Origin of the sequence: Arsenophonus nasoniae, from assembly GCF_004768525.1 — a bacterium.
In the GTDB taxonomy this organism is placed as follows: Bacteria; Pseudomonadota; Gammaproteobacteria; order Enterobacterales; family Enterobacteriaceae; genus Arsenophonus; species Arsenophonus nasoniae.
This window is the reverse complement of record NZ_CP038613.1, coordinates 519,044-576,714: the sequence shown is the minus strand read 5'-3', so window position 1 is coordinate 576,714 and position 57,671 is coordinate 519,044. Positions and strand designations below refer to the sequence as shown.

Sequence of the window (57,671 nt, the reverse complement as noted above, 5' to 3'; positions counted from 1 at the left end):
TGATGATCGCTGGTTGTTATATTGGAACCATTCTGGCGTACTCGATCAGGTATGGCGTTTTAATATTGATTATACAAAAGTCAGTGATTCAAAATATTTTACTGATTTTACCTCTAAATATGGTAAGAGTACTGACGGTTATGCCACCCAAAAATTCAGTGTCGGTTACGCACAACCAAACTGGAATGCAACCTTAACCCATAAACAATTTCAGGTTTTTGTTGATTCCCCTAATAGTAAAGCCTATAAAACGGAACCTCAATTAGATCTTAATTATTATAAGAATGATCTGGGGCCATTTGATCTAAAAACTTATGCTCAGGCAGCACGTATTACCAGTGTTGGCGCCAATAATCCTGATGCTACACGGTTACATATTGAACCAGAACTGAATCTGCCATTATCAAATGATTGGGCAAGTATTAATAATACTGTGAAGGTGATGGCGACCTATTATGATCAAGATATCCCTGCCAACCTGGCTAATAGCACACTGAAAAAACAGGTTACTCGTATCTTACCCTCGCTCACTTCTGATGCAAAACTGGTTTTTGAACGCGACCTATTGATAAATAACAATTATGTACAAACGTTAGAACCTCGGGTTCAATATCTTTATGTGCCTTATCGCGATCAAAGTGATATTAATAACTATGATTCATCTTTACTACAGGCTGACTATAACGGTTTATTCCGTAACCGTATCTATAGTGGACTCGATCGTATTGCTTCAGCTAACCAATTGACAACCGGTATTACTACGCGTATTTATGATGAAGAATTAACTGAACGATTTAATTTTTCTGTCGGCCAAATATACTATTTTGAGCGTCCAAGAACTGAAGATTCCGATTTGCCTATTGAAGATAAAAGTAATACTGGCTCACTATTATGGGCAGGAGATGCTTATTTACGACTAACTGATAACTGGGGATTACGTGGCGGACTCCAGTATGATAGACGTCTCGGTGATATTACTATGGGTAATGTGATAACAGAATATCGTTTAGATTCAGATCGCTTAGTACAACTAAATTATCGTTTCGTCGATCGCGATTATATTCAAGCAACTGTCAAAAATGCACCAGCCTTTCAAAAAGGAATTTCTCAAATAGGAGCAGTAGTGAGTTGGCCTTTAGGCGATCAGTGGGGCTTTGTCGGCTCATACTATCATGATTTGAAAGAAAACCAACCTGCGAGTCGATTAATCGGTTTACAATATAGTACTTGCTGCTGGTCAATTAATATGGGCTATGAGCGTAAAATCGTCGGTTGGCAACAACAAAACTTCAGTAGTGACTATGATAATCGATGGTCAATCAATGTGGAACTAAAAGGCCTAAATAATAATCATAATTTGGGAAGTCAGGATATGCTTGCTAGTGGTATTTTACCTTATCAACGAGCCTTCTAAAAAAAATTGATATTTTCAGCTATTAAATAGAAGAAACCTGAAATAGGATTAAACCGTAATATAATCGAACAAAATGAGAATTTTATGAATTATTGGAGAAAACTGATTATTGGCTTGTTGTTCACAGTCAGTACCACCACACTAGCAGCGCCACAACAATTGGATAAAGTGACTGCTATCGTGAACGATGGCGTTGTGCTACAAAGTGACGTAGATGGTATGTTAGATATAGTAAGAATAAACGCCAGAAATGCAGGGCAACAAATTCCCGACGAAAATGCATTACGTCATCAGATATTAGAACGTTTGATCATAGACAAAATTATTATGCAAATAGCCGAAAAAATGCAGATTCAAATCCCTGATCAAGCCATAGATGCTACTATAGCCAATATTGCAGCACAAAATGGATTGACTATTGGCCAATTACAGCAACGATTGTCGATGGATGGCATCAATTTACAAAATTACCGTAGCGATGTTCGTAGAGAAATGATGATCGCAGAAGTACGTAATAATGAAGTTCGTCGGCGGATCACTATTCTGCCGCAAGAAGTTGATTCATTAGCGGCCCAATTGAATTCACAAGCTGGCCAGGATGCTAATGTAAACTTAAGCCATATTTTGATTCCATTACCAGAAAATCCAACCAATACACAAAGTCAATTAGCAATGGATACGGTAAATAAAATTATTGCCCAATTAAAACAAGGCGCTGATTTTGGTAAACTTGCCATTACTTACTCTGCCGACCCTAATGCCTTAAAAGGTGGACAAATGGGCTGGAGTAAGGTTGAAGAATTGCCAACTGTTTTTGCTCAACAAATTCAGCATGCGAAAAAAGGTGATATTATTGGGCCTATACGTTCTAGTGTCGGATTTCATATCTTAAAACTTAATGATATCCAACGTGGCAATATGCCCATTTCGGTCACCGAAGTAAAAGCTCGCCATATTCTTATTAAGCTCTCACCTATTATGAATAACGAACAAGCACACGCAAAAATACAACAAATTGCGCAGCAAATTAAAACGGGTCAAATAACTTTTGCTGAAGCAGCTAAAAAATACTCACAAGATCCTGGTTCTGCATTACGTGGTGGTGAACTTGGTTGGAATATGCCCAATATTTACGATCCCGCATTTCGTGATGGTTTAATGCGCTTAAGTAAAGGGGAAACAAGTCAACCAATCCACTCTTCTTTTGGTTGGCATCTTATTCAGTTAGAAGATACCCGCCAAGTTGATAAAACTGATGTCGCACAGAAAGATCATGCCTATCGTCTGTTATTCAATCGTAAATTTAACGAAGAAGCACAAATTTGGATGCAAGAGCTACGCGCATCTGCCTATGTAAAAATTCTTAATGATAGTGATGCACAGTAATCTTTATGGGAAAAACAACTAATACTATCGTTCTCACCCCCGGTGAACCAGCCGGGGTAGGTCCTGATCTTTTGATCCAACTCGCTCAACAAAATTGGCCGGTTAGATTAGTTGCTTGTGCTGATCCTGATCTGCTAATAACCCGAGCGAATCAACTGGGTTTAGAATTAGAATTAACTATCTATTCGCCTGCATCACCAAATAACGGCCAAGCTGCCAAGTCATTGACGGTTTTACCAATAAAATTATCCACACCGGTCAAAGCAGGCCAACTAAATAAACAAAATAGTACTTATGTTATAGAAACACTCAGCCGCGCATGTGATGGCTGTCTGACTGGCGAATTTTCAGCATTAGTTACCGGCCCTGTCCATAAAGGAATTATCAATGATGCAGGCATTTCTTTTACCGGTCATACCGAATTTTTTGCTGACAGAAGTAAAACCCCAAAAGTGGTCATGATGTTAGCGACAGAAACATTGCGTGTTGCGCTTGCAACAACCCATTTACCGCTTAAACAGGTTGCAAATGCCATTACTTACGAGAGCCTACAACAAGTTATTTATATTTTAAATAACGAGTTAAAATCTAAATTTGGCATTAAAACACCCGCTATTTATATCTGTGGATTAAATCCTCATGCCGGCGAAGGCGGACATATGGGACATGAGGAAATCGACACTATTATTCCAGTTATCAAGAAATTGCGCCATGAAGGATTGCCACTTTATGGTCCTTTCCCGGCGGATACCCTATTTCAACCAAAATATCTGAACCAAGCTGATGCAGTCTTAGCGATGTACCACGATCAAGGTCTACCTGTGCTAAAATATCAAGGTTTTGGTCAAGCAGTAAACATTACTTTAGGCCTACCCTTTATCCGTACATCGGTTGACCATGGTACAGCGATCGAGCTGGCAGGAAGTGGGCAAGCAAATGCAAACAGTTTTATAACTGCCTTAAAATTAGCTATTAGCATGATACAAAATAACAATGAATAAACGAATCCATCAAGGGCATTTTGCCCGTAAGCGCTTTGGGCAAAATTTTTTAACTGACCCATTTATTATTGACAATATGGTTACGGCTTTTAACCCAAAACCTGATCAAGCTATTGTTGAAATTGGTCCTGGTTTAGGCGCTCTGACATTACCTGTCAGTGAGCATATAGAGAATATGACCGTAGTAGAATTAGATCGTGATCTTGCTGCCCGTTTAGCCGCCCATCCTGCTCTTAGCGCTAAACTAACAATTATACAAAACGATGCAATGACGATCGATTTTGGCGCAATTGCGAAAGAAAAAGGTCAACCCCTTAGAGCGTTTGGTAACCTTCCTTACAATATTTCAACCCCTTTAATGTTCCATCTTTTTACTTATACTAATGCTATTGCTGACATGAACTTTATGCTACAGAAAGAGGTTGTCAATCGCTTAGTCGCAGGACCCAATACTAAAGCATATGGTCGTCTTAGCGTTATGGCGCAATATTATTGTCAGATAATACCTATTTTAGCCGTACCACCTTCGGCTTTTACACCAGCACCAAAAGTGGATTCGGCTGTTGTGCGTTTAATTCCTCATCAACGAAACCCTTACCCTATTTGTGATGTCAAATTATTAAGCCGTATTACTACCCAGGCATTTAATCAACGACGTAAGACTATTCGTAATAGTTTAAGTGATTTATTTAGCGTGCAGGATTTTGAACAATTAGGTATTGATCCAAACTGTCGCGCTGAAAATATCTCAGTAGAAAATTATTGTAAGTTAGCCTGCAGATTGGCTAAAACCACGATCTGATAGTGATAAACTTGGGGGCACTATGCTAAATGAACCAAACATCTGCATACAAGTTCAAAGTGTCTATATTGAAAATCAATCTTTACCAGAAGAAGCCCGGTTTGTTTTTGCCTATACAATTTCTATTAGCAATCTTGGCCGTACACCGGTACAACTAATAAGTCGCTATTGGTTAATTACCAATAGTGATGGTAAACGTACCGAAGTACAAGGCCAGGGTGTCGTAGGAGAACAACCTATCATTCAACCCGGCGCCGAATATCGTTATACCAGTGGCGCTATTATAGAAACGCCAATGGGAACTATGGAAGGCCATTATGTAATGTTAGATAATGATGGTAAAAATTTTTATGTTGATATCCCAGTTTTTCGTCTTGCTATTCCAACACTTATAAACTAATTATGGCTACTTATCTTATCGGAGATATTCACGGTTGTTATCGTGAGCTTAGAGCACTTCTTAAACAAGTAAAATTTGAGCCACAAAAAGATGTTTTATGGCTCACAGGTGATCTAGTTGCCCGCGGTCCGGATTCTCTCAAAGTTTTACGTTATATTAAAACATTAGGCGCATCCGTCAGAATGGTTCTAGGTAATCATGATCTGCACCTTATCGGTGTATACGCCAACATTAGCCATAATAAACCCAAAGATAAACTGAAAAAATTACTGACAGCCCCTGATGCTAATGAATTAGTTAATTGGTTACGACGTCAACCGTTATTACAAGTAGACAATAAGAAAAAAATCATCATGGCACATGCTGGGATAACACCGCAATGGGACTTAGCAACCGCTCAGATGTGCGCTAGAGAAGTAGAGGCTATTCTTAGTAGTGATACCTATCCTTTGTTTATCGACTCTATGTATGGCGATATGCCGAACAACTGGTCACCCAACCTTACAGGATTATCCCGTTTACGTTTTAGTACCAATGTCCTAACCCGCATGCGCTATTGTTTTCCTGACGGTCTGTTAAATATGTCCTGGAAAAATAAACCTGAAAACACGCCTCCACCTTTAAAGCCTTGGTTTGATCTGCCGCGAAAAATACCGCCAGAATATGCCATTATTTTTGGTCATTGGGCTTCCCTAGAAGGGAAAGGAACGCCTAAGGGAATTTATGGACTTGATACCGGTTGTTGCTGGGGAGGTAAACTGACTTTACTACGCTGGGAAGACAAAAAGTATTTTAGCCTGCCCGCATTTACAAAAAAATAACTAACACTATACTTGCTGCTAAACAGCAGAAAATAGAATAGTAAGTAATAAACTTAATTAATTTTGTTTTAATATTACTAAAATAATAGTTATAAACCTATTTAAATAAACCAGCATTTTAGATATTTGACTTAAATTATTTAATTAATAATATAAATCTAATTTTTATTTATATATTTAACATTACCTAATTCAAATTAATAATAAAAAACCGAAGTATTAGCCTTCGATTTTTTATTACCAATAGTAGTCTCACTTAGCTCTATGGGCGACGTTCTAATATCTCAAAACAATAATTATGAGAATTTTTTTCATCTGCTTCATGATATTCAGTAAATACAGAATCCCACTCATCAGGCTCATAAGCAGGAAAATAGGTATCACCAATCACTTCCGCATCTACATGCGTTAAATAAAGACGATTTGCCTGAGGTAAGAATAATTCATAAATTTTTCCCCCGCCTATAATCATTATTTCTTCTACTTCCCCAGCTGCGGCTAGTGCCTCATCAACTGAGTTAACCCAAACAACGCCTTTATCATTACTCGAATGTGTTTGGCTAAGAATAATATTCAAACGTTGAGGTAAAGGTTTACCTATCGCTTCGTAAGTTATACGCCCCATTATAACTGGCTTATTTAACGTATTACGCTTAAACCAGGCTAAATCACCAGATAACACCCATGGCATGTTATTTTCCAAACCAATCACCTGATCCGCAGCCATTGCTGCGATTAGACTAATATTCATTGGGTCACCATATTGGCATAATAGAAAATTGGATTTTACATTTAATAAATCCAATCACTCTTCGATAAATCTACATTTTTATAAAAATTATCAAATCATTAATTACTATTGTATAGATAATTTTAAATAATAAATAACAATCGAAATACTATAAACATAAAATAATACAATTACTTTTTTATTAATCAGCTACAAAAATATTCCATATTAAGGGAATAAATTAAGCTGATGGGTTGATCACCATCTGTGCAATTGAGCCTTTATCCGCTTTCTCAAAATTTTGACTAAAATACAAAAAAGGAAAATGATCATAAGACGGTTGTAGCATATTAACTAATAATTCACTGTAACCATTTATCCATACTGTATCTTTCCAGCCATAATCCTCTGGGCCTGGTACAACACCATTATGATTAATAACTTTGAAACGAACGCCTTCAATATGAAATGCTTGAGGCTCATGCGCTTTGACTATCCAGCGTTCCCATGCTCCCTGCTGAGTGATTAAGTCAATACGATTTACATCCCGCATCATACCATTAATGCCAAAAGGTTTGCTAAGGGTCACTTCACGATTACGGATAGTCGATGTTATTTGGCTAGTATCATTAACCAGTGTCTCTGGTAAATTATCGGTTACTAATGATAATAACCCTGAAGAACAGATGGTTAGAACTTTGGTCGAATTTAATAAATTTGACGGTTCAAATAGTCCTTTAATACGATCGATAATACCTGCCGCTCTTCCAGCCGTTATTGTTAATAACTCTGTTTTAGACATATCAATTAACACTTCTCTACGCTCGCCAGGCGCCATGGGTAATCTTTCGATACTCATAGGGGCAGGTAGTAGCCCTTGATCACTGCCTATTAGATAAAATGGTCTCTTATCACTGATTTCTAATATATAGCGCCTTGAATTTGATGCGTTAAGTAACCGTAAGCGGATCCAGCAGCGAGCAACTTTAATATACGGTTCCTGCACACCATTAACTAATAAGGTATCACCTAAAAAACCTTCCGCTGTCGCTTTATAGTGTGGCGTTCCAAAACTATCTAACCGTTTATCTTGTATAATAATAGGAAAATCATCAACGCCGTAATGATTAGGAATATTTAAATTCTTACTGGTTTTATCTGACACAATCCACATACCAACCAAGCCATCATGAATTTGTCTTGCCATCTTGCCAGGGGTATTAGCATGATACCAACAGGTCGCTGCCGGTTGACGGATTGGTAGTACCGGTGACCAATCAACATTGGGTGACATTAATCGGGCTGCTCCACCAATTTGAGTGCCTGGAACTTGTAACCCACTGACTGTCATAGCAACTTCTTCAGAAAGTCGATTACTATATACCAATTTCAAATCACTACCCGTTTCTACTCGAATGGTTGGCCCCAAATAATAACCATTGCAACCAATCGTCATAGTGCGATGGCTACCATCAAATGACCAATAAGATTTTTTCAACGTTAGAAACAGCGGTTGACCAAAATGAGATTCTAATAAAGGCGGGATTGGTAATAATGGGTATCCTGCATTTTTTTCTGCTCTAACCGCAGCAGGATGCATAGAAATACTCATCGCTATACTTGATAGCTTAAGAAATTGACGCCGACTTAGTGACATAGCCTCTCCACAAAATCATTAATAAGCTAGCGCCATTTATTGTTCATTAAGGAAAGATCCTTATTTTACTATCCGCTTGTAATTGTGTTATCACAATTATTTGATAACTATATTCAATTAAGACGATAGATTGCTACAACGCCAAATATTAATATATTGTTAAATATGACAATTTAGAAACTAATTTAATTGAAAAATGAACTTTAATTTTATTTCATTTTTTGCTCTATTTCTGTTACTTCTTGATTTAATTCTGCAATTTTAGCTTTGAATAAATTATGGCAATACTCTGCCAATTCACGCACGTTTTCCCGATTATACTTTGTTGTGTCAATAGGCGGTAGCATTTCGACGATCACGACGCCATTATTCCAACGATTGAGTTTAATACGCCCCTCTGTTTCAGATAAACAGACTGGTACTATCGGAACACCCGCTGCAATTGCAGCATAAAATGCACCGGTTTTAAATGGCAGTAACCCTCGACCACGACTACGCGTTCCTTCAGGAAACATCCAAACTGAAATTTTTCTTTTTTTGATCTGTTGAACAACCTGCGAAATAGTATTGTGCGCTTTAGTTCGGTTAGCCCTATCAATGAGAATATTACCAGCTAACCAATATAGCGGACCGAAAAAAGGGATTAATACTAAGCTCTTTTTTCCAATAGTAACGGTATTTGGTTGTACCGCATTTGACATAGTCACCATATCATAGTTATTTTGATGATTGCCGATATAAATACTTGGACCGTAATCTTTAGCTTTAGCTTTAGCTTTAGCTTTAGCTTTAGCTTTAGCTTTAGCTTTAGCTTTAGCTTTAGCTTTAGCAGGCACTCGACTAATAATAGTAATACCAAAAACATAGGATAATTTACCAAACAGCCGGCCAAAGCGCATAACATGGCTTGGATTTCTTGGAGTTAATAAGCAATAAAAACAACCTAACACACAAACCAATATCGTAAAAAGGATCACAATAATAATACGAACAATAGCTAACATATTTACCTCAAGTAATCAGTTACTTCACACACCTATAAAAACAATCGAAGATTAGCCATTACTAGGAGGAGTTACTTCTATACGCTCAATACTCTGTAATCCACGAGGTAATGAAGAACCTTTACGACCTCGTTCAGCACGATATTTTTGCAAATCTTCTGGATTTAATTTCAGTTTTCGTTTGCCAAAATAGAGCGTAATTGAAGACTGAGGCTGCAAAAACATTAACCAAACTAGCAAATCATCTCTACTGGCTGATTGAGCTGCTGAAATATTAATAATTTTATTGCCTTTTCCTTTAGAAAGCTGAGGGAGCTCACTCACAGGAAATATCAGCATTCTGCCTGCTTTAGTAATTGCCAATAATAAATCTTGCTGTTCATTATTGACTTCTAATGGTGCCAATACCTTAGCATTACTCGGCAAGGTAATTAATGCTTTACCTGCTTTATTTTTTGCCACTAAATCACTGAAGGTGCAGATAAATCCATAACCCGCATCCGATGCCAACAAATATTTCTGCTCTTCAGCGGCGGTCAATACATGTTCAATCGTTGCACCAGGCGGTAACGCCAATTTGCCTGTAAGCGGTTCTCCCTGCCCTCGCGCAGAAGGAAGATCAAGCGGATCGAGTGAATAACTACGCCCCGTGCTATCAAGAAAAACAACCGGTTGATTAGTTTTACCTCTTGCGGCACTACAGAAACCATCCCCCGCTTTATAATTAAGATTAGTCGGATCAATATCATGACCTTTTGCGCTTCTCACCCATCCCATAACAGAAAGGATAATCGTAACAGGCTCTGAAGGCAAAATGTCATGTTCATTCATGGCTTTTGCTTCAATACGCTCCTTAAGCGGTGAGCGCCTGTCATCACCATAAGTCTGTGCATCCGTTTCAATTTCTTTCTTGATTAAGGTATTTAGACGACGCTCAGAACCCAAAATAGCTTGTAGTTGATCACGTTCTTTCGCTAAATCATCTTGCTCGCCACGTAATTTAAACTCCTCTAGTTTAGCCAAATGACGCAATTTCAATTCCAGGATAGATTCCGCCTGAGTCTCTGAAAGAGCAAAACGGGCCACCAATACAGCTTTAGGCTCATCTTCATTACGGATAATATGAATAACCTCATCTATGTTCAGATAAGCTATTAATAAACCGTCAAGGATATGTAAGCGTTTTAATACTTTTTCTAAACGATGATTTAAGCGATTACGTACGGTTTCTCGTCGAAATAATAACCATTCATTTAAAATTTCAACCAGTCCTTTAACTGCTGGACGATTATCTAAGCCAATCATATTCAAATTGACCCGATAGCTTCTTTCTAGATCCGTCGTAGCAAATAGATGCGTCATCACTTGTTCTAAATCAATCCGATTACTTCTCGGTACAATCACTAAACGTGTCGGATTTTCATGATCTGACTCATCACGAAGATCTTCTACCATCGGTAATTTTTTGGCGCGCATTTGTGAGGCAATCTGCTCTAACACTTTAGCGCCTGAAACCTGATGAGGCAGGGCAGTAATAACAGCATGACCATCATCTATTTCCCAAACAGCGCGTAACCTAATAGACCCACGGCCGGTTTGGTAAATTTTTTGAATATCTTCTTTTGATGAGATAATTTCTGCTTCTGTTGGGTAATCAGGAGCAGGAATAAAATCCATCAACATGTTAAGATCGGCTTTTGGATTTTCCAGTAAAGCAACTAATGCGCTTGCTACCTCACGCGCATTATGCGGTGGAATATCGGTCGCCATACCAACCGCAATCCCTGTTGTACCATTCAACAGAATATTGGGTAATCTTGCCGGTAGTGTTTTGGGTTCAGTTAATGTTCCATCAAAGTTAGGCGTCCAGGCTACCGTTCCTAATCCTAATTCACTAAGTAACGTTTCAGCATATTTTGACAATCTTGATTCAGTGTAACGCATAGCAGCAAACGATTTAGGATCATCGGGAGCTCCCCAGTTACCCTGTCCATCAACTAATGGATAACGATAGGAAAACGGTTGTGCCATCAATACCATAGCTTCATAACAAGCGCTATCACCATGTGGATGATATTTCCCCAATACATCACCGACGGTACGTGCTGATTTTTTGTATTTAGCCGCATTGCTCAAACCAAGCTCAGACATGGCATAAACAATACGGCGTTGAACAGGTTTTAACCCATCACCAATAAATGGCAATGCTCTGTCCATGATGACGTACATGGAATAATTGAGATAGGCATTTTCGGTAAAGGTATAAAGTGGTTGCTGCTCTACACCATCGTGAGTTATCTCACTCATTCATTTGATTCCTTAGTCTTTGGTTAACTGTGTCGATTACACTTCAATTTCTATCGCATCGCCTTTATTTTGTAACCAATTTCGACGATCTTCTGCCCGTTTTTTCGCCAATAGCATATCCATCATCGCGAGTGTTTCTTGATAATTATCATCATTAATAATGAGTTGAACTAAGCGTCGTGTATTAGGATCTAATGTGGTTTCACGTAATTGAGTAGGATTCATTTCGCCTAACCCTTTAAAGCGCTGGACATTCGGTTTACCGCGCTTATAGCTGAGCCGATCGAGAACAGCAGCTTTTTCGCCTTCATCAAGGGCATAATAGACTTCTTTACCTAAATCAATACGGTATAAAGGTGGCATAGCAATATAAATATGGCCTGCTTTAACTAAAGTGGGAAAGTGACGAACAAAAAGTGCGCAGAGTAATGTTGCAATATGCAACCCATCGGAATCTGCATCGGCAAGAACACAAATTTTACCGTAACGTAGCTGGCTCAGATCATTGCTGTCTGGATCAATACCAATAGCCACTGAGATATCATGAACTTCCTGTGAAGCTAAAACCTCATCGGAAGAAACTTCCCAAGTATTCAGTATTTTCCCTCTTAACGGCATAATCGCCTGATATTCACGATCACGGGCTTGCTTAGCCGATCCACCGGCTGAATCACCCTCAACTAAAAATAGCTCAGTGAAATTAAGATCTTGAGAAGTACAATCTGCTAATTTACCGGGTAACGCAGGCCCACTGGTCAGTTTCTTGCGCACAACTTTTTTCGCTGCGCGTAGACGCCTTTGCGCACTAGAGATAGTAAGCTCCGCTAATTGCTCTGCTTCTTGAACATTTTGGTTTAACCACAAACTAAAAGCATCTTTTACTACGCCGGAAACAAAGGCAGCGCTCTGGCGAGAAGAAAGACGTTCTTTAGTCTGGCCGGCAAATTGTGGATCTTGCATTTTAACTGAAAGGACATAAGCACAGCGCTCCCAAATATCATCACCCGTCAATTTCACACCGCGAGGAAGTAAATTACGGTATTCACAAAACTCCCTCATCGCATCCAGTAAACCTTGACGTAATCCATTAACATGGGTACCACCCTGTGCAGTTGGAATAAGGTTAACATAACTCTCGGTTAGTAGTTCCCCACCTTCTGGTAACCAAAGCAAAGCCCAATCTACCATTTCTAATTGGCCAGCAAAATTACCAACAAACGCTTTTTCCGGTAAAGTCACTAAACCGTTCACTGCCTCCATTAGGTAGTCAGTTAAGCCATCGTTATAACGCCATGTCTGCTCAGTATTATTTATTTTATCCTTAAAGATGATTTCAACCCCAGGACATAGCACAGCTTTAGCTTTTAATACGTGCACTAAACGCGAAATAGAAAAACGTGGGTTGTCAAAAAAGTGGCTATCTGGCCAAAAACGCACTCCAGTACCGGTTGTCCGTTTAGCACAACTCCCAATTACCTCAAGTTCCTGGACTTTTTCACCATTTTCAAACGCAATTCGGTATATTTGGCTATCACGACTGACGGTTACTTCAATACGTTTTGATAAGGCATTCACTACGGAAATCCCAACACCATGTAGTCCGCCAGAAAATTGATAATTTTTATTAGAAAATTTTCCCCCGGCATGTAACTGCCCCAAAATCAGCTCTACCGCCGGTACTTTCTTTTCGGGATGAATATCAACAGGCATACCTCGGCCATCATCAATCACTTCCAGCGACTGATCTTCGTACAGGATGACATCGATACGTTTAGCATAACCGGCAAGCGCCTCATCGACACTATTATCAATGACTTCCTGAGCCAGGTGATTAGGTCGAGAGGTATCAGTGTACATTCCTGGGCGACGACGTACAGGTTCTAAACCACTGAGGACCTCGATTGCCTCTGCATTATAATTAGATTGAGTCATATTATTTTCTGCGGTAATTGACGATTAATTAGGCAAATAAATGCTGAGATACTGATGATAATAACAGTCATTCAGCTCTTTTGGATAATTTTTTACTTATTTTGTCTTTGCCAAAGCTAAAAAACGCATAATTTGTGGAAAATAGTAGTCAAATCCAACAAAAGCATGGTTACCTCCTGACTCTATTGTTTGCTTACACTCCATAAGATAGGTAACAGCTTGACGATAGTCCAATATTTCATCACCTGTTTGTTGTAATAACCAAATTAAATCAGGCGCCGCTAATGCCTTAATTTGTATCTTTTGTAGTTCATTTAAATGATGGGGTTGCAAGATGTAGCGTTCCTTTGTGTAAGGATTGACTTGCTCACCTAAATACTGTTGAAACAAATCAAAGGGACGTACTGCTGGATTGACAATAACAGCGGGTAAATTAAATTTCTGTGATAACCAAATAGCAAAATAACCACCTAACGAAGAACCTAACAACCCAATCGGCTCTCCCGCATGGGCTGTTACGAGATTATTTAAAAATTCAATCGCTTCAGCTGGATAACAAGGAAGCTGAGGTATCAGCATATTCACTTCTGAGTGTTGTCGCTGTAACCAAGTTTTTAAGCTATTTGCTTTCTCTGATAAAGGGGAACTATTGAAGCCATGAATATAAATTAATATTGACATTAATAACCGCCTGAATCCAAATCTGGGCAAAATTTATCACTATCCAATCTGCAAACTTGGGTATTCAACACATCTTCACCGGCATCATTGATAGAAAGATCAAGATAACGCCAACCCGGTGTCATGGTATCTAATGTAAAATTAGTACAATGAGGTTTAAATTGGATACAGGTTGATGGTGTTGCCATCATGCGAACTCCTTGCCAATATTCATCTATTTCCTGATGAATATGGCCACATAAGATCGCTTTAATTTTTTGATATTGCTTTAAATAGTCAGCCAAAATATGAGAATTACGCAAGCGATGTTGATCAAGCCAGGTACAACCCGATGGTAAAGGATGATGATGTAACATCAGTAAATGACTACGCTCCGTGTAGGCATCAAAACAGCTTTTCATCCATAACAGCTGTTGTTTGGATAATTTTCCATGTACAGCCCCCTGAATTTGGCTGTCCAACATAAGGATTTGCCAATTATCATTAATTAGCAGCTGTTTGGAGGGTAAAATTCCTGCTTTCGCTAAAGTAGCTACCATTGCCGGTTGATAATCATGATTGCCCGGTAACCAAACACAAGGAGCAGACAACCGTTTGATCCCTTCTGCAAAATGCTGATAGGCTTGTGCGGATTGATCTTGGGCCAAATCACCGGTAGCGACAACCAGGTCCACATTTTCATTGCGGACTAAAATTGCATCAATCACTGCATGAAAACTAGCAAAAGTATTGACGCCAAGTAGAGTATCATCAGCATTAGCAAAAAGATGAGTATCGGTAATTTGCAAGATCCTCACCAGACTTTTTTGCTTTGTTGTTAATTTGAACAGACTATCCAAGCAATTTCCTTAGTTTCTACCTACTTTATACATTATTTTAACATTAATACTTTATCAATAACTGTCGGCTGATACACACTTCTTTTTTATATTATGATTAAGTAGTTATTTTAAGTTATTCAACCAATTATTTTTCAACCTAAGGTAATTTAATTGTAACCACTGTATTGCAATTACAGTAGCCGCATTATCAATTACCCCTAATTCTACCCATTGATAAGCTTGTTCGCGACTAACAACATGAACACGAATATCTTCATTTTCACTGTTCAATCCATGTACACTTCCCGGTTTGATTGCAGATGCATTAATTTCACCGATATGAACATAAATGCGCTCAGTTGTGCCTCCTGGGCTGGTAAGATAACTTAGTGCATAGTGACAACGCAAAATGGTAATACCCGCTTCTTCTTTGGCTTCACGACGAACTAGCTGTTCTAAGCTTTCATTTTGTTCTACCATGCCAGCAATCGCTTCTAACAACCACGGTGTTTTGCTAGTTTCAATCGCCGGGAGTCGTATTTGTTCAACTAACACGACCTTATCAAGATAAGGATCATAAGGTAAAATAACGCCCGCATTACCCCGTTCCAAAACTTCACGTCGGATTTCCTTGCTCCAACCCCCGTTAAACAACCTATGCCGAAAACGGTATTCTACAAAACGAAAAAAACCATTATAAAGATCGAACTTAGCCGTAATTTCCACATCATTTTGGCTAAACTTGAAGGGTAAATTTTTTTTATCATTCATAGAAACTCTCTGAATTTATATGCATTAACTGACAAAAAAGTGAGACTTATATAACGTTTTTTAAGGAAATTAACTTATAAATAATGTAACATCGACCAGATTTAACATGCTAGATGGCACAAACAGCTACCATGGAATAATGACATATTCTGCTAAAATTAGCGGTATTGATGTTTTTCTGAGATAACTAAAGCAAAAAATTGCATAATAAATTGCATAATCAAGGAATAAGAATGAAAAAATTTATCTCTCTTTTTATCACCATTAGCCTAATGGGACTAAGTGCCACAGGGCAAGCTGAAAATTTATTGCAAGTCTATCAGAAAGCAAAAGAAAGTAATCCAGATTTACGTAAATCACTAGCAGAACGTGACCAAGCATTTGAAAAAATTAATGAAGCCCGCAGTCCTTTACTGCCGCAATTAGGGTTAGGTGCAAATTTCACCTATAACAGCGGTTATCGTGATAACCGTGACACGGAAAACAACCAACTTGGTGCCAATCTTAAACTCACCCAAACCATCTTTGATATGTCAAAATGGCAACAGTTAGACATACAAGAAAAAACCGCCGGTATTGCTGATGTTACTTATCAAACTAATCAACAAAAATTAATTCTTGATACCGCCACAGCTTATTTTGACGTGTTACGTGCGATTGACTTATTAGACTATATTGAAGCTCAGAAAAAAGCCGTTTATCGCCAGTTAGATCAAACAACACAACGCTTTAACGTAGGATTAGTCGCTATTACTGATGTACAAAATGCTCGTGCTAATTATGATAGCGTATTGGCACAAGAAGTATCGAGCCGTAATCAATTAGAAAATGCGCTGGAAAAGTTACGCCAGGTTAGCGGCATCTATTATAGCCAATTAGCCGTGTTAAATATTGATCGCTTCAGCACGCAAACACCTGCTCGAGTGGAAAAACTATTAAAAGATGCTGAAACGCGCAACTTGAGTTTACTTAGCGCACGTTTGTCACAAGATCTGGCGCGAGAAAATATTCGCTATGAACAGTCAGGACATTTACCTACCCTTGGTTTAGAAGCGTCAACAGGCGTTAATAATACCCATTATCACGGTAGTGCTAATCATATCTGGAACCGAAATGATACTAGCTATACTGGCCAAAATAGCGTCGGACTAACGTTAAGTGTGCCGTTATATACCGGTGGCAAAACTAACTCACGCGTTGAGCAAGCTCAGTATGGTTATATTAGTGCCAGCGAACAGCTTGAAAGTACTTATCGCAATGTTATTCAGATAGTACGCTCTTCCTATAATAATGTTATTTCTTCTATTAGTAGCATCAAAGCATACCAACAATTAGTTATTTCAGCCCAAAGTTCATTAGATGCGATGGAAGCAGGCTATCAAGTCGGCACGCGAACTATCGTGGACGTGTTGAACGCAACAACAACCCTTTTTCAGGCAAAACAGAATTTAGCTAATGCACGTTATGACTATCTGATTAATGATCTGAAAATCCAGTATGCCCGCGGCACGTTAAATGAAAGCGATCTGATCCGTTTAAATAATAGCTTAGGAAAAACATTATCAACCTCACCGGATACGATTATTAATCCGATGAACGTTCCACAAATACATTAAATAAATACTTGCCTATTTGTGATACCCACATATTGTGGGTATTTTTTATTGTAACGAAAATTAATTAGAAAAGTTGTATTTTTACCACTTAACATAAATAATCAGGTTGATAGCTATATTTCTGCCAGCTTTATGCTTTAATTTCCACTGTAATTACCCTATTCTATCCTAGTTTGACGATTTTTATTTCGACCTTCAGGATAGGTAAATGATGATGAAAATAAAGCGCACGAAGAATATTAATCAAGATGCTTTTCGTAAAAACTGGCGCGCCTACCGCCTAGCACCAGTTGCCTTAGCAATTAGTACGGTATTTATGTTGTCCGCTTGTGAACAAAGCGACGAAAGCGTCTCTTTATATACTAATGCGGAAGATTGTGCTCAGAAAAACCCCGCGCAAAGTGAACAATGTTCGCTTGCTTATAAAAATGCATTGCAGGAAGCAGCGAAAACTGCGCCTAAATATGCGACACGTGAAGATTGTGTGGCTGAATTTGGTGAAGAAAAATGTACTCAGGCTTCCAACCAGACCGCAACGCAAACGACAACTCAAAATCAAACTGCATCGCAAACTCCAACTGCAACGCAAACGCCAACTCAAGCTGGTTTAACAGAAAATCAAGCTAGTGGGCAAAGTAGTAGTTTCTGGATGCCATTAATGGCAGGTTATATGATGGGACGTCTAATGGGCGGTGGTGCAACTGCCCCAGCACCTGCAGCGCAGCCTCTGTTTAGCTCAAGCAATCCTGCTAGTCCTGCCAATGGAAAATTTGTTGATGCCAGCGGCAAAAACTATGGTCCGGCGGTAGCGGGAGGTCGAACAATGACTGTACCGCCATCAGCTCTTGCCCCCAAACCGGCAACGACGACCACTATCACTCGTGGTGGTTTCGGCGAATCAGTTGCTAAACAACAGGCTCACATGCAGCGTCAAAGTGCCACTTCATCTTCACAGCGTTCTATGGGAGGCTAATGGCGATGATAAGGATGCCCATCACTGAACGGCCTGATTGGAAAGAAAAGGCAACTGAATTTGGTTTTCATTTTCACACCTTATACGGTGAACCTTATTGGTGTGAAAATGCTTATTATCAATTTACTATGCAACAAGTTGAAGATCTTGAAGCAACCACCGCTGAATTACATCAAATGTGCCTGCAAGTGGTGGAAAAAGTAGTGAATAACGAGGAATTATTGTTAAAATTTCAGATCCCTAAACATTGTTGGGAATTTGTTAATCACTCATGGAAAACGAATCAACCTTCACTCTATTCCCGATTGGATTTAGCTTATGACGGTAAAAGACCAGCAAAATTATTAGAAAATAATGCAGATACACCGACATCTTTATATGAAAGCGCATTTTTTCAGTGGATCTGGTTAGAAGATCAGATCAATGCTGGCTATTTACCAGCCAATGCTGATCAATTTAATAGCATACAAGAGCAACTTATTGAACGCTTTGCGCAATTACGTGAATCATTTGACTTTAACTGGTTACATTTTGCCTGCTGCCAAGACAGTGACGAAGATCGCGGCACCATCCAATACCTACAAGACTGTGCTCACGAAGCCAATATTACAACCGAATTTCTCTATGTTGATCAAATTGGTTTAGGTGAAAAAGGACAATTTACCGATCCTAATAATCAAGTTATTAGCAATCTGTTTAAATTATATCCTTGGGAGTTTATGTTTAGAGAGATTTTTTCTACTAAGTTAGCCGATGCCGGAGTAAGGTGGTTAGAACCAGCCTGGAAAAGCATTATTTCTAACAAGGCATTATTACCTATGCTATGGGAAATGTTTCCTAATCATCCCAATCTGTTACCTGCTTATTTTGCAGAAGCTAATCCTCCAAAACTGGATCGCTATGTGATCAAACCTATTTTTTCGCGCGAAGGGGCAAATATTCGTATCATCGATAATGAACGTGAAATTGCCTCAGTAGATGGCCCATATGGCGAAGAAGGTATGATTATTCAACAATTTTATCCGCTGCCACAATTTGAAAATAACTATACCTTAATCGGTAGTTGGCTGGTAAATGATCAACCGGCAGGAATTGGTATTCGAGAAGACAACCAATTAATTACCCAAGATCTATCCCGTTTTTACCCGCATATTATTCTAAACTAACGCTTGCAATTCAGGCGCAAGATAATGATATGGTAATCATTATCTTGCTGTTGTTACTATTATGATTAACGGTTTGAAAAATAAAATTGTCACACGGGCAAATTAATTAGCAACTTTTTTATCTGAGCATTGCCCCTGAGTTCGGCGAAGCCAATTTATTCGTGTAAGCACTCGCCATATTTCCACTCTATGGCGCTAGATTTAAAATGTGATTGTTATTTGATTGAAGCATTTCAGTATGACACCACTGGTTTAACCATAAAACGCATATAGCATAAAATTTAATCCTGCAAAATAGCTTATGTAGTCTACTAACCCGCTTTTTTAGTAAATTGCTGACGATAGGTTACCAGATCCTCAATCGTAATTACCGGCATATCATGTTGCTTGGCAAAGATTAGCACTTCTGGCATACGAGCCATGGTACCATCGTCATTTGTCAACTCACACAAAACGCCTGCTGGTTTAAAACCGGCTAAAGTCACCAAATCAATGGTCGCTTCAGTATGACCACGGCGCTGCAATACCCCTCCTTCTTGGGCTTTGAGCGGAAAAACATGCCCTGGCCGATTAAGATCGGACGGTTTTGCATCATCGGCAATCGCTTTACGAATTGTCATTAAACGATCACTGGCCGAAACACCAGTTGTAACCCCTTCGGCGGCCTCAATAGTGATAGTAAATGCGGTTTGGAACTGACTAGAATTTTCTTCCACCATCATTGGTAATGCCAGTTGCATACGGCGTTCTTCGGTTATACAAAGACAAACAATTCCACTGCCATGGCGGATAGTTAATGCCATCCGTTCAACTGTCATCGTTTCAGCGGCAAAAATAATATCACCCTCGTTTTCACGGCCTTCGTCGTCAAGTACCATCACACCTTTACCTTGACGTAATGCCTTAAGAGCAAGCTCTATACGTTCAATTGGATTGCCATACGCGGAAAGTGACGTCTGATTCATGGTAAAACCTCATCAATAAATACTAAATTACCAGAACCAGGGCGAGCTTGGGAGTAAAAAAATCAAACTAGTATCTTAAAAAGCTGCGCACAGTTGGCAGAGCTCAAAACTACAGCTATCGTTATTCTCTCCCATCCGGACTATAACCGTCGGTTCCAGAATCTCACTGGATCTGCTGACTTCCATTGCACATTGCTATAATGGAACGCTCGCGGACTTGGTTATTCAATTAGCAGAATAAATATCACCGCCGGTGGGGAATTTCACCCCGCCCTGAGATAAACCGCTAAACTATATCGTGAATATAATTCTGTAGCAATCAACAATAACAAAATATATATCAGTCAGATAGCATTTTCATTTATATAATCAGCCAACTTGCTATTAAGTGGTTATTTCCGCTAATTCAGCGCCATTTTTAGCACCAAATTTATTAAAAATAATTTTGTCAAAGTAAGTTGATTATTTTAAGATCTGCTATTAAATAACCTATAAATTATAATTTGTGACCTGAAAGGATATAGTAATGCTTGACGCGAAAAAAATAGAACAAGTTGTTCGCCAGATCAAAGATACCTTACCGCAAGGGATACGTGACTTAGGTGAAGATCTTGACAAAAAGCTACGGGCAACATTACAGTCCCAATTAGGAAAACTCGATTTAGTTTCACGCGAAGAATTTGATATTCAAACACAAGTTTTACTGCGAACCCGTGAAAAAATGATCGAAATGGAAAAACGCATCGAACAATTAGAAAAAAACCGTTAGCTAACGAAAACAAATATGAATAACAAAATGCCACGATACTCCTATCGTGGCATTGCTATTTTTTACGCCAAAATATTAATCATTTTTCATAATGGTATTAATGATATTTGTTGTAGACAGCCCTTGTTCAAAATTAAGTACTTTAACTTCGCCACCTGCCGCCCAGACCTCTTGGCTACCGGCAATATCTTCCGGCTTATAATCACCACCTTTAACTAATACATCAGGTAAGATTTCACTGATCAGGCGTTGAGGCGTATCTTCTTCAAATGGGACCACCCAATCTACCGAACCTAGCGCTCCTAATACGGTCATACGTTGAGCTAATGGATTAATAGGACGCTCATCACCTTTTAGCCGTTTAGTTGAAGCATCACTATTGACAGCAACAATCAACCGATCGCCTAACTTGCGCGCATTGGCCAAATAAATAACATGCCCGGCATGTAAAATATCAAAGCAACCATTGGTCATCACGATCTTCTCGCCACGACTACGAGCGGCAGCAACCGCATGCTTTAATTGCTGCTCATTCATCACCCCAAAACCATCATCAGCGCGACCATGGATGGCATTTTCCAACTCGATAGGTGACACCGTTGAAGTACCCAGTTTTCCAACCACGACTCCAGCCGCCGCATTAGCTAATACACAAGCTTGATGGAAATCCTGTTGAGCCGCCAACGCCGTAGCCAACACAGCAATAACCGTATCGCCGGCGCCGGTAACATCATAAACTTCCTGCGCTTGAGTCGGTAAATGTAAAGGCGGCTTTTCACGTTGCAACAGTGTCATCCCTCGTTCTGAACGAGTGATCAGTAATCCTTTAAGATCAAGGGAATTAATTAACTTCATCCCTTTCTGCTCAATTTCAGCATTGCTAGCACATTTACCAACAATGGCTTCAAATTCAGACATGTTGGGGGTTAATAAAGTCGCGCCGCGATAACGTTCAAAATCATTGCCCTTCGGATCAATAAGTACGGGTACTTGAGCAACATTTGCTAATGCAATGATCTGCGAAATTTGCGCTAACGCACCTTTACCATAATCAGACAGTACTAGTGCCCCAACATGTGGCAAAGCTTGCCGAATACGCTCTAGCAGCGGATTTATATCGACACTAGCAAACCCTTCTTCAAAGTCAAGTCGAATAAGTTGTTGATTATGCGATAGAATTCTCAGCTTAGTAATAGTAGGATGCGTTGCTAACGTGACAAAATCACAACATACATTAGCTTGATTTAGTTTCTCGGTTAATACTTCGGCAGCATCATCAACGCCTGTCAGCCCTACCAGACGAACATTAGCGCCTAAAGCTGCAATATTCATAGCAACGTTAGCCGCACCACCAGGACGTTCTTCTTTCATTTCCACTTTAACGACCGGAACGGGCGCTTCTGGCGAAATTCGGTTAGTTGCTCCATACCAATAGCGATCTAACATAACATCGCCGATCACCAAAATACTAGCCTGTTTAAAATCAGGGAGAGTGATTTTCATCCATACTCCAATTACAAATAAATTACCGCGATCAAGATTGCTACCAATAGTAACATAGCCCAGCTCTATCAATCATACTAAAAAGTATGGCCAGTCAATTCTATTTCAATTTAACTAGCATAAAACCATTTTTGCCAACTAAGCAGAACTTTTTCACGTTGCTGTTCAAACTGAGAGGCTAACACTTTACTGGGCAGCGCCTGTAATGACAAATGATGCAATGTGTCTCGCATTTCAGTATAAATCTTAATTAGCTGTTCAGCTTCCTCGCTAGACATTACAGCATATTCAGCTAACAAGGTAAAAATACGCACATTATCTGACCAACGCAGTAATGCGACATTGTCTGCGCAGTAACGTAATACCAGATATTGAGCAATAAATTCAATATCAGTGATACCGCCAGGATCAGTTTTTAAATCAAAATATGCTTGCTGCCGGTTAGCCTGATGCTGATACATTTTTTTTCGCATCTCAACGACCTGCTGACGTAATGTCATTTCTTCTCTTGGTATCAGCAGAGCTTCTCGTCGAATTCGGTTAAACGCTTGTTCTAATTGCGGTTCAGCAAAAACTATTCGCGCTCGGATCAAAGCTTGATGCTCCCAAGTCCAGGCTTGCGTTTTCTGATAATCCTCGAATGATTGGAATGTACTCACCAACATGCCAGATTCACCTGATGGGCGCAAACGAGCATCTACCTGATAAAGGATACCTGAAGAAGTTCGGGTACTAAAGAGATGAAGAATTTGCTGGGCGAATAGTAAATAAAACTGGCGACCTTCAATGACGCGTTGCCCATCGGTGACAACACCTAATGGGCAATCAAATAAAAAAACTAAATCTAAATCAGAACCATACCCCAATTCAAAGCCACCCAGTTTACCATAACCTACAACGGCAAAACCGGTTACTCCAACTGGTTGTTGAGATAGATGAGCAGGTTTACCATAACGCTTAGTTAATTTATTCCACGCCAGTTGTACCACTACCTCAATAATAGCTTCGGCCAAATAGGTCAAATGATCACTCACTTTCATAACCGGAAGCACGCCAGCAATATCTTCAGCAGCAATGCGTAAAAGCTGAGCTTGTTTGAATTGCCGCAATGCTTCAAGCTGCTGTTCATCATCATTTTCATCAATACGCAATAAATATTGGCGTAATTCATCGCGATAAGCAGTAACGGGTAATGGCTGGTAAAGTGAGAAGGGATCGATTAATTCATCTAGTAATAATGGATGACGAGCTAATTGCTCAGCAATCATTGGTGATGCTGCACAAAGACGGATCACATGCGTTAATACCTGTTCAGATTCTAAGATTAATTCTAAATAAGTAGTCCTACTAACTATACTGATAAGCAAGAGAATAATTCGTTGCAAAATCCGATTAATATCATCTCTATGATAGATTTTAGCTATCAATTTTGGCATTAATTGATCAAGTACCTCGCGACCACGGGGACCAATGGTTCGCTTAGCTAAATCCTGGCGAAAAAGCCATAACTGCTTAATAATATTTTGTTTTTTTTCGTCATTAAGCTCAACTAATAGGGTTTTCAGTTCACTTTCACTCGCAATTTGTTGCCAGAAATGGACAAAAAATGTTAACGAACTATCATGGTTTTTCTCATCAGCTTGACCAATTGTTTGCACAAATATGGCGTGAACATTTTGCATTCTAGCGGTGATTTGCTGATATAATGCCGGCCAATCATCAAAGCCCATCGCCCATGCCAGGCGCGCTCGATGTAAAGCCTGTTCAGGTAACATTTGGCTTTGTTGATCATTAATAGATTGCAATATATTTTCTGTTCGTCGCAAAAACAGGTAATTATCCGTTAATTGCATTACCTGTTCTGTTGTCAGCAATGAAAGCTCATCAATTGCGATTAATGTAGGTAACAAAGCCGGCGAGCGCAAGCGAGGTTCACGCCCACCTCGAATTAACTGAAAAACTTGGCCAATAAACTCTATTTCACGGATACCACCGGCACCCAATTTAATATTATCTTGCCAACCCTGGCGACGGACTTCACGCTCAATCATGTTTTTCATATTACGCAACGATTGAATAACACCAAAATCGATATAGCGTCGAAAAACAAAGGGACGCAACATATTTTTTAACCCATCGCTATAAACTGAGTTATCATCACCTATAATGCGCATTTTGATCATCGCATAACGCTCCCAGTCTCGCCCCTGTTCCTGATAATAATCTTCCAAAGCAGCAAAACTAAAGACTAATGGCCCACTATCACCAAACGGACGAAGACGCATATCAACCCGATAGACAAAACCATCTATCGTTTTCTGCGCCAATAAGTTAATTAATTTTTGACCTAATCGGGTAAAAAAATGGCTATTTTCCATCTGACGGCGTCCCCCTTGAGTAACCCCATTTTCAGGAAAGGCAAAAATCAAATCGACATCGGACGAAAAATTTAACTCTCCACCGCCTAACTTGCCCATAGCAAGGATTAGCAGTGGTTGTGGCAGTCCCTCTGGATCACAAGGTGTTCCCCAATTTTGACAACACTCCTCATACAGCCAATCTCTCGCCGCGATGATTAACGTTTCGGCTAGCTCACTCAGATGCTGCAATATCTGCAGCTTATTATTGCTATCATCATGGAATAGTTGTAACCAGGCGATCCTAATTAGCATTTGATGACGAAATTGCCTTAGGATCCGCTGCAACTCCTCCTCACCAGTAATATTAGCCAGCTGTTTGGTTAACCATTGATGATAATGTTGCCATTCGCCTATTTGCGGTGGCTGTTGACGTATGGCCACCCACCAGGCAGGATGGTTTTTGATCTGCTGATAAGCAAAATCGCTTAAAGCAAAAAAGGTTTTTTCTTGGGGCAATAACGGTAAAAGTTCCGGCACGTGACGCTGAAAATCATCTACCACCCATTGCGCCTGCTGAACCAATATTGATGGCAGCGATTTCATAAAATGCCTTTCATTAGGGTAGTGTCAAAGCCGTAAGCCATTGGGTAAAAGCCAGTTTGCAACGCAACCAATCCGCACTATAACAGACTACTTCCGGTTGAATATCTGTAGCCGTTAATAATACCGTTATTTCTTTTAATGGTAGTACTCGAATAAAATGGGGGACGGAATGCGCATAATGAACTAAAAATTTCTGTATTAAAACCAACAAATGACTTAAATTTTGTCTCGCTTGCGTTTGATCTTCTAACCAACACTCCTCATAGTGTTGCCAATACACTAATAACTGACGTAATCCCAGTTCAATTGGCATAGTAAACCAATTATAGTGTGACAAAGAGAGTTTAGTATCAACATGATCGCTAATTTGAACCAGTGAATAACCTCGTTCAGCCTTACTTTTATTAGCCAAACGCAATCCTTCAATATTAACAAACTCTTTTGCTAACGCTAAAAGCTCGATTAATGTGCCCTTTTTCAGTTCCAGTTCAATTTCCATAATAGGTTTTTTTAGCACCAGCATAAATACTACCTTGATCCAATACAATTTCAATTTCACTACCATGATAAGTTACCATCCATTTTTCACGAGAAAAATCGGTATAAAACAAGGTTGTTAATTGAGACTGTAAACGATCAACATTGGTATCTTTAGGCCATATTTCGGCCGGGAATGCTAAAAGATTTATCTCAGGTTTATGAATTTCCACATTGTATTCAGGCCGTTGATGTAAACCACCGATAACCTTGCCCGCGGTTTTTATCGTCATTTCGAAACGACCATCACAACCGCGGATCCTTAATCCCATATCCCAGCGACGTAATTGATGATCCACGGTTTCAAAATAGATGTTTGACAACTGATGTAAGGAGAAATGCGTATAGTGAAAGGATATGATTTTTTCACGGATCCGCTCAATAGCTTCTGGGAGAACCGACAACTTTAATTCAATTTCTAGATGACTCATATTTAGTCCAGATTTTCTGACATCTTCTGTCCCTAAGAATATACGTTTCAATTTTTATTTATACTGTTTAGGCTCATACTAAAAGTAGATTATTATTTTCTATTTATTCTGTAGTTGATAAACATGGACAGTCTTATGACTAACGATTGAAAAGATCTATAAGTTTAATAGAAATAAGCCCAAAAACGGCAACCAATGCGGATTCATTTCCCTTACCGCCAGCAATATATATTTTCTAAACAAATAATTCTAATATTGATTTAAGCTATATCAATAACTAAATACTAGCAAAATAACTGATAGAGAATTTTATTCTATGTTTTTGCCTGAAAATAATAAAAAATGAAATATTATTAATAATGGCAAATCAATTAAAAGAATCATTATTTTACTTTTTTAGATTTGCATCAATACATTTAACGCATTAGTATCAGCTAATAGCACTTTTTTTCACAGTTTGAAGATAGTTGAATACAATGAGAAAATTTCCTTTATTTATCCTAGCATTGATAGGATTTAACCTCTCAATGACGACGCAAGCAGAAGAAACGCTTTATGTTTCTGATGAACTCCCGACTTTTATCCACCGAGGACCCGGAACCGATTATCGTATTATTGGTAGCCTAAAAAGCGGTGATCAAGTTCAATTATTAAGCACAGATCAAGAAACCGGCTACGCTCAAATTCGTGATTATAAAGGACGAGTCGCCTGGTTACCCAAAAATCAACTTAGCCAAACACCCAGTGTAAAAGCACGTATTCCCTTGCTCGAAAAGGAAAATCAAGAGTTACGTGAAAAATTAACTAACATTGATAGTAACTGGAATAATCAAACCAGCGAAAAGCAAAGCAAAGTTGCCGCCAGCGATCAAATTATTGCTAACCTTACTGCGGAAAATGAAAAATTAAAAAATGAATTAATTCGCTCAGGAAAAAAATTAGAAATTGCGCAAATTAATCTTGATGATAATCGCCGTGAGCTTATTTTGCAGTGGTTTATGTATGGTGGTGGTGTTGCCGGTGCAGGTTTAATTTTTGGTTTGTTATTACCTCATATTATCCCACGACGTAAAAAACGTAATGATCGCTGGATGAATTGAAGAAAATAGCATGCAGATTTATCTTGTTGGTGGCGCGGTAAGAGATCAGCTATTAGGATTGCCAGTCTCTGATCGTGACTGGGTCGTGGTCGGCGCTACCCCAGAAGATTTAATCAAATTAGGTTTCCAGCAAGTAGGTAAGGATTTTCCCGTTTTTCTCCATCCCAAAACACGTGAAGAATATGCCCTTGCCCGTACAGAACGCAAAACGGGCGTAGGCTATACCGGTTTTTCTTGCTATGCCGCACCTGATGTCACAATAGAAGAGGATTTGTTACGTCGAGATCTGACTATCAACGCCATCGCCCAAACCGAAGATGGCCAATTGATTGATCCCTTTCATGGTGAACAAGACATAAAAAACCGCTTATTACGCCATGTTTCCGCAGCTTTTGCCGAAGATCCTTTACGGATACTTAGAGTGGCGCGTTTTGCTGCTCGACTGGCTAAGCAAAAATTTACTATTGCCAATGAGACACAATCATTGATGGAAAAAATGATTTTTAATCAAGAGCTTAGTACAATTAGTGCAGAAAGAGTATGGAGCGAAACAGAAAAAGCATTACAATCATCCGCGCCGGAAACTTATTTTCATGTCTTACATGATTGTGGCGCACTAGCTATTCTTTTTCCTGAAATTAATCAATTGTTTGGCATCCCCAGCGCAGCAGAATCACATGCCGCAATGGACACCGGAATACACACGCTGTTAACCTTAAAAATGGCGGCATTATTAACTGACAATATCGAAACTCGCTTCGCTGCACTCTGCCATGACTTTGGTAAGGCATTGACCCCGCCAGAACAATGGCCTGATCATCGGGATCATGCAATCAAAGCTATTCCCTTGATTGAGGCTATGTGTAACCGGTTACGTATTCCTAATAGAATGAAAGAGTTAGCTAAATTAGTTGCCCGTTTTCATCAGCAAATCCACCAAATTAACCAGTTACAACCTGAAAGTGTGATTAACCTCTTCAATCAATTAGATAGTTGGCGGAAACCAGAGCGCATCAATCAACTGGCTATTGCCTGTGAAGCCGATGCCCGCAGCTGGATGGGGCAAGAACATATCACTTACCCACAAGCTAAGTTTGTTATTGAAGCGTTTAAAATAGTACAACAAGTATCCAGTAAAAATCTGATTGAACAGGGAATTAAAGGTATCGCGATCAGAGATGCGCTTACCCAGCAGCGTATTCAGGCATTAACTGATTGGCGGCTGCAACAAGCCATTTTACCTATTTAAGTTAGCCTAAGCCGATTTTGTTCGCTCAATAATCACACCAACCTGTTTAGCCCGAGCCACGGCACCAGGTTTACAGACTTTAACTCGTACCCAACAGCTATTGAACTGATGTAAAATAATATCAGCAACCTCCTGTGCAACCCGTTCTATCAAGGCAAATTTTTGTGTTTCTATATGGTTTATTACCACATGGCTAACCTGAGCATAATCTAAACAATATTCGACTTGATCACTTTTAGCTGCACGCTGATTATCCCATCCCATTTCGATATCGAGTAACAGTTTTTGTTGGATAGTTTGTTCCCAATCATAAGCACCAATGGTTGTGAATACTGATAATTGCTCAATAAATATAATATCCATTTACCCTTCTCTCATGTTTTAATTTATCCCAATGAATACTATCCAGAGACTTATCTTTTATCATTGTGAAAATGACCCTATCATCACACATTTTAGTAAAATTTGCGGTAATAATAGAGAATAAAAAATTATTATGCTGCTAAATATTGCCAAAAAACCAAAAGGTTGAAAAAATAATTCACCACAACTTAAAAATAAACCTAGGATAGATATTTGTTAGTTTTACTAACAACTATACTGTATATTTTATTAATGTTCTGATATTACCATGATCTTCAAAACGCGGTATGCAAATAATATTTCGATAAAATACAAGTATTATTAATACCTTAAGTTAAAAAAGATCTTGATTATTTGGAGTAATGATATGAGTGCAATCGCACTTGGCATGATTATCTTCGCCTACCTCTGTGGTTCAATCTCAAGCGCCGTCTTGATCTGCCGATTGATAGGTCTTCCTGATCCTCGACATCATGGTTCCGAGAATCCTGGAGCAACCAACGTGTTACGTATCGGTGGTAAAGCCGCTGCTGTAGCTGTGCTTATTTGCGACATTCTAAAAGGAATGATCCCAGTTTGGCTAGCCTATTATTTAAATGTCCCTCCCTTTTATCTTGGAATTATCGCTATTGCCGCTTGTTTAGGCCATATTTACCCTATTTTTTTTCATTTTAAAGGCGGGAAAGGCGTTGCTACTGCTTTTGGTTCTATTGTCGCCATTGGCTGGGGCTTATCTGGCGTTATCGCGGGTACCTGGCTGCTCACTGTTCTACTCAGCGGATATTCATCATTAGGCGCTATTGTCACTGCTCTATTAGCTCCCTTCTATGTTTGGTGGTTCAAACCGGAATTCACCTTCCCGGTGGCGATGCTTTCATGTTTAATACTCTTTCGTCATCATGATAACATTCAGCGTCTATGGCGAGGACAAGAGAGCCGTATATGGCAAAAAATAAAGAAAAAAAGCGAAAAAACTGATAAAGAAATTATTCAATCCTCTAAAAAACAAGAAAAAAATGATTGATCATTTTATTAATTTTTATGCTTTAAGTTGATTTATGTAGCGATGTGAATGTTAACGGTGACAAATCTGCCAGCGGCCAACGCGCTTTAACAGTGATATCCAGACTGTCACTGACGCCATTTTTTAAACGGATCATGCCAGCTAGCGCTATCATCGCGCCATTATCGGTACAAAATTCGGGTCGAGCATAAAAAACCTGTCCGCCAATTTTTGTTATCGATTCTGCCATTTTCGCTCGTAAGGTGCGATTTGCACTTACACCACCGGCCATAACTAACCGCTTAATCCCAGTTTGCTCTAAAGCGCGTTTACATTTGATCACTAATGTATCCACAACGGCATCCTCAAATGCCCGAGCAATATCCGAAGCGGTTTGTTGATCCATATTATTATTACGAATGGTATTGGCCGCAAACGTTTTTAAACCTGAAAAACTAAAATCCAGTCCAGGGCGATCTATCATCGGACGAGGAAATACAAAACGACCAACCTGCCCTCGTTGGGCCATCAATGACAATGCCGGCCCACCCGGATAATCCAAACCTAATAATTTTGCTGTTTTATCAAAAGCTTCACCCACAGCATCATCAATTGACTCGCCTAATAGCTGATATTGACCAATCGCCATGACATTAATTAATTGAGTATGCCCACCGGAAACCAATAATGCCACAAAAGGAAATTCAGGACGATTTTCTTCCAGCATGGGTGCCAGTAAATGCCCTTCCATGTGATGAATTGCGATAGCCGGTACTCGCCAGGCAAACGCTAATGAACGCCCAATTGTTGCTCCCACCAATAAAGCACCGATCAAACCTGGACCTGCGGTATAAGCAACGGCATCAATATCACTGCCGGTTAAACCCGCTTGTTGTAGTGCCACTTTAATTAAAGGAATTGTTTTACGAATATGATCGCGAGAAGCTAATTCAGGCACCACGCCGCCATAATCGGCATGCAATTTTACCTGGCTATATAATTGATTGGCTAACAAACCTACTTGATCATCATAAATCGCGATACCCGTTTCATCGCAAGATGTCTCTATACCTAAAACACGCATATATTACTCACCACCTTCGCTAATAATGCAAGTTTATCACTATTTAGGTAAAAAAGGTGCAACTTCTCAGCAAATAAATAACTGTCTATCTGGATTAAATCAGTTATAATTAACATAAATAATTTGTATGGCTTATCCATTATCAGCTAGACTATGCCAACTATTTTTTCATTAAAAATAATTAATTGGCTGATTTTGTGCGTTTCGTTTTTATACAGCACTTTACAAAGCCCTACACATTGAAGTAAAATTCCGCACCATTTTGAAGAGAGCTGGCTATGATATTGCTAGCAAAAACCGATTTTTTTGAGGTGAAAGGCACATGCCGGTAATTAAAGTACGTGAAAACGAGCCATTTGACGTAGCGCTGCGTCGTTTTAAGCGTTCTTGCGAAAAAGCAGGGATATTAGCTGAAGTGCGCCGTCGTGAGTTCTATGAAAAACCAACGACTGTACGTAAACGTGAAAAAGCATCAGCAGTAAAGCGGCACGCTAAAAAATTGGCTCGCGAGAACGCACGTCGTACTCGTTTGTACTAATTGCTGCGGTTCAGCAACCGTAACAATTCGACAGCAGTGATTAAGTGATTACAAAAAGGCCGTGCTTCCTAATAAGAAGCACGGCTTGTTATCTTTCATCAATGAAGAGTTTATGGCTGGAAGAATTCCGCGTACATTTATCAATGACTTATTGGCTAGAACCGATATCGTTGATCTTATTGATACTAAAGTGCCGCTAAAAAAGCAAGGCAAAAACCATCACGCATGTTGTCCATTTCATAATGAAAAAACGCCTTCATTTACTGTTAATGGCGATAAACAATTTTATCACTGTTTTGGCTGTGGTGCCCATGGTAATGCCATTGATTTTCTGATGAATTATGACAAGCTTGATTTTGTCGAAACAATTGAAGAACTTGCTACCCTGCATGGGCTGGAAATTCCTTATGAAACCGGTAACAGTTCAAATCAAATAGAGCGACATCAGCGGCAAAATCTTTATCAATTAATGAATGAAGTTAATCAATTTTATCAACGTTCATTAAATAAATTAGACTCACAGAAGGCAAAACAATATTTAATACAACGTGGCTTAAGTGATGAAGTTATTCATCGTTTTTCTATCGGTTTTGCACCAACCGGCTGGGACAACCTACTCAAGCATTTTGCTAAACATGCTGAGAGTCATAAACAGCTAGATGCTGCCGGTATGTTAGTTACCAATAATAATGGTCGTACCTACGATCGCTTTCGTGAACGCATCATGTTTCCGATCCGAGATCGTAGAGGACGTGTTGTAGCTTTTGGTGGTCGTGTTTTAGATGATACATTACCAAAATATCTCAATTCACCAGAAACTGAGATTTTTCACAAAGGCCGCCAATTATATGGTCTATATGAAGCAACCCAAAATAATCCGGCACTTTCTAAACTATTAGTTGTCGAAGGTTATATGGATGTTGTGGCTCTGGCGCAGTTTGGTATTAATTATGCCGTAGCATCATTAGGTACATCAACAACGGCAGAGCATATCCAGTTACTTTTCCGAACAACAGATACGGTTATTTGTTGTTATGATGGGGATAAAGCAGGTCGCGAAGCCGCATGGCGAACGCTTGAAACAGCGCTTCCCTATTTGAGTGATGGCCGGCAGCTACAATTTATGTTTTTACCTGATGGTGAGGATCCTGATTCACTAATACGTAAAGAAGGTAAAGCAAATTTTGAACAACGAATGGATAAGTCACACTCTTTGTCTACATTTTTGTTTGATACATTGGTTGCACAAGTTGATTTAGCTAGTCATGAAGGTAAAGCAAAATTTAATCGTCTTGCTATTCCTTTAATCAAAAAAGTGCCTGGTGATACTTTACAGTTATATTTAGCACAAGAATTAGGTAGTTTTATTGGTATTCCTGATACTTCGCGTATTCTGGCTATGATTGAAAAAGGATTGGCTGAAAAAACAAATTATCAAGCACCAAAAATTAAAACAACAACCATGCGAATATTGATCGCATTATTGGTTCAAAATCCAAATTTTGTGAGCCTAATTCCTACTCTTGATGGCATTAAGCACTCACAATTACCAGGATTAATGCTGTTTTTAGAGTTAGTTGAGCTTTGTCAATCTCATCCTGGCATAACTACTGGTCAATTACTGGAATGCTATCGTAATAATAAATTTGTTAAACAACTTGAAAAACTGGCAACTTGGAACGATATAGAGATAGAAGAGATAGCGGAAAAAATGTTCAAGGATGCCTTGGAACATTTATTTATTACCGCACTTGATGAAAGGTTCGAATCTCTAATAGCAAAAGAGCGAACAGAAGGTTTAACCAGTGAAGAACGTGAAGAAGTTCGTTTAATTACTATTGCAAGAGTAAAATAGTAATCTTGAAAAGTAAAAAAACATCCGGCTTAAGTGCCGCACAAAGTAGGGCAAACGCCTGTAAGTTGCCATGATGTAAAGGGCATGGCACATAAAATAATTAAGTTCCCTTTAATTTTATTGTTGGCTGACTTGTTTTCGCCGACCAACACCAACCCAAATTATGAAGTGTGGATACCGTCTTATGGAGCATAACCCGCAGTCACAGCTGAAGCTACTAGTTACCAAAGGTAAAGAGCAAGGCTACCTGACCTATGCTGAGGTCAACGACCATCTGCCGGAAGATATCGTCGATTCAGATCAGATCGAAGATATCATCCAAATGATTAATGATATGGGCATTCAAGTGATGGAAGAAGCGCCTGATGCCGACGATCTTATTCTGGCAGAAACCGCCACTGATACTGACGATGATGCTGTTGAGGCTGCTGCCCAGGTATTATCCAGTGTTGAAAGTGAAATAGGCCGCACAACCGATCCTGTGCGAATGTACATGCGTGAAATGGGTACCGTAGAACTACTGACCCGTGAAGGCGAAATTGATATCGCTAAACGCATCGAAGATGGCATTAATCAGGTTCAGTGCTCTGTCGCTGAATACCCTGAGGCTATCGCGTATCTATTAGACCAATACCAACGTGTTGAAAAAGGTGAAACCCGCCTATCTGATATTATTATCGGCTTTGTTGATCCTAACGCTGAAGAAGATTTAGCACCGACAGCAACCCATATCGGTTCAGTGTTACCGGAAGAAGCCCTAAATGATGACGAAGATGAAGATAAAGACGAAGATGAGGATAGTGACGACAGTGATGAAAACAATGTCGATCCAGAACTCGCTCGGCAAAAATTTTCAGAGCTTCGTGAACAATATGAACGCACGTCCCTTGAAATTCAAAAAAGTGGCCGTAACCATGCTAATTCAATCGCAGAAATTGAGCAGTTGTCTGAGATTTTCAAACAGTTCCGTTTAATACCAAAACAGTTTGATTATTTAGTAAACAATATGCGTGATATGATGGAGCGTGTCCGCTCTCAAGAGCGCCTCATCATGAAACTCTGTATTGAACAATGCAAAATGCCGAAGAAAAACTTCATTACCTTATTCTCAGGTAATGAGACCAATGTTAATTGGTTAGCTGCGGCAAAAGCAATGAATAAACCCTGGTCTGAAAAATTAGTTGAAGTCGAAGAAGAGATACAACGCTCTTTGCAAAAACTACAACAGATTGAAGAAGAGACCGGTTTAACCATTGAACAGGTAAAAGATATTAACCGCCGGATGTCTATTGGTGAAGCGAAAGCGCGTCGCGCGAAAAAAGAGATGGTTGAAGCTAACTTACGTTTAGTTATCTCTATTGCTAAAAAATACACCAATCGAGGCTTGCAATTCCTTGATCTGATTCAGGAAGGCAACATTGGTCTAATGAAAGCGGTCGATAAATTTGAATACCGTCGTGGATATAAGTTTTCAACTTATGCAACCTGGTGGATCCGACAGGCGATCACCCGTTCAATTGCTGATCAGGCACGCACTATCCGTATTCCAGTGCACATGATTGAAACGATCAACAAACTGAACCGCATTTCTCGCCAAATGTTACAGGAAATGGGACGTGAACCCTCACCTGAAGAATTGGCAGAACGCATGTTAATGCCTGAGGATAAAATCCGTAAAGTACTAAAAATTGCCAAAGAGCCTATTTCGATGGAAACGCCAATTGGCGATGATGAAGATTCACATCTTGGTGATTTCATTGAAGATACGACCTTAGAGCTCCCCTTAGACTCTGCTACCTCAGAAAGTCTGCGTTCAGCCACCCACGAAGTTCTGGCTGGCTTGACGACCCGTGAAGCAAAAGTTCTACGTATGCGCTTTGGTATTGATATGAATACGGATCACACCTTAGAGGAAGTGGGTAAACAGTTTGATGTTACCCGCGAGCGGATCCGCCAAATTGAAGCAAAAGCGTTACGTAAACTACGCCATCCAAGCCGTTCAGAAGTACTGCGTAGTTTCTTGGATGAATGAAACGATTATTTATTTTTAGAATAGTAAAAAGCACCTATCTCGATAGGTGCTTTTTTATTGATAGCGATAATTAAGCAAACCGATCATTAGTAAAAGTTTTAGCCAGTGTAAATGCCCTATTAATATCAATAACAAAACGTTTCTTAAACACCATCGATCAAACTTTGCTGTCTGATATTTAATTATCCACCAACATAAACTCATTGCTAGTTTTATTACAGGAATGGCTGGTTTAATTGCACTAAAAACATCAATAATTATTACCCCAGTAGCTCCTACCTTGCAGTAATAAACCCGCTCCACGCAAAAAACACACTAAAATCTTTGGCTACAATAACAAAACACCACTCATTAGAGTGGTGTTGATTGGCTACTATCGCAGCTTAAATTTGGTGGCCCCTGCTGGATTTGAACCAGCGACCAAGCGATTATGAGTAATGTGATAGCGTCAATAAAAACAATAACTTATAATAAAATCAAAAGGTTAAATGACAGATAGCACCAAATAACATTAACGATTTATAACTTGAGGGGGCACAAAGGGGACAATTATTCACCTTTGCTCTCACTTAATGCCAACGGATTTAATCTAACAGCTTCATCTAAGTGGTCGGGTGCAAAGTGTGCATAGCGCATTGTCATTTTAATATCAGTATGGCCTAGTATTCTTTGCAGCACTAATATGTTACCACCGTTCATCATAAAATGTGATGCGAATGTATGGCGCAATACATGTGACATTTGACCGTCTGGCAATACTATTTTGGTTCTTTTTAATGCGGTGCGAAACGCTGAATAACAAGATGAGAATAAAGCCCCTATTGTCTTTTTTTCTGCAATTAAGTTATAGAGTTCTTCGCTTATTGGAACTGTTCTATTTCTATTACCCTTTGTATTTGTATAAGTGATTCGAAACTTACTAACGTTGCAACCTCTTAAAGACTCAGCTTCCGACCATCTCGCCCCTGTAGACAGACAAATTTTAACGACGGTTAATAAATGCTTGTTTGAGCTATTCACGCATTCTTTAAGTAACAAGTTAATTTCATCATGATCCAAAAAAGACATTTCAGCTTCTTCGGTTTTGAAAGGTCGGATGGATTCAACTGGGTTTTCGTGTTTCCATTCCCCTAGTCGCTTTAGCTCATTAAACATAGCCCTGAAATAAGCTAACTCTAAATTCATTGTACGTGGTGAAACTTTATCTAGACGTTCTGTCCGTCTAAGTTTTCCAGATATCCTTTTTTCACGATACGACGAAAACAATTTAGCGGTAAACTCAGTTGCTAAAGGCAAGCCCATACAATCAGACGCATAAATCATTGCTGATTTTCTCGTGTCACCATCATCAATAGTTACACCGTGTGAATTGTACCAAGTATCAATCAATTCAATTAACTTGCGCCTATCTTCCTTTTCACCTAACCACGGCTGGTTGTCAACATTATCCAAGATGTAACGTTCATAGGCTATCGCTTCACCTTTAGTGGTGAATGTTTTTCTAATTCGCTTACCCTTACCGTCCTTTTTACCTTCTGGGTAAAAGTCTAAACGCCAGCGTCCATCGGATTGTTTAGTTATTGACATTTATACCAGCAACGTTTGTTAACCAATCATTAAAATAATATTTTTTATGCCCTTCACTAGCCATCATTGTTTGGATTTTTCTGGCAGCAAAAGTTCGGAATTCATTTCTTGTGTGACAATAACCAGCAAAATATTCATCACCATAGCCATTCTTTTTATATTGAGTGATATCAACCGTTCTTTTTGTTTTGCCTGAATTTGATAAGTAAGTAAATGTTGTTGGTATAGCGGGGAATTCTGCAATTAAATTAATTTCTTTTGCTGCATACCGGACATCTTTTGCATATTCAAAAAGTTCGTGTAAATCTAATTTAAAATTCTTTTTGCAAAGGTCTTTAAAATCATATCGCGAAGCTCCAACGGTTATCGCTGTGATAATTTCTTTTTCAGCTATAAGGGATACTTCACCCGTTGTAGGGTCAGTTAACTCTAAATAAAATTCACCATTTTCATAGATATATAATCGTGTAAAGATCCCATATAACTTATTGGTTTCCCCTCTAACTCTAAATGATGCTGGCTTTGTTGTTCCCTGCCAGATGAGAGAGTTACCATTCTCCATGACATATGTCTTTATTAACTCCTCATATACCTCATCAACTGTGACAATTCTAGCTGGAGGTGCTACATCATTTGATTGAGTGATTATAGGTCTCTGAGAAAACTCTTTTACCGCCTCTTCTTCTATATCGCTTTTTATTCGAATTTGCTGTTCCTGTTTTTTTTCTTTCTTTTTTTTAGAAAAAAACCACCAACGTGATAAGCAAATAATTAAAGAGCCTGTCACAATCAACATGAATATTGAAACACCTTTATCTTTCTCATTTGGTGTTAAAGTAAGATTTAGTCCTGCTGCAAAAAACAAAACTAAAAATAATACTACTAGTATTTTTAGCGCAAATAAAATCTTACTCATATCAATAATCCTTTATCTTTTTGATAACTCGACCAAGAATTGTTAGAGCTATTAAGTCGCAATCAAAAGCCATGCCAACACCAGAGACGCGAACACGTTGCATAGGCATTCTAGTCAATTCTCTTATGCTAATTTTATCATCTATACGGACTAACCATTTACCGTCATATACCTCACCAAATTTACGGTCAACAATAAAATAATTTTGTCCATCTTGAACCATAATTGGCTCACTTGGAAATGGCACCCCCTGTTTAAAAAATGCTTTGTCAAATATGCCTATACCTGAGTCAAACTCTTCGCCATCAATTATTTTATATTTCTTTAAACGAAGTATATCCAATTCTTCATCATCAAACTTTTTACCATGACCAGTGGCGAGCCATTGCAAGCTAACGCCAGTTTCAGCCATGCATTGCACTACAAGATCAGCTGGAAATCCACCTCTACGATAACGTGAAGATAAAGAACTTGCTGCCATATTGAAATGTTGAGCTAGAGTAATTTTTGAGCTGAATCCATAAGCTTCAATAATTCTGTCTAGGACAGGCGTGCTGTCTGAATCCATCTGTAATTCAAAGGTAGCCATATTTAAATCCAATTCTCAAAATGCGCATTTATTTTGCAATAACGATTGACTATGTGCATATTGCACATTATTATTGTGCTAATTGAGAAATAAGCACAAATAGAATCAAATATACTGAATAGGAGATTTTGCCTTATGCGCCCAAACATTACAATAACCATTCCAGACCCATACGTTACAGTTAGCGAGTATTGCAAGCGTACTGGACTATCAGAAAGTTCAGTTCGTAATATGATTGCTGATGGACGTTTACCTGTTCGAAAAAAACACAAAGATTTAAAGCAAGGAACAGTGTTTATTAATCTTGCTGCAATCACTGTTGAATCATTGTCAGAGTGCAATATTTCGCTTCATGCCTAGTCATTATTCGCTTTAGGAGAATGAAAGCTATGTTTGATTATCAAGCATCCAAACAAGCAAAATTTGACGACGCTTGCCGTATGTTTGCGATTTCTCATAAAGGTGAATTAGCTCATATAGCAAAATCTATTGGTTTTAATTCACAAATGCTGCGCAATAAGTTGAATCCCGAGCAACCACACCGATTGACCTGTTCTGATTTAATCAAACTCACTGATATCACCGAAGATGCCTCTTTACTTGATGGTTTATTGGAACAACTACGGTGCCAACCCGCAATTCCCATCAATCAAGTCAATGAAATCAATATACCTACTTGTGTGCTATGTGCGACAGCAGAAGTGGGAAAATTAGCCAATGAAACAGTAACCGGCGGCCATTTTAATCATTTGCGGATAGCCAATTTTAAAAAATCGGTTAATACGGCTATTAAATGTTTAACGTTAGCCAGTGTCACTATTTCAACACGTTTACATATTCATCCTGTAATGGGGTCAACCGTTGATGTTTTGACCGGCGTGAGTGCGTCATTAATATGAAATGAGTACAACGGATAAATTAAGGAATATTATGAACAGATTACGACATCAAGAAAACCAATATCGTTTAACGGGAGAGTCTGTTAAATGTTATCGTTCTAATAATAAAAAAAAGAAATTAGGGTTAATAGATAAATTAATTCTTTTATTTGGCGTTTTATTTGTTTTTTATTTTATCACGATTGTTATCAAATCATGATAATGAGAAATAAAGAGTAATGAACTTCACCTTTAATTCATTCTATTAAAGCAATAAAAAATAATATGAGTGATATCAATAAAAAAGAAATGAGCACTTATTGGAATACGGGTTTATCAATAAACCAAAGGTTTGATGGTTTAATAAGATGCGCTCAATTAAGAACGGTTTATTTTAATAACGACCCTAATAATAAATGTCTTTCAGACTTTATTGAATATTTACGAAAACATAATAAACGCTTCGTTAATTTGATTTTTTATTTAGCTAATATTGATAATAAAAAACATCATTTAAAATTTGATAATCAAGAGAAACAGGCAATTATTTATGCGATATTTCAATTACAGGCATTGGTTGGATTAATACCCAAAAATATCGTCATCCCCCTTTAAATATAATTGATTGATTTAATGACGCCAACGTCAGGGAATTCTTTTACCTAAAAAATCACCTAAAAAATGCACGATAAAAGTGCATTTTGGGAGTTAACTCGATGATAAATGCTATGCGATTGAATTTAATTATCTCAAAATTAATTCAGGAATTCCAATTTAAAGAACAAAATGGGTATTTACGGCAAGGTATCTGCCCAGATTGCAAAAAAAAGGAATTATTTACCGCCATTGAAAAACCTTTTGTACTCAAATGTGGTCGTGAAAATAAATGTGGTGCCGAAATTATTGTTAAAGAAATCTATCCGGATATTTTCGATAACTGGTCAGCGTACCATCCTAAAACACAACAAGCCCCAAATGCCGCGGCGGATGCCTATTTGCAACAGGCTAGAGGATTGGATATCGCGCCATTAAAAGGGTTATATATTGAATCCAGTTATCACGCTAAAGGGTTGGGTTCGGCAACCGTAAAATTCGCCCTACCTAATGGCGCTTACTGGGAACGTATTATCGATAACCCACAACGATTTGACCGCAAAGCCAATTTCTTTGGGGCTTATAAAGGGCAGTGGTGGAGTTTACCACAACAGGATTTAACAAAAGCAACCGAAATTTGGCTAACAGAAGGGATTTTTGATGCGATTAGTCTTGCTCAAAATGGGTTATATGCGGTTTCTCTGATGAGTTGTCATAATTACCCAGAACATGCCTTAGCCCAGCTTAAAATTGCGCTGGGTGAAAATAAAAAACCGGTATTAATCTGGGCACTTGATAATGGAAAGGCGGGTGAAAAGGCAATAAAAAAATTTGTCTCACGTAGTCGCGACGAAGGATGGTTAGCAACGGCGGCACGACCAGGGGATGTGGATGACCAGCATGATTGGAATGATTTGCATATTAAAGGGCGATTGACAAAAGACAATATCGCGCGTTATCGCTATTACGGTAAGTTATTATTAACGCATACGGCTTTTGATCGTGCCAGATTGATGTTTCAGTGGACGGAGCGAACAGAGTTTGATTTCCGGCATGACAATCGTCTGTACTGGTTTAAGCTCGATATTGACAAAATGATGAAAGCCGTTGAACGTATAAAGGAAGCTGAACCAACATTGCATGACGATGAGAGTCGGGAAAAAGCCGTTAAAGAATCAGGCATTGTTATTGAAATTGCTAATTGTTATCCAACACCGCTTTATTTTCAAAAGTCGGTTGAAACCGATGAATCCTGGTATTACATCGACGTAGCGTTTCCACACCAGCAGCACAACGTAAAAGCGACATTTACCGCAACACAATTAACTAGCAGCAGTGAATTCAAAAAACGCTTATTGCATATTGCTAAAGGGGCTATGTACACCGGCAGTACACAACAGCTTGATAAAATCCTAAAACGCACTTTACCAACAATTAAAGAGGTCAAGACTCAAAACTATGTCGGTTATAACAAACGCTATGATGCCTATATTTTTAATCAGGTTGCGATCCAAAACGGTAAAGTGTACTCCCTTAATCAAGAAGATTATTTTTCACTAGAAAAATTAGATATCAAAACTCTAGCTTCACAACCTGCTTTACAGTTTAATCTTAATTTCAATGAATTTACCACAGATTGGATTGATGATTTGTGGCTGGCATTTGGTGTCAAAGGTTATACAGTGCTAGCCTTCTGGCTGGGTGCCTTATTTGCTGAACAAATCCGTGACCACTTACAGACCTATCCCTTCTTGGAAATTTTCGGGGAACCGGGTAGTGGAAAAAGTACTTTACTGGAATTTATGTGGCGCCTTTTTGGCCGTGAAAATTATGAAGGGTTTGATCCCTCGAAATCAACCGCAGCCGGACGCGCTCGTAGCTTTGCACAAGTCAGCAATCTTCCCGTTTGTTTGATTGAAAGTGATCGTAACCAAAATAATGCTAAATTACGTGCCTTTGACTGGAATGAATTAAAAAATATCTATGATAGTGGACTATTGCGTAGCGTAGGGCGAAAAGGCGGAAGTAACGATACCGAAGAACTGATATTTAGAGGCGCTATCGTTATTGGTCAAAATGCACCTATTATGACTGAGGATACGGCCATTCCAGAACGGTTGATCCATTTATCAACGGATAAGCGTCACCATTCTCAAGTGACTAAAGAAGCAGCAACAAGACTTGAGCGCTATCCAATTAATACGGTATCCGGTTTTGTACCTAAAGTGTTAATGCAAGGCGATAAAATATTCCAGACAGCTTGTGAACGTTACGAAGAGATTGAGAAAATTTTGTATGCGGATCCCGCAATTCATCACACTCGCATTGCCCGTAACCACGCCCAGATGATTGCTTTTTTAGAAATGTTGCCACAGGTGATTTCTGTTTCATCGCAGCGCATTGAAGAAACGAGGGCTTTTATTGTTAATTTAGCCAAAGAGCGTGTCAAAGCGGTACACGATGATCCGGATGATATTAACGAATTTTGGGCGATGTTTGATTATTTGGATACTGAAGATATTTACGGGGTAAACCATAGCGCAAAAGAGAATGAATTTGCCATCAATTTTAACCAGCTCATCCAGATTGCCAGTGAAAAACGTCAGCCTTTTGGTGATATCGTTAACATTAAACGGCGGTTAAAGTTAGGGAAAAAACGGCACTTTATTCGAACTAAAAGTATACGCAGTCGTGTTAATGCTGCCTACAATGCCGCTTTACCCAAGGCGAGCACACTAAAAAAACCGGACGTGTTAGAATGCTGGATATTTGAAAAAAAATAATTCAATCTCGGTTTGCTATGTTATGCCTTAACAAACGTTAAGGTTTTTTTGTTTTTATCACATCATCTTGAGTGCCATCACCCAAACTAAAAATAGACACAAAGGCAGAGATAGAACACAAGTTATCTCGGATACATAAATAACCTGAGTTCGGGATAAGAAATATAAAATTTTTTATTGTATATTCAATTACTTAAATTAAAATTATTACATAAAACAGTGCTGAATTTTGGCTTTTTTCATGATTTTAGCAAAGAAAATAGCTTATTTTTTAACCTACAACCAACTAAAAATATTTCCTTTTTTTATCATTTTATTGATTTTAAAAGGTTTTTATTGATAAATGAGCTATTTTTGTTTTCTCATAACTACCGCTTATCCCGAACTCAGGTTAAATAATACATAAATATAATAATAAACTAATATTTATGGTTATTATTTGATCAATATAAATATCTTCCACAATTTTTGGGTATACCTCGGAAAACCCTTACATTCCTTATAAATTAAAAATTATGATATTAGTTTATGATTTTAAAGGAAAATAATTAAAGTGGAAAGTCTTACAAAACCCTTACAAAATCCTTACATGTAAGACTTACAACTCCTTACAACTTTAAAAGCTATCTTATTGATTTTATTATATGTAAGGATGATGTAAGATTTTGTAAGGGTTTTTTCCTTACATAAGAATCCATTATTTTCAAGGGCTTATAGGCTGTTTTTTGCTGTGTAAGGCATGTAAGGATTTTCCGAAACATACCCCCATCCCTAAAGAATTTTCTTTTTTTAAACTCACAAAAATTTAACAATAGGACAAGGATAGTATTTTTTATCTCAGTAAAATTTTATTGATGAGAAAATAGTCATTAATTCATTGATTTTATGTATATTTTATTATTAATCGCTCAGAATAGGGTGTTTTCGGGGTGCTCCAGTTAAAGGAAAATGTAAACTATGAACGATTTATTCAATATCGTTGTGACTTTGGAGCGCATCAATACACTATCTAAACTGGCAACAGACCCAAAAATAGACAATCAACATGAGCGAGAAATTATTCTCGATATGATTATGGAATTATCTGAGGAGGTTAAACAATCGTTAATAACGCTTTCTGAAAAAAGCTAAATCAACTGTTAGTAGTTATTAAGTTCGAATAATATTGTAAGGAGTACCTCGGAAAAATTTATTTTCCAGATTGAAAGGAAATATTGACGAGGTGTTTAACAGGGTTAAAATTTCAAGCGGCTCTCGTTTTAATAATTTAACGGCTGGAGTAACGCACAGTTTGTTTTGGCACTGGGGCTTAAAGTATGGCTAAAGATTAAATTCAGAACAAAGGTATGACCGCATTCCACATCAGTACAGGCACAATACAGGTCGGAAATTTCATGATGTTTTCTATTTGATTTACGAATGATCGCTTTTTGGCTACAAATTGGACAGAATATGGTTAATACTCGCACGTGCAAGCCCTCCGATTGATGTAACGCTTTAATTTTACACCATTTTTAACTATTCATCATTTTTATTGTCAGATTTTTGATTAAAAATCAGCTTTAGCCCTTCATTTTTGCCGATTTCAGGATTAATCGCATGCATAAACAGGTTTTGAACCGGGATGACTTCATCTTTTCGGTAGGCTTCACGCGCTTTGATGGGGTCACCCAGTCCCCCCACATTACCGGGGATAATGCCCGCTAAACCTGCGGGGAAACGATGGGCGGTTAACACATCCTGGGCACTAATGCTTTTCACGTTACTAAATTCATCCTGCGCCGAAATATCCCCTACGGGAATAAACTTGATGCCATCGGGGTCACCGTTAGGCACGCTGACAAACATGGTTGAAAAATTTCCAATTCCTTTGCTGTGTTCGAGGTTGCTAATGATTTCCGCTTCCACTTCATCCGTCATGTTCGGGTCATTACAGTAAATCATCCCGCCCGTGTGGGCGCCGTTATGGTAATAGCGCCGGCGAAATATAGTCGCTTCGCTATTGAGTAACGCTGCATGGATCCCCCCGATATAATCCGGAATACCGTAAACCTGCTGTTGTGGGTCGTATTGTTTGAGATAAATAATGTCTTCAGGGGAATAAACCAGAGGCTCACCGTCCTGTAAAATCACAAAATCGCCGTCTTTTCGGCGCCGCAAGTAAAGCGAGGGCAAGACTTCTAGCGCTAAAACATCCCCCCAACCGTTACGCACTTTTAATAGCGCCACATCCCCAAACAGGAAATAGCTAAATACCGCCGCTTTAAGCTGTTCATGGGTTAAACCGCCCCCCATATAATCACTGACTACCATATTATGGCGGGCATAGAGTACGCCGCCATGCTGACCATTCAAATTCACCAGTTCGGCAAGGGCTTGTCGGTCAATGGGCAACGTCCAGTGATCGAACGCATTGTCATACCCAACATTTTGATAATCGGTATGCGTGGTTAAAATGGGTTCTGGCTTACCCAACGTGATACTAAACCCTTTTTTGGCTGCTTTTGCTGTTTGCAGCCTGTTTTTGCGTGAATTCCATTGCTTTTTCATTATGACGCCTTGGCAAAGTGATAGGTTGATTTGCGTTTTTTATCGGTATTCAAGGGCTCTTTAATCACCGCATGGGAGGTTGCCCAAAAAACGTCTGCATGACCGGTTTCCTGGGTTCTATCCGCCACAAACGTCATGGCGCTGCCTTTACCCGTTGTGGTGTGTCGAATACATAAAAAAGAGGCGGGTATTTCTTTTTGTTCCACATCCCACTCAATCCGTTCTTCATCAACGATATCGATCATTTTCATCACTAACTGGGTTTTCATTGATAAGCTGTAAAGGATAGGTTGTGTGATGCGAGGAGCAAAATCCTGCACCATTTCATAGACGGATTGACCAATCCCGGTGGTATCAATACCAATATGGGTGAAACGATATTTTTTCGTTAAATCTTCAATCAGTTTGGCTTGATGACGCCAGCTAAACCCCTGCCAATAAAAAGTGGCTAATATTCGAAACACTTCAGGTGCCATCATGGGTGGTGCAACAATGACAAAGGTGGAGGTATCACCAGAGCGCGCAGGATCATAACCGCCCCAGACTTCACGCTCGCCAAAGGGTCTTGGGGCTTTCGGGTTATGGTCTTCCCATAAGTTCACATCAACCCCACATTTTTGCAGTGTGTCATATTTAAAAACAGAAGCGCCATGCTCAATAAAAATACACATATATAGCATCTTAAAGGTGTCAGGGTTATATCGTTGCCGTAGCTTATCGATTGACGCCAGATTAAAGCCGCCTTTTATCGCATCTTCAAGCGTAATAACATAACGCCATTGACCATCTGGACACACGCGCCCCCCGTCGCGCATGTCATCAACGGAAGGAAACGTTATATTTTTACGCTTTGGATCCTGACCGCGCCATTCGTCACCTGTCCAGAATGGATAACCCCCATGTGTTTTTGAACTGGGGGTTGATAAATAGGTTGTGCGCCATTTGTCATGGGTTGCCATGGCGGAGGCGACATCATTCAACCGTTTGAAATCCGGTACCCAGAGGTATTCATCACAATACAAATGACCACTATAGGATTGTGCGGTGTTTTTGTTTGTGGAGAGAAACCGTAATTCAGCGCCATTGCTTAACCGGATCGGATTACCGGTTAGGGTTACCCCAAAAAACTTTTCGGCAATATTCACGATATAAGCGCGAAAAACTTCCGCCTGTGGGCGTGATGCGGATAAAAATATTTGTGGATCGGCTGTCAAACAGGCATTTTCAAACGCTTCATAAGCAAAATACCAGGTTGCGCCAATTTGGCGACTTTTTAAAATATTACGAACCGCCTGGGTCATGTTGATGCGCAGGTGTTTTTGATACGCAAATAGCCTTTCATCCGCAAATTGCTGGAAGTCTTCAGCAGTAATGCGGGAAATGTCATTTTTACGATAACGCTTTTTCTTTTTTGGTTTTTCTTCATCTTCAACCATCTCATCGCCATAACCTTGCCTGTCATTTGACTGGGGTTTGAGCGCCACCATTTTTTCAGTATGTTTGTTGGCTTGTGCCATCAACTTAACATGATGTGCAATGAGGCGATCGAGTTCGTCCTGTTCGAGTTCAGTTTTCTTATCACGACCGGTTAAAAGTACAATTCGACGATTGATTGCCTCAATAACGGTTTCATGGCTGAGCATCTCGGCCCAGTGCCATTTTTGCGCCCAATAATAAACGATCCGCCGATTGGGTAGCGCTAATTCCGCGGCGATTTCCGCCGGCGTGTAGTGTCGCAAATAAAGGGATTTGGCGACTTCAATTTTTGCATCGTGATATTTAGCCATAGCAGGCATTGTGCCTCGATGCGTTGCTGCTGGCATTAAGTCGCTTTCGGCAACGCCGTGATAGCCGAATTGAACTTCTCGCCAGTGAAAAAAATGTGGGCAATACTGAGTAGACCGAAACGAACGGAAGCAAATTAACCCAAGGATGGGAACAACATATCAATGTCGCAATTAAGAACTACATGGCTATGTATCGCGACAGAGGGTGACACCATTGATGGTCGGGTTATTGAAAGACAAGACCTGTTAGATGTCGCCGAATTATATGATCACCAATTATATGCGGCGATGATTTGGCCTGAACATAACCACGATGCGGAGCCCATGGGCGAAGTCCTTGAAGTCATGCTGGAAGAAAATGCGCGTGGTGAATTACAGCTACTCGCAATACTGCGGCCCTTTGTCAATTTATTAATGGCCAATGCAGCGGATAACTATTTATTCACTTCGATTGAATTAACCCCTGATGGCAATTTTAGAGGGACAGGTAAGTCTTATCTGCAAGGACTGGGCGTAACGAATGAGCCGGCCAGTGTCGGCACTACCCGGCTCCATTTCAGCCGGAAAAAACCAAAGGACAAGGACATGTCAACAAAGTCTAAAAAATCAAACTGGCGTAAGCTTTTTAATATTGCCGAGCCCGAATCCCCTATCGAAAAAGAAGTCGACGGTGACAAATTGCAGCAGCTAGCTCAGGCACTCGCCGAGGCTGAAGAGGAAATTCAGCGTTTAAAATCGCAGCTGGCATCAACACAGCAAGATGTTGAAGACGTACAAGAAGAGGTCGACACGGTAAAAGAAGTGGTTGACACCGAAGAGTTTGCCCGTTTACGCGATAACCTACCGCAAATCGTTAAAAACTTTGGAAAGTTGGACGAAAAAATTACGCGTTTACCTAAACTCAATCCGGCGAACAATACAAAAGAAAAGGGTTTTAAATTTCTTTAATCGGCTCGTCATCTAGGAGAGGGATTTCCATGTTTTTAAACCAAAGAGCCGAGGAATGGCTCAATCATTACGAAAGTGGTTTGGCGAAAGCGTATAACGTCACTAACCCATCGCGTTATTTTAAATTATCGGATCCAAAAGAAACGGCTTTGCGTTCAGCATTGCTTGAATCGGTTGAATTATTGAGCATGATCACCTGTGCTGACGTTGACCAGTTGCAGGGGCAAGTGGTTGCGGTCGGTAATCCCGGTTTATTCACCGGTCGCAATAAAGACGGTCGTTTTATTCGTAAAACATTGGTGGACGGCAACGAGTACAAACTGGCTGAAACAGACTCCGGCGCCGCATTACCCTGGAGCCTGTTATCCGTATGGGCGAATGCGGGGACGGAAAATGAGTTTTTCCAGCGTATGCAAGCCTTTACCAATGAATCATTTGCGCTTGATATGCTGCGCATTGGTTTTAATGGTAAAAAAGTTGCCGATACCACTAAACCCGAAGAGAATCCAAACGGTGAAGACGTCAATATCGGTTGGCATCAAATCGCTAAAGATTGGAATCGCGGTAAGCAGGTTATCACTAAACCGGTCATATTAGATGATAAAGGGGATTTCCGATCGTTAGACGCCATGGCATCCGATTTGATTAATACTTCTATTCCTCAGCAGTTCCGTACGGATCCGCGCTTGGTCGTGCTGGTTGGGGCGGATTTGGTTGCCGCCGAACAATATCGCTTATATCAGGCCGCTGACCGACCGACAGAGAAAATCGCCGCGCAAATGCTGGCGGATACCATCGCTGGCCGTAAAGCCCTTGTGCCCCCTTTTATGCCGGGAAAAAGGATGGTGGTAACCATGCTGTCAAATCTGCATATCTACACCCAACGCAATACGCGCCAGCGTAAAGCCGAATTTGTCGAAGACCGTAAGCAGTATGAGAATAAATATCTGCGCAATGAAGGCTACGCGCTGGAATTTCCTGAGTTATATGCTGCTTATGATGAAGGCGCGGTTACCATCGGTAAAATTACCGAGCCCGCCGAAAAAGTCGGGGGATAAGCCATGCTATCCCCTGCTCAGCGCCATCGTGCCGAAGTTGAACTGCGCCAAAAGCTAGAACGGCAACAAGCTGTCTCTATCGCTGATGGTGCCAGTATGCACTTACAAGCGCGAGCGATTGAGCGGGATGTCAAACGATTACGAGCCCAACCGACAACCGCCGACAGAGTGGAAATGAAAAGGCGAGAATTACTGCCCACTTACCTTCCCACCGCTGAACGTTATTTGTCAGAGGGGGAAGTCTATCGAAACCCCATTTTTGCTTATTGCGTCATTTGGCTCTTTGATGTGGGGGATTTCGATAAAGGATTGGATTGGGCAGAGATTGCCATTGAGCAAGGACAGCTCACCCCCGATAACTTCCGTAGTCATTTCGCCGCGTTTGTGGCGGATACGATATTAGCCTGGGCGTATACGGAACAGGAAGCGGGAAACGGCATCGAGCCTTATTTTTCACGCACCTTTAAAAATGTCACTGAAAAATGGCGGGTACACGAAAAAATCCGAGCAAAATACTACAAATTTGCCGCATTGAACTTGCTAAGTCATGATCGCAATGTGGAAGCCAAAGCCAGTGCGATGGATTGTGTTGAAACGCTTGAAAAAGCCGCCGACTATCTGGCGCGCGCCAGAGCGCTTAATCCTAAAGTGGGGGTTGATACGCAGCTAAAACGCATCGCCATGCGCCTTCGTGCGCTAAAAACAGCATAAAAAGACTACCGCCAGCCAAACGGGCGCGGTGGAGGCAATGCCATTGATTGCAATTGGCCAGGGAAGCCGGACAGCCCGTTTTTTTTACAAGGAGCGTTATGTTTAACGGCAACGAGTTAAATTACCAGCATAATCCGATTATTAATGAGGGTTTTTGGCCGGATTTGAATTTGGAAGACTTTCAAAAACAACGGCAGGTACCGGTGGATTTAGACAACGATTTGCTTACGGATGCGCTATTAGCCAGTGTTGCCGAAATTAATTTGTCGCTCGCTTCACTGAAACGCCAGTTATTGGCGAAAGGCTATAAAACGTCATATGAAGTGACAGGTGCGAGCGCCAACGGTCAAAATGCGCTCAGCGCACAGTATAAAAAAGCCGTCTATGCCCGAGCCAAAGCGGATTTAATCGGCGAATACACCGCAATGGTCAGCCGTGCGCCTCATCCACAACAGGAAAGCCCCGAAGTTCGACGTCGATTACTCGCTGAGGCGGCTGTGGTGATCCGCAACATGAAAGGTTTAAAACGTGTCACGGTGGCAATGCTATGAGCAAATTACAATGCCTGACCCAATTTTTAAAAGCAAATTTGCCCGAGCGGGTTTGGAAAACCGAATTTACCAGCGAAATGGACGAAATACAGTTTATTCCGGCGCAAAAAGAGGTCGGCTTAGATCAGTATCAAATGCTGATACAGAAATTTGAAGCCGTAATTGCCTGGGGGCGTTTCCCTTACCGTGAGCTTGACCCACGTTATATCCCTTTATTGATTAATGCCTGGTTAGCTGAACAGGATAATGTGTTAGGGGAGAGTAATCTTGAGCAGGAGCCGCCCTCAATGACGGTTGATGTGGATGGAGAAACCGCCGTTGTCGTTGTGACACTTTCACTGGCTGAGCCCATCGTCATGAAAGAAGATACCTTGGGCATTATCCCTTTTGAGGGTAAAAAATGGTCGATTGTTGATCCGCAGATAGGATTTGCTGAACACGCTGACATTTATCGTGATGTGAAAGATGATAATTAATGGGCAACTGAATAAAAAACAGTTTAAAGACATGCAGCAAGCCTTAAACGGTTTGGCATTACCGCCTAAAAAACGCCAACGTTTTTTATGGCGAATGGCAAAATATGGGGTGATTGCGGCCGCAAAGCGCAACGTTAGAAACCAGCAACGCCCGAATGGCACCGCCTGGCCAGCACGCCAAAGTCAGTATAAAAAAAAGATGCTGCGAAACCTGCCAAAACTGTTGCATATCAAAGAAATGCCACAGATTGATGCGGTGAGAATTTATTTACAAGGCGGTCAATACCGTAACGGAACAAAACCCGTTCCCGCCGGTGTGGTCGGATTTGCGCAACAGCATGGGATGCACGTCACGGTTCGGCGACAACAGCTAGACAGTCAACAACGCCGTGATCCGAGCCGTTTAGCAACCCATAAACAGGCCAAAAAATTACGGGAATTTGGCTATCAGGTCAAACGCGGCAAACGGTGGCGGAAACCGACAGTAAAACAGATAACGGAAACCCTGTCTTTTTATCAGGCTGGCTTACTTATTAAAAAGTTAAGCGGTAAAACGGCAAAAAAGAGTTGGACTATCGATGTTCCTGCCCGTGCTTTTTTAGGGATGAGTGATCGTGATTTTAAAAAGGCACTCGCCAGGCAGTTACAAGGGATTGGATTTGGCGCGGATGTCAACGCACAGGATATTAAATAAAAGGATTTAACCATGTGGCCACACGTTCAAGTTAATCAGGTTGACCAGCGTCAAGGCGAAAGCAAAGAAATTGAGCGCGTCTTGCTGTTCGTGGGTAAAGGGAAAAACGCGATGGGTGAAACGCGACCTATCAATACCCAAACGGATTTAGACGCCTTATTGGGAGCAGAAGCGAACCCGTTAAAATCGAATATCAAAGCCGCCATGGCGAATGCTGGCCAGAACTGGTTTGCTTACGTTCATGTCTTACCCGAAAATGCAGCGGATACCGCTTTTGTTGATGCGGTTTTAACCGCACAATCCGTTGCCAGTGTTGAGGGTTATGTCTATATCGGTGAAACCAGCAAGGCGACTATCAAAGCGGCACAAACCCTCCGCGCCACTTTACTTGCCAAGTTTGGCCGTTGGACGTGGGGCATGCTTTCGGTTGTGGGACTGCAAGAGGCGGAAACCTGGCAAAAGGCCTTAACCCGCTTAAGTGTTTTGCAAAAAGGCGAAACCGAAGCGTCAATTCAATTGGTCCCGGTGTTATGGGGTAACGAAGCCGGCGTATTAGCGGGGCGTTTATGTCATCAATCCGTCACCATTGCCGATAGTCCTGCCCGTGTGCAAACAGGGGCATTGATTGACCTTGGTCGCAGTGATTTCCCTAAGGACAGTGAAGGCGTGAACATTGATTTGGCCACGCTTCAGGCACTGGAAAAAATGCGTTTTAGTGTTCCCATGTGGTATCCCGACTATGACGGACTTTATTGGTCGGAGGGGCGAACGCTCAGTGTTGAAGGCGGTGATTTTCAAGCTATCGAAAATCTGCGTATTGTCGATAAGGTGGCGCGGCGGGTGCGATTACAGGCTATCGCAAAAATCGGTGATAGGAGCCTAAATAGCACACCAAACAGTATCGAAAGTCATAAATCTTATTTTTCACGCACGATGCGCGAAATGGCACGTAGCACTGAAATTAACGGCGTGACATTCCCCGGTGAATGTCAACCACCGCAAGAAGGGGATGTTGCGATTGTTTGGAAAACAAAAAACACGGTGGACATTTATATCACCGTACGCACCTATGCGTGCCCGAAAGGCATTACGGTCAGTATTTTACTGGATGCCAAGCTGGAGGCTAACCAATGAGTCAACGTTTATCCGGTCAAAGTTTTGACGTCAATATTGACGGCGATTTAATTCACGTCGAAAAAGTGAACTTATCGATTACCGATAACACCGCCGCCGCGCAAACACGCGGCATGCCTGACGGTTTTGTTTCCGGTGATGTGAGCGCCGAAGGGGAATTGGAAATTACCGCCAAGTACTTTACCATCATGACCGCGAAAGCGCGCGCGGCAGGATCATGGCGAGGGATCAAACCGCAGGATTTTCTTTGGTATGCCAAGGCGGGTAATGAAGAAATGAAAGTGGAGGCGTTTGGCTGCAAATTGATTGTCAGCGATATTTTAGATATTGACCCCAAAGGCGGTACCGTCACGACCCACAAAATCAAGTTTTTGGTCACCAGCCCGGATTTTGTGCGGATTAATGGCATCCCCTATTTAGAATCAGCATTAACAAAAACCCTGATTGGATAAGGCATATTGTTCATGGAAGAGCAAGAAAAGACATTTATCACCCTGGTTCTTATCGGCGCGTTAATTGGTATCGGACAAATGTTAACAAACGCCGAGCCGGTCACGATTAAGTTATTTATGGGTCGGGTGATTTTAGGCTCGGCAACCTCGGTGGCGGCAGGCGCCATGTTAATCTGGATCCCTGACCTTTCACCCCTGGCGCTGACCGGATTGGCTTCGGCTCTCGGCATCGCTGGCTATCAAACGATTGAATTATCGCTTAAAAAACGCACCAGCAGATGGTTAAAAGGGAAGTTTAAGCCATGAAAGGGATAAGAGGCATTCGAAACAATAACCCCGGCAATATTGATTACCACCCAAAGAATCAATGGCTAGGCCAATTGCCTTTTGATAGTCGCATCGAACCGCGTTTTTGCCGTTTCATTCTGCCTGAATATGGTGTGAGAGCGTTAATGAAGTTACTGCAAAATTATCATCTTTCTGGGTTTAATACGATCGAAAAAATAATCCATCGTTGGGCACCTTCCGTCGAGAATGAAACCGCGATTTATATTCATCGGGTCGCTGACGCGCTAAAGGTAAAACCCACCGAGACGATCGATCCCTTTGATAAAAACACGGTCATCGAACTGGCTAAAGCGATCATTTTTCATGAAAACGGGCAACAGCCCTACGAACAAACGCTATTTGAAAAGGCGTTTGCAACGCTATGACAAAACCCCTCGCGCTGATTATCACATTATTAGCCTGTGCCTTCTGGGCGGGTTGGAAAGTCAACGGGTTTTATCACGATAGCCTGGCGCTCACCGCCAAGAAAACCGCGGATAAAACCCGGGTTGAGTTAGAAACGATATCGCGCCAAGCCGCGGCAAAGTTAGAAGAAAAATTGGAGGGGATCACCCATGCTGCCCCCAGAGAAATACGCACTGAAATTATTAAGCCTGTCTTTACTCACGGTTGTGTTAGTGATGATTTTGTCAGGATGTATAACGAAACCGCCCGCAATATCGAACGCGAGCTATCAGGAAAATCTGCTAAAAAAATGCGCATCGGTGTTGCCACCCCTGACAGGAAAAACCGGTCGTGATTTATCCATCACATTAACCGATTTAGCCATGATGTACGGCCAATGTGCCGCCCGACATAACCAATTATCGGACGAAATTAATCAAAGAAGGGATTTATCGCATGAGCAAAAAAATAATTACGTTAACTATCAATGAAAAAGACATCCGCTTTGAGCCCAATATCACGGCTTACAATAGCATGATCAATGATATGTCGATGGATAACAAAATCGCCCCTATCACCACCTATCTAAAACGGATAGTTTGTGCAGAGAGCAAAGAATATCTTGATGAATTACTCACGCTACCGGGTACCGCCGCGCAAATTGTTGATAATGTCAATAAAGCGTATGCGCCCAGGCTGGAAATTAGCATAAAAAACTGACTCACCGTGTTCGTGCGATTGAAAAGAATCCGCTGCAACAGTTCCGCATACTGCGGCAGCGGTATTTGCCACATGAAGCGGACACGGAGGAAAATCTCGCGGCGGCAATCTGGTTAGACAATCGCTATTCAGAAAACATGCGGATTGCCATTGCAAATGGCATTGCACTTGCCTTTAAAGGTGGCTCATGAGCGAACTTGATTTTACCCTCAGCCTTATTGACAACATCACTAAACCCATTCGGAAGCTGCAATCTGTCGTCGCTAACTTTGCTCATGATAGTCAAGTCGCTTTTGGAAAAATGGCGATTGGCGGTGCGGGACTGGTGGGGGCTTTTTGGTCGGTAAAAAGCATTCTTGACCCCGCTATCGAAATGAATCAGGCCATGATGTCTGCGAGTTTACAAGGTATCGATAGCGGCGTGATGGATAAAATCGCCAAAGATGCCCTTAAATTTGCGGCGCAATACGGTAAATCATCTATCGATTTTGTGAATTCCACCACCGCAATCAGCAAAGCCATTAATCATGTGAACCAACAGGATTTACCGCAATTAACCCGTATTACCAACACCACCGCCGCGGCACTGAAAAGCACGCCAGAGGAAGCCACCCAGTATATGGGGCAAATGTTTAACCAGTTCGAATCCTATGCCAATCAGGTGGGTCAGGTGCAGTTTGCAGAATTACTGGCGGGTAAAGCCGTGACGATGTCAAAAACCTTCGGTATCTCTATGGCCGAAATGGCCAGTCTGATGGAAGGCGCAAGAAATGCGGGGACACAATTCGGTGTGGGGATTGACGAACAATTAGCGGTATTGGGCGAATTACAACGAACATTAGGCGGTGAATCCGCGGGGGCTTATGAGTCATTTATGAAGACCGCGGCGGCGGGCGCTAAAAAGTTAGGGCTCTCTTTCGTCAATGCCACGGGCCAAATGCGCTCAATGCCTGAAATGTTGGATAAGCTTCAAGCCAAATATGGCAGCAGTATTGAAGGGAACGTAAAAGCCCAACAAGAAATTGAAGCCGCTTTCGGTGATGCTGCCGTGGTCGTCAAACAGCTTTATGGCAATGTCGATATATTGCGTAAAAATATCGGGTTTTTAGGTGCCAGTGATGGCCTAAAACGTACCGCTGAGCAAGCGGCGAAACAAACCCTCCCTTGGGAACGATTACGGGCAATCTGGAAATCTATCCGAATTGCCGTCGGCATGACCTTGTTACCGGTTATTAACCCATTCATTGATAAATTGGCCGAAGGGGGGCAAACCCTTGTGCGCTGGTTTACCTTGTTTCCTAATATCGCACGGTGGGTGGGTTATCTCACCCTGGGTACACTCGGGTTCGCTACCGCGGGGGCGGCAGCAAATATCGTGATGGGAATAGCGCGTCTTATGATGACGGGCTTAACAGTCACCATGAGCCTGTTTACCGGGGTATTAAAAATAGGGACGGCGTTTGTCTGGCTTTACCGAGGAGCGATTTTAGCATGGAATAGTGCGCTAAAACTGATCAGGGGAACACTGCTGGCAGTACGCATTGCGGCCATGGTCGCGGGGATTAGTTTTTCATTTATGAGCTGGCCAGTATTGTTAGTGGTTGGGGCAATTGCGTTGCTTGCCTACGGTATCACTAAATTGATTGAACATTGGGATGCCATTAAAGCCGCGGTCATGAATACCACCGCCTTTAACGTGGTCTCAATGGCTATTCGTGCTGTCGGCGAAGCCTTTGACCAAGCATTGGAATTCATCCTTGAAGGATGGAAAAAGTTAACCACCTGGTTTGATAATTTTTCTTTTATTGATTCATTCGCTGCCATGGCAAACGGGATCACCGATATTTTTACGGGCGTGTGGACATGGCTAAAAGCATCATTCATCGATGTTTACAACGGGATCGTTGACGTGCTTAATATCCTGCCCGGGGTCAACATTGAAACCAACGCGACCGGAACAGCGGTTGGCTCTTCTACCCCTGCTGATGCAGGAAGTTTATTAATGGGTAGCCAATTAAACGATGTCGAAAAAGGCGGCATTAGTCGGCAAATCAGCCATAACCGAACGCAAAGCGTTGATAACAGCAAGCGTTTTGATAACGTCAATATCCATGTGACAAACGGAATGTCACCAACGGATTTAGCGGAATGGACGCGGCTAGAAAATGGATGATTTACGCTATATTGATTTATTAATTACCGACCGAAATTTTACTTTGAATGCCGGTGATGAACCGGCGTTGTGTCATAACCGGGTGTCAATCACGCAAGATGTGGCACACCGCATCATTGAAAGTGGACTCGCGACACAATTAGTGGCCGAGCGAAGTCCGACAATCCGCGCTGATATTCATACTCAAATGGAAATTCTGGTCGAAAGTGACGAGCGGCTCATTCCGGGTAGCGTGGTGATTGACGAAGAAAGCCCAAAACGATTGTGGGTGACGGCCGATACGGTCGATTTTGGCCGTATCAATTTGAGCGTGAATGATGGACAGTAGAAACAGACCCACAATCGATTATGAGCAAGTATTACGGGAGAGCGGGATGCCGGTTTCTGAAGCGGAAATTAGCGACCAGTTCGCCACCCTTGTTCACGATGAAGGACTCATTACGAATACATCCACGATGTCGCCA

58 protein-coding genes and 1 riboswitch (2 of these 59 running past the window's edge) are annotated in these 57,671 nt (G+C 40.5%); of the genes, 37 read left to right on the top strand and 21 right to left on the bottom strand.

From position 1 onward, the window contains the following. From lptD to apaH, 6 genes are all read left to right on the top strand, one after another. Positions 1–1,414, top strand: the 3' portion of a protein-coding gene (lptD, locus tag ArsFIN_RS02690) for an LPS assembly protein LptD (RefSeq protein WP_026821572.1). The gene continues 926 nt to the left of window position 1, outside the view; the window shows 1,414 of its 2,340 coding nt (coding positions 927–2,340); the start codon falls outside the window, past its left edge; it ends in the stop codon at positions 1,412–1,414. Between the two features lie 84 nt (positions 1,415–1,498). Continuing rightward, positions 1,499–2,800 carry a peptidylprolyl isomerase SurA gene (surA, locus tag ArsFIN_RS02685; protein WP_026821571.1) on the top strand — a complete coding sequence of 434 codons (1,302 nt, stop codon included), beginning with the start codon at positions 1,499–1,501 and terminating at the stop codon, positions 2,798–2,800. Positions 2,801–2,805: 5 nt separating this feature from the next. Then, complete coding sequence (gene pdxA / locus ArsFIN_RS02680; RefSeq protein WP_026821570.1) at positions 2,806–3,801, top strand: 4-hydroxythreonine-4-phosphate dehydrogenase PdxA; 996 nt, start codon at positions 2,806–2,808, stop codon at positions 3,799–3,801. Then, on the top strand, positions 3,794–4,603 hold the full coding sequence (gene rsmA, locus ArsFIN_RS02675; protein ID WP_026821569.1) for a 16S rRNA (adenine(1518)-N(6)/adenine(1519)-N(6))-dimethyltransferase RsmA: 810 nt from the start codon (positions 3,794–3,796) through the stop codon (positions 4,601–4,603). The genes pdxA and rsmA overlap by 8 nt, the downstream gene beginning before the upstream one ends. Positions 4,604–4,625: 22 nt before the next feature. Next, complete coding sequence (gene apaG / locus ArsFIN_RS02670; protein WP_026821568.1) at positions 4,626–5,003, top strand: Co2+/Mg2+ efflux protein ApaG; 378 nt, start codon at positions 4,626–4,628, stop codon at positions 5,001–5,003. A 2-nt stretch (positions 5,004–5,005) separates the two neighbouring features. Continuing rightward, a complete protein-coding gene (apaH, locus tag ArsFIN_RS02665) occupies positions 5,006–5,824 on the top strand; it encodes a bis(5'-nucleosyl)-tetraphosphatase (symmetrical) ApaH (protein ID WP_026821567.1) in 819 nt (272 codons plus the stop codon). A 262-nt stretch (positions 5,825–6,086) separates the two neighbouring features. Here apaH and folA read toward each other — a convergent pair whose 3' ends face one another. The 8 genes from folA to nudF form a co-directional block, all read right to left on the bottom strand. Then, the gene (gene folA, locus ArsFIN_RS02660; protein WP_026821566.1) at positions 6,087–6,575 is read right to left on the bottom strand and encodes a type 3 dihydrofolate reductase; all 489 of its coding nucleotides are present in this window, start codon (positions 6,573–6,575) and stop codon (positions 6,087–6,089) included. Positions 6,576–6,795: 220 nt separating this feature from the next. After that, entirely contained in the window at positions 6,796–8,211 is a 1,416-nt protein-coding gene (ftsP, locus tag ArsFIN_RS02655; protein WP_026821565.1) for a cell division protein FtsP, read from the bottom strand. 209 nt (positions 8,212–8,420) lie between these two features. Further along, positions 8,421–9,215 (bottom strand): 1-acylglycerol-3-phosphate O-acyltransferase, encoded by a 795-nt coding sequence (locus tag ArsFIN_RS02650; RefSeq protein WP_135677447.1) that lies wholly within the window; start codon positions 9,213–9,215, stop codon positions 8,421–8,423. A gap of 51 nt (positions 9,216–9,266) precedes the next feature. Further along, positions 9,267–11,522, bottom strand: coding sequence for a DNA topoisomerase IV subunit A (gene parC / locus ArsFIN_RS02645; RefSeq protein WP_026821563.1), 2,256 nt, complete (start codon positions 11,520–11,522; stop codon positions 9,267–9,269). Positions 11,523–11,558: 36 nt separating this feature from the next. Beyond that, positions 11,559–13,454, bottom strand: coding sequence for a DNA topoisomerase IV subunit B (gene parE, locus ArsFIN_RS02640; protein ID WP_026821562.1), 1,896 nt, complete (start codon positions 13,452–13,454; stop codon positions 11,559–11,561). Between the two features lie 96 nt (positions 13,455–13,550). Beyond that, the gene (yqiA, locus tag ArsFIN_RS02635) at positions 13,551–14,135 is read right to left on the bottom strand and encodes an esterase YqiA (RefSeq protein WP_026821561.1); all 585 of its coding nucleotides are present in this window, start codon (positions 14,133–14,135) and stop codon (positions 13,551–13,553) included. Next, on the bottom strand, positions 14,135–14,974 hold the full coding sequence (cpdA, locus tag ArsFIN_RS02630; RefSeq protein ID WP_026821560.1) for a 3',5'-cyclic-AMP phosphodiesterase: 840 nt from the start codon (positions 14,972–14,974) through the stop codon (positions 14,135–14,137). Before cpdA ends, yqiA begins: the two co-directional genes overlap by 1 nt. Positions 14,975–15,079: 105 nt before the next feature. After that, positions 15,080–15,727, bottom strand: a complete 648-nt coding sequence (nudF, locus tag ArsFIN_RS02625) for an ADP-ribose diphosphatase (protein ID WP_026821559.1) — start codon at positions 15,725–15,727, stop codon at positions 15,080–15,082. Between the two features lie 233 nt (positions 15,728–15,960). Here nudF and tolC point away from each other — a divergent pair, with 233 nt between their 5' ends. From tolC to ArsFIN_RS02610, 3 genes are all read left to right on the top strand, one after another. Further along, positions 15,961–17,343, top strand: coding sequence for an outer membrane channel protein TolC (gene tolC, locus ArsFIN_RS02620; RefSeq protein WP_026821558.1), 1,383 nt, complete (start codon positions 15,961–15,963; stop codon positions 17,341–17,343). 214 nt (positions 17,344–17,557) lie between these two features. Then, a complete protein-coding gene (locus ArsFIN_RS02615) occupies positions 17,558–18,316 on the top strand; it encodes a DUF1190 domain-containing protein (protein ID WP_026821557.1) in 759 nt (252 codons plus the stop codon). A 5-nt stretch (positions 18,317–18,321) separates the two neighbouring features. Next, entirely contained in the window at positions 18,322–19,482 is a 1,161-nt protein-coding gene (locus tag ArsFIN_RS02610; RefSeq protein WP_026821556.1) for a glutathionylspermidine synthase family protein, read from the top strand. A gap of 311 nt (positions 19,483–19,793) precedes the next feature. Here the strand turns inward: ArsFIN_RS02610 and ribB are convergent, their stop codons facing one another. After that, positions 19,794–20,447: a 3,4-dihydroxy-2-butanone-4-phosphate synthase gene (gene ribB / locus ArsFIN_RS02605; RefSeq protein ID WP_026821555.1), complete on the bottom strand. Its 654-nt coding sequence runs from the start codon at positions 20,445–20,447 to the stop codon at positions 19,794–19,796. Between the two features lie 119 nt (positions 20,448–20,566). Then, positions 20,567–20,732: riboswitch (FMN riboswitch) on the bottom strand. Positions 20,733–20,973: 241 nt separating this feature from the next. Here ribB and ubiK point away from each other — a divergent pair. Continuing rightward, positions 20,974–21,216, top strand: coding sequence for a ubiquinone biosynthesis accessory factor UbiK (gene ubiK, locus ArsFIN_RS02600; RefSeq protein WP_026821554.1), 243 nt, complete (start codon positions 20,974–20,976; stop codon positions 21,214–21,216). Positions 21,217–21,291: 75 nt separating this feature from the next. Here ubiK and hldE read toward each other — a convergent pair whose 3' ends face one another. The 4 genes from hldE to ArsFIN_RS28530 form a co-directional block, all read right to left on the bottom strand. Then, complete coding sequence (hldE, locus tag ArsFIN_RS02595) at positions 21,292–22,719, bottom strand: bifunctional D-glycero-beta-D-manno-heptose-7-phosphate kinase/D-glycero-beta-D-manno-heptose 1-phosphate adenylyltransferase HldE (protein WP_026821553.1); 1,428 nt, start codon at positions 22,717–22,719, stop codon at positions 21,292–21,294. Between the two features lie 110 nt (positions 22,720–22,829). Beyond that, positions 22,830–25,682, bottom strand: a complete 2,853-nt coding sequence (glnE, locus tag ArsFIN_RS02590) for a bifunctional [glutamate--ammonia ligase]-adenylyl-L-tyrosine phosphorylase/[glutamate--ammonia-ligase] adenylyltransferase (protein WP_026821552.1) — start codon at positions 25,680–25,682, stop codon at positions 22,830–22,832. A gap of 13 nt (positions 25,683–25,695) precedes the next feature. Beyond that, complete coding sequence (locus tag ArsFIN_RS28535) at positions 25,696–26,205, bottom strand: CYTH domain-containing protein (RefSeq protein ID WP_338023319.1); 510 nt, start codon at positions 26,203–26,205, stop codon at positions 25,696–25,698. Continuing rightward, a complete protein-coding gene (locus tag ArsFIN_RS28530; protein ID WP_338023318.1) occupies positions 26,171–26,650 on the bottom strand; it encodes a CYTH domain-containing protein in 480 nt (159 codons plus the stop codon). The genes ArsFIN_RS28535 and ArsFIN_RS28530 overlap by 35 nt, the downstream gene beginning before the upstream one ends. Positions 26,651–27,126: 476 nt before the next feature. Here ArsFIN_RS28530 and ArsFIN_RS02580 point away from each other — a divergent pair, with 476 nt between their 5' ends. Both ArsFIN_RS02580 and ArsFIN_RS02575 read left to right on the top strand, forming a co-directional pair. Then, positions 27,127–27,750 carry a TIGR04211 family SH3 domain-containing protein gene (locus ArsFIN_RS02580; RefSeq protein WP_026821551.1) on the top strand — a complete coding sequence of 208 codons (624 nt, stop codon included), beginning with the start codon at positions 27,127–27,129 and terminating at the stop codon, positions 27,748–27,750. Positions 27,751–27,760: 10 nt separating this feature from the next. Further along, a complete protein-coding gene (locus ArsFIN_RS02575; protein WP_026821550.1) occupies positions 27,761–28,999 on the top strand; it encodes a multifunctional CCA addition/repair protein in 1,239 nt (412 codons plus the stop codon). A gap of 6 nt (positions 29,000–29,005) precedes the next feature. Here ArsFIN_RS02575 and folB read toward each other — a convergent pair whose 3' ends face one another. Then, a complete protein-coding gene (folB, locus tag ArsFIN_RS02570; protein ID WP_026821549.1) occupies positions 29,006–29,362 on the bottom strand; it encodes a bifunctional dihydroneopterin aldolase/7,8-dihydroneopterin epimerase in 357 nt (118 codons plus the stop codon). 367 nt (positions 29,363–29,729) lie between these two features. Between folB and plsY the strand changes: the two genes are divergently transcribed. Continuing rightward, positions 29,730–30,386: a glycerol-3-phosphate 1-O-acyltransferase PlsY gene (gene plsY / locus ArsFIN_RS02565; protein ID WP_026821548.1), complete on the top strand. Its 657-nt coding sequence runs from the start codon at positions 29,730–29,732 to the stop codon at positions 30,384–30,386. Positions 30,387–30,408: 22 nt separating this feature from the next. Here the strand turns inward: plsY and tsaD are convergent, their stop codons facing one another. Then, positions 30,409–31,449 carry a tRNA (adenosine(37)-N6)-threonylcarbamoyltransferase complex transferase subunit TsaD gene (tsaD, locus tag ArsFIN_RS02560; RefSeq protein ID WP_026821547.1) on the bottom strand — a complete coding sequence of 347 codons (1,041 nt, stop codon included), beginning with the start codon at positions 31,447–31,449 and terminating at the stop codon, positions 30,409–30,411. A gap of 322 nt (positions 31,450–31,771) precedes the next feature. On the opposite strand from tsaD, the gene rpsU reads away from it, so the two are divergent. From rpsU to rpoD, 3 genes are all read left to right on the top strand, one after another. Next, positions 31,772–31,987, top strand: a complete 216-nt coding sequence (gene rpsU / locus ArsFIN_RS02555) for a 30S ribosomal protein S21 (protein WP_026821546.1) — start codon at positions 31,772–31,774, stop codon at positions 31,985–31,987. A gap of 112 nt (positions 31,988–32,099) precedes the next feature. Then, the gene (dnaG, locus tag ArsFIN_RS02550) at positions 32,100–33,842 is read left to right on the top strand and encodes a DNA primase (protein WP_026821545.1); all 1,743 of its coding nucleotides are present in this window, start codon (positions 32,100–32,102) and stop codon (positions 33,840–33,842) included. 184 nt (positions 33,843–34,026) lie between these two features. Beyond that, a complete protein-coding gene (gene rpoD / locus ArsFIN_RS02545) occupies positions 34,027–35,874 on the top strand; it encodes an RNA polymerase sigma factor RpoD (RefSeq protein ID WP_026821544.1) in 1,848 nt (615 codons plus the stop codon). A 549-nt stretch (positions 35,875–36,423) separates the two neighbouring features. Here the strand turns inward: rpoD and ArsFIN_RS02540 are convergent. From ArsFIN_RS02540 to ArsFIN_RS02530, 3 genes are read right to left on the bottom strand one after another with little or no spacing between them, the layout of a single operon-like run. Further along, positions 36,424–37,461: a phage integrase gene (locus ArsFIN_RS02540; RefSeq protein WP_026821543.1), complete on the bottom strand. Its 1,038-nt coding sequence runs from the start codon at positions 37,459–37,461 to the stop codon at positions 36,424–36,426. Continuing rightward, positions 37,448–38,377, bottom strand: a complete 930-nt coding sequence (locus ArsFIN_RS02535) for a hypothetical protein (RefSeq protein ID WP_026821542.1) — start codon at positions 38,375–38,377, stop codon at positions 37,448–37,450. The genes ArsFIN_RS02540 and ArsFIN_RS02535 overlap by 14 nt, the downstream gene beginning before the upstream one ends. 1 nt (position 38,378) lies before the next feature. After that, positions 38,379–38,966, bottom strand: coding sequence for a phage repressor protein CI (locus ArsFIN_RS02530; RefSeq protein ID WP_026821541.1), 588 nt, complete (start codon positions 38,964–38,966; stop codon positions 38,379–38,381). A gap of 135 nt (positions 38,967–39,101) precedes the next feature. Here ArsFIN_RS02530 and ArsFIN_RS02525 point away from each other — a divergent pair, with 135 nt between their 5' ends. From ArsFIN_RS02525 to ArsFIN_RS26170, 5 genes are all read left to right on the top strand, one after another. Then, a complete protein-coding gene (locus ArsFIN_RS02525; protein WP_026821540.1) occupies positions 39,102–39,326 on the top strand; it encodes a helix-turn-helix transcriptional regulator in 225 nt (74 codons plus the stop codon). Between the two features lie 29 nt (positions 39,327–39,355). Continuing rightward, a complete protein-coding gene (locus ArsFIN_RS02520) occupies positions 39,356–39,865 on the top strand; it encodes a phage regulatory CII family protein (RefSeq protein ID WP_026821539.1) in 510 nt (169 codons plus the stop codon). Positions 39,866–40,129: 264 nt separating this feature from the next. Beyond that, positions 40,130–40,459: a DUF5347 family protein gene (locus tag ArsFIN_RS02515; RefSeq protein WP_026821538.1), complete on the top strand. Its 330-nt coding sequence runs from the start codon at positions 40,130–40,132 to the stop codon at positions 40,457–40,459. Between the two features lie 101 nt (positions 40,460–40,560). After that, positions 40,561–43,221, top strand: a complete 2,661-nt coding sequence (locus tag ArsFIN_RS02510; RefSeq protein ID WP_246067320.1) for a toprim domain-containing protein — start codon at positions 40,561–40,563, stop codon at positions 43,219–43,221. Between the two features lie 957 nt (positions 43,222–44,178). After that, on the top strand, positions 44,179–44,352 hold the full coding sequence (locus tag ArsFIN_RS26170) for a hypothetical protein (protein ID WP_155846964.1): 174 nt from the start codon (positions 44,179–44,181) through the stop codon (positions 44,350–44,352). A gap of 128 nt (positions 44,353–44,480) precedes the next feature. On the opposite strand, the gene ArsFIN_RS02505 is transcribed toward ArsFIN_RS26170, so the two are convergent. Genes ArsFIN_RS02505 through ArsFIN_RS02495 form a run of 3 tightly spaced genes read right to left on the bottom strand, consistent with a single transcriptional unit; the run spans position 44,481 to position 47,558 of the window. Further along, positions 44,481–44,690, bottom strand: coding sequence for an ogr/Delta-like zinc finger family protein (locus tag ArsFIN_RS02505; protein WP_071846838.1), 210 nt, complete (start codon positions 44,688–44,690; stop codon positions 44,481–44,483). A gap of 49 nt (positions 44,691–44,739) precedes the next feature. After that, positions 44,740–45,771, bottom strand: a complete 1,032-nt coding sequence (locus tag ArsFIN_RS02500; protein ID WP_034249150.1) for a phage portal protein — start codon at positions 45,769–45,771, stop codon at positions 44,740–44,742. Further along, the gene (locus ArsFIN_RS02495) at positions 45,771–47,558 is read right to left on the bottom strand and encodes a terminase large subunit domain-containing protein (protein WP_026821536.1); all 1,788 of its coding nucleotides are present in this window, start codon (positions 47,556–47,558) and stop codon (positions 45,771–45,773) included. The genes ArsFIN_RS02500 and ArsFIN_RS02495 overlap by 1 nt, the downstream gene beginning before the upstream one ends. 162 nt (positions 47,559–47,720) lie before the next feature. Here ArsFIN_RS02495 and ArsFIN_RS02490 point away from each other — a divergent pair, with 162 nt between their 5' ends. The 16 genes from ArsFIN_RS02490 to ArsFIN_RS02415 all read left to right on the top strand — a co-directional run. Continuing rightward, positions 47,721–48,506, top strand: coding sequence for a GPO family capsid scaffolding protein (locus ArsFIN_RS02490; RefSeq protein WP_034249149.1), 786 nt, complete (start codon positions 47,721–47,723; stop codon positions 48,504–48,506). A gap of 29 nt (positions 48,507–48,535) precedes the next feature. Beyond that, a complete protein-coding gene (locus tag ArsFIN_RS02485) occupies positions 48,536–49,564 on the top strand; it encodes a phage major capsid protein, P2 family (protein WP_026821534.1) in 1,029 nt (342 codons plus the stop codon). A gap of 3 nt (positions 49,565–49,567) precedes the next feature. Next, positions 49,568–50,275, top strand: a complete 708-nt coding sequence (gene gpM, locus ArsFIN_RS02480; protein WP_026821533.1) for a phage terminase small subunit — start codon at positions 49,568–49,570, stop codon at positions 50,273–50,275. Between the two features lie 98 nt (positions 50,276–50,373). Then, positions 50,374–50,826: a head completion/stabilization protein gene (locus ArsFIN_RS02475; RefSeq protein WP_026821532.1), complete on the top strand. Its 453-nt coding sequence runs from the start codon at positions 50,374–50,376 to the stop codon at positions 50,824–50,826. Further along, a complete protein-coding gene (locus ArsFIN_RS02470; RefSeq protein WP_026821531.1) occupies positions 50,823–51,302 on the top strand; it encodes a phage tail protein in 480 nt (159 codons plus the stop codon). The genes ArsFIN_RS02475 and ArsFIN_RS02470 overlap by 4 nt, the downstream gene beginning before the upstream one ends. Then, a complete protein-coding gene (locus ArsFIN_RS02465) occupies positions 51,292–51,996 on the top strand; it encodes a hypothetical protein (RefSeq protein WP_026821530.1) in 705 nt (234 codons plus the stop codon). The genes ArsFIN_RS02470 and ArsFIN_RS02465 overlap by 11 nt, the downstream gene beginning before the upstream one ends. 12 nt (positions 51,997–52,008) lie before the next feature. Next, positions 52,009–53,130: a DUF2586 domain-containing protein gene (locus ArsFIN_RS02460; protein WP_026821529.1), complete on the top strand. Its 1,122-nt coding sequence runs from the start codon at positions 52,009–52,011 to the stop codon at positions 53,128–53,130. After that, complete coding sequence (locus ArsFIN_RS02455) at positions 53,127–53,582, top strand: DUF2597 family protein (RefSeq protein ID WP_026821528.1); 456 nt, start codon at positions 53,127–53,129, stop codon at positions 53,580–53,582. The genes ArsFIN_RS02460 and ArsFIN_RS02455 overlap by 4 nt, the downstream gene beginning before the upstream one ends. A 12-nt stretch (positions 53,583–53,594) precedes the next feature. Further along, positions 53,595–53,888, top strand: a complete 294-nt coding sequence (locus tag ArsFIN_RS02450) for a phage holin family protein (protein ID WP_026821527.1) — start codon at positions 53,595–53,597, stop codon at positions 53,886–53,888. Then, entirely contained in the window at positions 53,885–54,295 is a 411-nt protein-coding gene (locus tag ArsFIN_RS02445; RefSeq protein ID WP_026821526.1) for a structural protein, read from the top strand. Before ArsFIN_RS02450 ends, ArsFIN_RS02445 begins: the two co-directional genes overlap by 4 nt. Then, the gene (locus tag ArsFIN_RS02440; RefSeq protein WP_026821525.1) at positions 54,292–54,669 is read left to right on the top strand and encodes a hypothetical protein; all 378 of its coding nucleotides are present in this window, start codon (positions 54,292–54,294) and stop codon (positions 54,667–54,669) included. Before ArsFIN_RS02445 ends, ArsFIN_RS02440 begins: the two co-directional genes overlap by 4 nt. 44 nt (positions 54,670–54,713) lie before the next feature. Continuing rightward, on the top strand, positions 54,714–55,034 hold the full coding sequence (locus ArsFIN_RS02430) for a putative phage tail assembly chaperone (protein ID WP_407062010.1): 321 nt from the start codon (positions 54,714–54,716) through the stop codon (positions 55,032–55,034). Positions 55,035–55,099: 65 nt separating this feature from the next. After that, positions 55,100–55,225: a DUF6890 family protein gene (locus ArsFIN_RS28105; protein WP_276324652.1), complete on the top strand. Its 126-nt coding sequence runs from the start codon at positions 55,100–55,102 to the stop codon at positions 55,223–55,225. Beyond that, positions 55,222–57,207 carry a phage tail tape measure protein gene (locus tag ArsFIN_RS02425; RefSeq protein ID WP_026821523.1) on the top strand — a complete coding sequence of 662 codons (1,986 nt, stop codon included), beginning with the start codon at positions 55,222–55,224 and terminating at the stop codon, positions 57,205–57,207. The genes ArsFIN_RS28105 and ArsFIN_RS02425 overlap by 4 nt, the downstream gene beginning before the upstream one ends. Continuing rightward, positions 57,200–57,535, top strand: a complete 336-nt coding sequence (locus ArsFIN_RS02420; RefSeq protein WP_026821522.1) for a DUF2590 family protein — start codon at positions 57,200–57,202, stop codon at positions 57,533–57,535. The genes ArsFIN_RS02425 and ArsFIN_RS02420 overlap by 8 nt, the downstream gene beginning before the upstream one ends. Beyond that, a protein-coding gene (locus ArsFIN_RS02415) for a baseplate J/gp47 family protein (protein ID WP_026821521.1) crosses the window boundary here: on the top strand, positions 57,525–57,671 show its 5' portion. Its footprint extends 1,044 nt past the window's final position; 147 of the gene's 1,191 nt are visible here — the first part of the coding sequence; the start codon lies at positions 57,525–57,527; its stop codon lies off the right edge, out of view. Before ArsFIN_RS02420 ends, ArsFIN_RS02415 begins: the two co-directional genes overlap by 11 nt.

Excerpts from the sequence above, each read along its gene's own strand:
- surA (WP_026821571.1), top strand. The coding sequence starts at position 1,499 with ATGAATTATTGGAGAAAACTGATTATTGGCTTGTTGTTCACAGTCAGT.
- pdxA (WP_026821570.1), top strand. The coding sequence starts at position 2,806 with ATGGGAAAAACAACTAATACTATCGTTCTCACCCCCGGTGAACCAGCC.
- rsmA (WP_026821569.1), top strand. The coding sequence starts at position 3,794 with ATGAATAAACGAATCCATCAAGGGCATTTTGCCCGTAAGCGCTTTGGG.
- apaG (WP_026821568.1), top strand. The coding sequence starts at position 4,626 with ATGCTAAATGAACCAAACATCTGCATACAAGTTCAAAGTGTCTATATT.
- apaH (WP_026821567.1), top strand. The coding sequence starts at position 5,006 with ATGGCTACTTATCTTATCGGAGATATTCACGGTTGTTATCGTGAGCTT.
- folA (WP_026821566.1), bottom strand. The coding sequence starts at position 6,575 with ATGAATATTAGTCTAATCGCAGCAATGGCTGCGGATCAGGTGATTGGT.
- ftsP (WP_026821565.1), bottom strand. The coding sequence starts at position 8,211 with ATGTCACTAAGTCGGCGTCAATTTCTTAAGCTATCAAGTATAGCGATG.
- ArsFIN_RS02650 (WP_135677447.1), bottom strand. The coding sequence starts at position 9,215 with ATGTTAGCTATTGTTCGTATTATTATTGTGATCCTTTTTACGATATTG.
- parC (WP_026821563.1), bottom strand. The coding sequence starts at position 11,522 with ATGAGTGAGATAACTCACGATGGTGTAGAGCAGCAACCACTTTATACC.
- parE (WP_026821562.1), bottom strand. The coding sequence starts at position 13,454 with ATGACTCAATCTAATTATAATGCAGAGGCAATCGAGGTCCTCAGTGGT.
- yqiA (WP_026821561.1), bottom strand. The coding sequence starts at position 14,135 with ATGTCAATATTAATTTATATTCATGGCTTCAATAGTTCCCCTTTATCA.
- nudF (WP_026821559.1), bottom strand. The coding sequence starts at position 15,727 with ATGAATGATAAAAAAAATTTACCCTTCAAGTTTAGCCAAAATGATGTG.
- tolC (WP_026821558.1), top strand. The coding sequence starts at position 15,961 with ATGAAAAAATTTATCTCTCTTTTTATCACCATTAGCCTAATGGGACTA.
- ArsFIN_RS02615 (WP_026821557.1), top strand. The coding sequence starts at position 17,558 with ATGAAAATAAAGCGCACGAAGAATATTAATCAAGATGCTTTTCGTAAA.
- ArsFIN_RS02610 (WP_026821556.1), top strand. The coding sequence starts at position 18,322 with ATGATAAGGATGCCCATCACTGAACGGCCTGATTGGAAAGAAAAGGCA.
- ribB (WP_026821555.1), bottom strand. The coding sequence starts at position 20,447 with ATGAATCAGACGTCACTTTCCGCGTATGGCAATCCAATTGAACGTATA.
- ubiK (WP_026821554.1), top strand. The coding sequence starts at position 20,974 with ATGCTTGACGCGAAAAAAATAGAACAAGTTGTTCGCCAGATCAAAGAT.
- hldE (WP_026821553.1), bottom strand. The coding sequence starts at position 22,719 with ATGAAAATCACTCTCCCTGATTTTAAACAGGCTAGTATTTTGGTGATC.
- glnE (WP_026821552.1), bottom strand. The coding sequence starts at position 25,682 with ATGAAATCGCTGCCATCAATATTGGTTCAGCAGGCGCAATGGGTGGTA.
- ArsFIN_RS28535 (WP_338023319.1), bottom strand. The coding sequence starts at position 26,205 with ATGCTGGTGCTAAAAAAACCTATTATGGAAATTGAACTGGAACTGAAA.
- ArsFIN_RS28530 (WP_338023318.1), bottom strand. The coding sequence starts at position 26,650 with ATGAGTCATCTAGAAATTGAATTAAAGTTGTCGGTTCTCCCAGAAGCT.
- ArsFIN_RS02580 (WP_026821551.1), top strand. The coding sequence starts at position 27,127 with ATGAGAAAATTTCCTTTATTTATCCTAGCATTGATAGGATTTAACCTC.
- ArsFIN_RS02575 (WP_026821550.1), top strand. The coding sequence starts at position 27,761 with ATGCAGATTTATCTTGTTGGTGGCGCGGTAAGAGATCAGCTATTAGGA.
- folB (WP_026821549.1), bottom strand. The coding sequence starts at position 29,362 with ATGGATATTATATTTATTGAGCAATTATCAGTATTCACAACCATTGGT.
- plsY (WP_026821548.1), top strand. The coding sequence starts at position 29,730 with ATGAGTGCAATCGCACTTGGCATGATTATCTTCGCCTACCTCTGTGGT.
- tsaD (WP_026821547.1), bottom strand. The coding sequence starts at position 31,449 with ATGCGTGTTTTAGGTATAGAGACATCTTGCGATGAAACGGGTATCGCG.
- rpsU (WP_026821546.1), top strand. The coding sequence starts at position 31,772 with ATGCCGGTAATTAAAGTACGTGAAAACGAGCCATTTGACGTAGCGCTG.
- dnaG (WP_026821545.1), top strand. The coding sequence starts at position 32,100 with ATGGCTGGAAGAATTCCGCGTACATTTATCAATGACTTATTGGCTAGA.
- rpoD (WP_026821544.1), top strand. The coding sequence starts at position 34,027 with ATGGAGCATAACCCGCAGTCACAGCTGAAGCTACTAGTTACCAAAGGT.
- ArsFIN_RS02540 (WP_026821543.1), bottom strand. The coding sequence starts at position 37,461 with ATGTCAATAACTAAACAATCCGATGGACGCTGGCGTTTAGACTTTTAC.
- ArsFIN_RS02535 (WP_026821542.1), bottom strand. The coding sequence starts at position 38,377 with ATGAGTAAGATTTTATTTGCGCTAAAAATACTAGTAGTATTATTTTTA.
- ArsFIN_RS02530 (WP_026821541.1), bottom strand. The coding sequence starts at position 38,966 with ATGGCTACCTTTGAATTACAGATGGATTCAGACAGCACGCCTGTCCTA.
- ArsFIN_RS02525 (WP_026821540.1), top strand. The coding sequence starts at position 39,102 with ATGCGCCCAAACATTACAATAACCATTCCAGACCCATACGTTACAGTT.
- ArsFIN_RS02520 (WP_026821539.1), top strand. The coding sequence starts at position 39,356 with ATGTTTGATTATCAAGCATCCAAACAAGCAAAATTTGACGACGCTTGC.
- ArsFIN_RS02515 (WP_026821538.1), top strand. The coding sequence starts at position 40,130 with ATGAGTGATATCAATAAAAAAGAAATGAGCACTTATTGGAATACGGGT.
- ArsFIN_RS02510 (WP_246067320.1), top strand. The coding sequence starts at position 40,561 with ATGATAAATGCTATGCGATTGAATTTAATTATCTCAAAATTAATTCAG.
- ArsFIN_RS26170 (WP_155846964.1), top strand. The coding sequence starts at position 44,179 with ATGAACGATTTATTCAATATCGTTGTGACTTTGGAGCGCATCAATACA.
- ArsFIN_RS02500 (WP_034249150.1), bottom strand. The coding sequence starts at position 45,771 with ATGAAAAAGCAATGGAATTCACGCAAAAACAGGCTGCAAACAGCAAAA.
- ArsFIN_RS02495 (WP_026821536.1), bottom strand. The coding sequence starts at position 47,558 with ATGGCTAAATATCACGATGCAAAAATTGAAGTCGCCAAATCCCTTTAT.
- ArsFIN_RS02490 (WP_034249149.1), top strand. The coding sequence starts at position 47,721 with ATGTCGCAATTAAGAACTACATGGCTATGTATCGCGACAGAGGGTGAC.
- ArsFIN_RS02485 (WP_026821534.1), top strand. The coding sequence starts at position 48,536 with ATGTTTTTAAACCAAAGAGCCGAGGAATGGCTCAATCATTACGAAAGT.
- gpM (WP_026821533.1), top strand. The coding sequence starts at position 49,568 with ATGCTATCCCCTGCTCAGCGCCATCGTGCCGAAGTTGAACTGCGCCAA.
- ArsFIN_RS02475 (WP_026821532.1), top strand. The coding sequence starts at position 50,374 with ATGTTTAACGGCAACGAGTTAAATTACCAGCATAATCCGATTATTAAT.
- ArsFIN_RS02470 (WP_026821531.1), top strand. The coding sequence starts at position 50,823 with ATGAGCAAATTACAATGCCTGACCCAATTTTTAAAAGCAAATTTGCCC.
- ArsFIN_RS02465 (WP_026821530.1), top strand. The coding sequence starts at position 51,292 with ATGATAATTAATGGGCAACTGAATAAAAAACAGTTTAAAGACATGCAG.
- ArsFIN_RS02460 (WP_026821529.1), top strand. The coding sequence starts at position 52,009 with ATGTGGCCACACGTTCAAGTTAATCAGGTTGACCAGCGTCAAGGCGAA.
- ArsFIN_RS02455 (WP_026821528.1), top strand. The coding sequence starts at position 53,127 with ATGAGTCAACGTTTATCCGGTCAAAGTTTTGACGTCAATATTGACGGC.
- ArsFIN_RS02450 (WP_026821527.1), top strand. The coding sequence starts at position 53,595 with ATGGAAGAGCAAGAAAAGACATTTATCACCCTGGTTCTTATCGGCGCG.
- ArsFIN_RS02445 (WP_026821526.1), top strand. The coding sequence starts at position 53,885 with ATGAAAGGGATAAGAGGCATTCGAAACAATAACCCCGGCAATATTGAT.
- ArsFIN_RS02440 (WP_026821525.1), top strand. The coding sequence starts at position 54,292 with ATGACAAAACCCCTCGCGCTGATTATCACATTATTAGCCTGTGCCTTC.
- ArsFIN_RS02425 (WP_026821523.1), top strand. The coding sequence starts at position 55,222 with ATGAGCGAACTTGATTTTACCCTCAGCCTTATTGACAACATCACTAAA.
- ArsFIN_RS02420 (WP_026821522.1), top strand. The coding sequence starts at position 57,200 with ATGGATGATTTACGCTATATTGATTTATTAATTACCGACCGAAATTTT.